General features: G+C 62.3%; 54 protein-coding genes (1 of these 54 cut by a window edge). 34 read left to right on the top strand and 20 right to left on the bottom strand.

The annotated features are described in order from the left end of the window. Positions 1 to 398: the beginning of a DUF3991 and toprim domain-containing protein gene (locus AC1RQ5_RS30555; protein ID WP_493204572.1), read on the bottom strand. The gene continues 499 nt to the left of window position 1, outside the view; the window shows 398 of its 897 coding nt (coding positions 1-398); it begins with the start codon at positions 396 to 398; the stop codon falls past the left edge of the window. 467 nt (positions 399 to 865) lie between these two features. Here AC1RQ5_RS30555 and AC1RQ5_RS30550 point away from each other — a divergent pair, with 467 nt between their 5' ends. The 4 genes from AC1RQ5_RS30550 to AC1RQ5_RS30535 are packed head-to-tail and all read left to right on the top strand — an operon-like array spanning position 866 to position 6,625. After that, positions 866 to 2,305 (top strand): tyrosine-type recombinase/integrase, encoded by a 1,440-nt coding sequence (locus AC1RQ5_RS30550; RefSeq protein WP_012092607.1) that lies wholly within the window; start codon positions 866 to 868, stop codon positions 2,303 to 2,305. Then, positions 2,305 to 4,113, top strand: a complete 1,809-nt coding sequence (locus tag AC1RQ5_RS30545; RefSeq protein ID WP_012092606.1) for a site-specific integrase — start codon at positions 2,305 to 2,307, stop codon at positions 4,111 to 4,113. The genes AC1RQ5_RS30550 and AC1RQ5_RS30545 overlap by 1 nt, the downstream gene beginning before the upstream one ends. After that, positions 4,110 to 6,254, top strand: a complete 2,145-nt coding sequence (locus AC1RQ5_RS30540; protein ID WP_015647726.1) for a hypothetical protein — start codon at positions 4,110 to 4,112, stop codon at positions 6,252 to 6,254. Before AC1RQ5_RS30545 ends, AC1RQ5_RS30540 begins: the two co-directional genes overlap by 4 nt. Then, positions 6,251 to 6,625, top strand: coding sequence for a hypothetical protein (locus tag AC1RQ5_RS30535; RefSeq protein ID WP_012092604.1), 375 nt, complete (start codon positions 6,251 to 6,253; stop codon positions 6,623 to 6,625). The genes AC1RQ5_RS30540 and AC1RQ5_RS30535 overlap by 4 nt, the downstream gene beginning before the upstream one ends. A 12-nt stretch (positions 6,626 to 6,637) precedes the next feature. Here the strand turns inward: AC1RQ5_RS30535 and merBA are convergent, their stop codons facing one another. The 4 genes from merBA to AC1RQ5_RS30515 are packed head-to-tail and all read right to left on the bottom strand — an operon-like array spanning position 6,638 to position 9,860. Beyond that, entirely contained in the window at positions 6,638 to 8,875 is a 2,238-nt protein-coding gene (gene merBA / locus AC1RQ5_RS30530; RefSeq protein ID WP_012092603.1) for a bifunctional organomercurial lyase/mercury(II) reductase MerBA, read from the bottom strand. Next, positions 8,872 to 9,120, bottom strand: a complete 249-nt coding sequence (locus AC1RQ5_RS30525) for a hypothetical protein (RefSeq protein WP_012092602.1) — start codon at positions 9,118 to 9,120, stop codon at positions 8,872 to 8,874. Before AC1RQ5_RS30525 ends, merBA begins: the two co-directional genes overlap by 4 nt. Continuing rightward, complete coding sequence (locus tag AC1RQ5_RS30520; protein WP_012092601.1) at positions 9,121 to 9,414, bottom strand: heavy-metal-associated domain-containing protein; 294 nt, start codon at positions 9,412 to 9,414, stop codon at positions 9,121 to 9,123. Positions 9,415 to 9,434: 20 nt separating this feature from the next. Then, entirely contained in the window at positions 9,435 to 9,860 is a 426-nt protein-coding gene (locus AC1RQ5_RS30515; RefSeq protein ID WP_012092600.1) for a mercuric transporter MerT family protein, read from the bottom strand. Positions 9,861 to 9,945: 85 nt separating this feature from the next. Between AC1RQ5_RS30515 and AC1RQ5_RS30510 the strand changes: the two genes are divergently transcribed. The 6 genes from AC1RQ5_RS30510 (at position 9,946) to AC1RQ5_RS30485 (ending at position 16,438) form a co-directional block, all read left to right on the top strand. Next, positions 9,946 to 10,386, top strand: a complete 441-nt coding sequence (locus tag AC1RQ5_RS30510) for a MerR family transcriptional regulator (protein WP_012092599.1) — start codon at positions 9,946 to 9,948, stop codon at positions 10,384 to 10,386. 843 nt (positions 10,387 to 11,229) lie between these two features. Then, positions 11,230 to 12,042, top strand: coding sequence for a DUF6088 family protein (locus AC1RQ5_RS30505; protein WP_493204571.1), 813 nt, complete (start codon positions 11,230 to 11,232; stop codon positions 12,040 to 12,042). Then, a complete protein-coding gene (locus AC1RQ5_RS30500) occupies positions 12,039 to 13,100 on the top strand; it encodes a nucleotidyl transferase AbiEii/AbiGii toxin family protein (RefSeq protein ID WP_493204570.1) in 1,062 nt (353 codons plus the stop codon). Before AC1RQ5_RS30505 ends, AC1RQ5_RS30500 begins: the two co-directional genes overlap by 4 nt. Beyond that, a complete protein-coding gene (locus AC1RQ5_RS30495; protein ID WP_493204569.1) occupies positions 13,093 to 14,097 on the top strand; it encodes an ABC-three component system protein in 1,005 nt (334 codons plus the stop codon). The genes AC1RQ5_RS30500 and AC1RQ5_RS30495 overlap by 8 nt, the downstream gene beginning before the upstream one ends. Continuing rightward, the gene (locus AC1RQ5_RS30490) at positions 14,085 to 14,570 is read left to right on the top strand and encodes an ABC-three component system middle component 2 (protein ID WP_493204568.1); all 486 of its coding nucleotides are present in this window, start codon (positions 14,085 to 14,087) and stop codon (positions 14,568 to 14,570) included. Before AC1RQ5_RS30495 ends, AC1RQ5_RS30490 begins: the two co-directional genes overlap by 13 nt. Continuing rightward, positions 14,567 to 16,438, top strand: a complete 1,872-nt coding sequence (locus AC1RQ5_RS30485; RefSeq protein WP_493204567.1) for a hypothetical protein — start codon at positions 14,567 to 14,569, stop codon at positions 16,436 to 16,438. The genes AC1RQ5_RS30490 and AC1RQ5_RS30485 overlap by 4 nt, the downstream gene beginning before the upstream one ends. Positions 16,439 to 16,471: 33 nt before the next feature. Here AC1RQ5_RS30485 and AC1RQ5_RS30480 read toward each other — a convergent pair whose 3' ends face one another. The 5 genes from AC1RQ5_RS30480 to AC1RQ5_RS30460 form a co-directional block, all read right to left on the bottom strand. Further along, entirely contained in the window at positions 16,472 to 17,980 is a 1,509-nt protein-coding gene (locus AC1RQ5_RS30480; RefSeq protein ID WP_493204566.1) for a hypothetical protein, read from the bottom strand. 171 nt (positions 17,981 to 18,151) lie between these two features. Further along, positions 18,152 to 21,115, bottom strand: a complete 2,964-nt coding sequence (locus AC1RQ5_RS30475; protein WP_493204565.1) for a TrlF family AAA-like ATPase — start codon at positions 21,113 to 21,115, stop codon at positions 18,152 to 18,154. 49 nt (positions 21,116 to 21,164) lie between these two features. Then, entirely contained in the window at positions 21,165 to 22,034 is an 870-nt protein-coding gene (locus tag AC1RQ5_RS30470; protein WP_493204564.1) for a nucleotidyl transferase AbiEii/AbiGii toxin family protein, read from the bottom strand. Beyond that, entirely contained in the window at positions 22,022 to 23,098 is a 1,077-nt protein-coding gene (locus tag AC1RQ5_RS30465; RefSeq protein WP_493204563.1) for a type IV toxin-antitoxin system AbiEi family antitoxin, read from the bottom strand. Before AC1RQ5_RS30465 ends, AC1RQ5_RS30470 begins: the two co-directional genes overlap by 13 nt. 123 nt (positions 23,099 to 23,221) lie before the next feature. Beyond that, a complete protein-coding gene (locus AC1RQ5_RS30460) occupies positions 23,222 to 24,244 on the bottom strand; it encodes an RHE_PE00001 family protein (protein ID WP_493204562.1) in 1,023 nt (340 codons plus the stop codon). 147 nt (positions 24,245 to 24,391) lie between these two features. Here AC1RQ5_RS30460 and AC1RQ5_RS30455 point away from each other — a divergent pair, with 147 nt between their 5' ends. Genes AC1RQ5_RS30455 through AC1RQ5_RS30445 form a run of 3 tightly spaced genes read left to right on the top strand, consistent with a single transcriptional unit; the run spans position 24,392 to position 27,855 of the window. Further along, the gene (locus AC1RQ5_RS30455; RefSeq protein ID WP_191126090.1) at positions 24,392 to 26,062 is read left to right on the top strand and encodes a TnsB C-terminal domain-containing protein; all 1,671 of its coding nucleotides are present in this window, start codon (positions 24,392 to 24,394) and stop codon (positions 26,060 to 26,062) included. Between the two features lie 3 nt (positions 26,063 to 26,065). Then, positions 26,066 to 26,956, top strand: a complete 891-nt coding sequence (locus AC1RQ5_RS30450) for a TniB family NTP-binding protein (RefSeq protein ID WP_191126089.1) — start codon at positions 26,066 to 26,068, stop codon at positions 26,954 to 26,956. Further along, positions 26,953 to 27,855, top strand: coding sequence for a TniQ family protein (locus AC1RQ5_RS30445; RefSeq protein WP_191126088.1), 903 nt, complete (start codon positions 26,953 to 26,955; stop codon positions 27,853 to 27,855). The genes AC1RQ5_RS30450 and AC1RQ5_RS30445 overlap by 4 nt, the downstream gene beginning before the upstream one ends. Positions 27,856 to 27,942: 87 nt before the next feature. Here AC1RQ5_RS30445 and chrA read toward each other — a convergent pair whose 3' ends face one another. Both chrA and AC1RQ5_RS30435 read right to left on the bottom strand, forming a co-directional pair. After that, positions 27,943 to 29,358, bottom strand: a complete 1,416-nt coding sequence (chrA, locus tag AC1RQ5_RS30440) for a chromate efflux transporter (RefSeq protein ID WP_191126087.1) — start codon at positions 29,356 to 29,358, stop codon at positions 27,943 to 27,945. A 16-nt stretch (positions 29,359 to 29,374) separates the two neighbouring features. Beyond that, complete coding sequence (locus AC1RQ5_RS30435; protein ID WP_191126086.1) at positions 29,375 to 30,361, bottom strand: chromate resistance protein ChrB domain-containing protein; 987 nt, start codon at positions 30,359 to 30,361, stop codon at positions 29,375 to 29,377. 99 nt (positions 30,362 to 30,460) lie between these two features. On the opposite strand from AC1RQ5_RS30435, the gene AC1RQ5_RS30430 reads away from it, so the two are divergent. From AC1RQ5_RS30430 to AC1RQ5_RS30400, 7 genes are all read left to right on the top strand, one after another. After that, positions 30,461 to 31,432: a Fe-Mn family superoxide dismutase gene (locus tag AC1RQ5_RS30430; RefSeq protein ID WP_191126085.1), complete on the top strand. Its 972-nt coding sequence runs from the start codon at positions 30,461 to 30,463 to the stop codon at positions 31,430 to 31,432. Continuing rightward, positions 31,429 to 31,899, top strand: coding sequence for a chromate resistance protein ChrB domain-containing protein (locus AC1RQ5_RS30425; protein WP_191126084.1), 471 nt, complete (start codon positions 31,429 to 31,431; stop codon positions 31,897 to 31,899). Before AC1RQ5_RS30430 ends, AC1RQ5_RS30425 begins: the two co-directional genes overlap by 4 nt. Beyond that, positions 31,896 to 32,285 (top strand): hypothetical protein, encoded by a 390-nt coding sequence (locus AC1RQ5_RS30420; RefSeq protein ID WP_191126083.1) that lies wholly within the window; start codon positions 31,896 to 31,898, stop codon positions 32,283 to 32,285. Before AC1RQ5_RS30425 ends, AC1RQ5_RS30420 begins: the two co-directional genes overlap by 4 nt. Positions 32,286 to 32,323: 38 nt before the next feature. After that, on the top strand, positions 32,324 to 32,761 hold the full coding sequence (locus AC1RQ5_RS30415; protein WP_191126082.1) for a hypothetical protein: 438 nt from the start codon (positions 32,324 to 32,326) through the stop codon (positions 32,759 to 32,761). 4 nt (positions 32,762 to 32,765) lie between these two features. Beyond that, positions 32,766 to 33,821: a Cj0069 family protein gene (locus AC1RQ5_RS30410; protein WP_191126091.1), complete on the top strand. Its 1,056-nt coding sequence runs from the start codon at positions 32,766 to 32,768 to the stop codon at positions 33,819 to 33,821. A 304-nt stretch (positions 33,822 to 34,125) separates the two neighbouring features. After that, the gene (locus tag AC1RQ5_RS30405; protein ID WP_191126081.1) at positions 34,126 to 34,404 is read left to right on the top strand and encodes a metal-sensing transcriptional repressor; all 279 of its coding nucleotides are present in this window, start codon (positions 34,126 to 34,128) and stop codon (positions 34,402 to 34,404) included. A gap of 9 nt (positions 34,405 to 34,413) precedes the next feature. Beyond that, on the top strand, positions 34,414 to 35,769 hold the full coding sequence (locus tag AC1RQ5_RS30400; RefSeq protein ID WP_191126080.1) for an MFS transporter: 1,356 nt from the start codon (positions 34,414 to 34,416) through the stop codon (positions 35,767 to 35,769). 134 nt (positions 35,770 to 35,903) lie between these two features. Here AC1RQ5_RS30400 and scpB read toward each other — a convergent pair whose 3' ends face one another. Next, positions 35,904 to 36,605 carry an SMC-Scp complex subunit ScpB gene (gene scpB, locus AC1RQ5_RS30395; RefSeq protein WP_254985778.1) on the bottom strand — a complete coding sequence of 234 codons (702 nt, stop codon included), beginning with the start codon at positions 36,603 to 36,605 and terminating at the stop codon, positions 35,904 to 35,906. Between the two features lie 2 nt (positions 36,606 to 36,607). After that, positions 36,608 to 37,480 (bottom strand): DUF1403 family protein, encoded by an 873-nt coding sequence (locus tag AC1RQ5_RS30390; RefSeq protein WP_318652319.1) that lies wholly within the window; start codon positions 37,478 to 37,480, stop codon positions 36,608 to 36,610. A gap of 204 nt (positions 37,481 to 37,684) precedes the next feature. On the opposite strand from AC1RQ5_RS30390, the gene AC1RQ5_RS30385 reads away from it, so the two are divergent. Together AC1RQ5_RS30385 and AC1RQ5_RS30380 are read left to right on the top strand one after the other, a co-directional pair. Further along, positions 37,685 to 38,827 (top strand): tyrosine-type recombinase/integrase, encoded by a 1,143-nt coding sequence (locus AC1RQ5_RS30385; RefSeq protein WP_191126077.1) that lies wholly within the window; start codon positions 37,685 to 37,687, stop codon positions 38,825 to 38,827. Positions 38,828 to 38,980: 153 nt separating this feature from the next. Beyond that, positions 38,981 to 39,877, top strand: a complete 897-nt coding sequence (locus AC1RQ5_RS30380) for a recombinase family protein (RefSeq protein WP_493204627.1) — start codon at positions 38,981 to 38,983, stop codon at positions 39,875 to 39,877. Between the two features lie 14 nt (positions 39,878 to 39,891). On the opposite strand, the gene repC is transcribed toward AC1RQ5_RS30380, so the two are convergent. The 3 genes from repC to repA form a co-directional block, all read right to left on the bottom strand. Then, a complete protein-coding gene (gene repC / locus AC1RQ5_RS30375; protein WP_493204561.1) occupies positions 39,892 to 41,214 on the bottom strand; it encodes a plasmid replication protein RepC in 1,323 nt (440 codons plus the stop codon). A gap of 217 nt (positions 41,215 to 41,431) precedes the next feature. Beyond that, on the bottom strand, positions 41,432 to 42,430 hold the full coding sequence (gene repB / locus AC1RQ5_RS30370) for a plasmid partitioning protein RepB (protein WP_493204560.1): 999 nt from the start codon (positions 42,428 to 42,430) through the stop codon (positions 41,432 to 41,434). Positions 42,431 to 42,773: 343 nt separating this feature from the next. After that, on the bottom strand, positions 42,774 to 44,009 hold the full coding sequence (gene repA, locus AC1RQ5_RS30365) for a plasmid partitioning protein RepA (RefSeq protein ID WP_493204559.1): 1,236 nt from the start codon (positions 44,007 to 44,009) through the stop codon (positions 42,774 to 42,776). A gap of 372 nt (positions 44,010 to 44,381) precedes the next feature. Between repA and traI the strand changes: the two genes are divergently transcribed. The 12 genes from traI to trbI are packed head-to-tail and all read left to right on the top strand — an operon-like array spanning position 44,382 to position 54,652. Beyond that, complete coding sequence (gene traI, locus AC1RQ5_RS30360; protein WP_493204558.1) at positions 44,382 to 45,005, top strand: acyl-homoserine-lactone synthase; 624 nt, start codon at positions 44,382 to 44,384, stop codon at positions 45,003 to 45,005. Positions 45,006 to 45,018: 13 nt separating this feature from the next. Then, positions 45,019 to 45,990, top strand: a complete 972-nt coding sequence (gene trbB, locus AC1RQ5_RS30355; RefSeq protein ID WP_493204557.1) for a P-type conjugative transfer ATPase TrbB — start codon at positions 45,019 to 45,021, stop codon at positions 45,988 to 45,990. Beyond that, positions 45,980 to 46,384 carry a TrbC/VirB2 family protein gene (locus tag AC1RQ5_RS30350; RefSeq protein WP_493204556.1) on the top strand — a complete coding sequence of 135 codons (405 nt, stop codon included), beginning with the start codon at positions 45,980 to 45,982 and terminating at the stop codon, positions 46,382 to 46,384. The genes trbB and AC1RQ5_RS30350 overlap by 11 nt, the downstream gene beginning before the upstream one ends. After that, positions 46,377 to 46,676 carry a conjugal transfer protein TrbD gene (locus AC1RQ5_RS30345; protein WP_493204555.1) on the top strand — a complete coding sequence of 100 codons (300 nt, stop codon included), beginning with the start codon at positions 46,377 to 46,379 and terminating at the stop codon, positions 46,674 to 46,676. Before AC1RQ5_RS30350 ends, AC1RQ5_RS30345 begins: the two co-directional genes overlap by 8 nt. Before the next feature lie 10 nt (positions 46,677 to 46,686). After that, a complete protein-coding gene (locus AC1RQ5_RS30340) occupies positions 46,687 to 49,143 on the top strand; it encodes a conjugal transfer protein TrbE (protein WP_493204554.1) in 2,457 nt (818 codons plus the stop codon). Next, on the top strand, positions 49,109 to 49,924 hold the full coding sequence (gene trbJ, locus AC1RQ5_RS30335) for a P-type conjugative transfer protein TrbJ (protein WP_493204553.1): 816 nt from the start codon (positions 49,109 to 49,111) through the stop codon (positions 49,922 to 49,924). Before AC1RQ5_RS30340 ends, trbJ begins: the two co-directional genes overlap by 35 nt. Positions 49,925 to 49,935: 11 nt before the next feature. Next, the gene (trbK, locus tag AC1RQ5_RS30330; protein ID WP_493204552.1) at positions 49,936 to 50,145 is read left to right on the top strand and encodes an entry exclusion protein TrbK; all 210 of its coding nucleotides are present in this window, start codon (positions 49,936 to 49,938) and stop codon (positions 50,143 to 50,145) included. Next, a complete protein-coding gene (gene trbL / locus AC1RQ5_RS30325; RefSeq protein WP_493204551.1) occupies positions 50,139 to 51,332 on the top strand; it encodes a P-type conjugative transfer protein TrbL in 1,194 nt (397 codons plus the stop codon). Before trbK ends, trbL begins: the two co-directional genes overlap by 7 nt. A 12-nt stretch (positions 51,333 to 51,344) precedes the next feature. Beyond that, positions 51,345 to 52,010, top strand: coding sequence for a conjugal transfer protein TrbF (gene trbF / locus AC1RQ5_RS30320; protein WP_493204550.1), 666 nt, complete (start codon positions 51,345 to 51,347; stop codon positions 52,008 to 52,010). A gap of 17 nt (positions 52,011 to 52,027) precedes the next feature. Continuing rightward, a complete protein-coding gene (gene trbG / locus AC1RQ5_RS30315; RefSeq protein ID WP_493204549.1) occupies positions 52,028 to 52,864 on the top strand; it encodes a P-type conjugative transfer protein TrbG in 837 nt (278 codons plus the stop codon). 3 nt (positions 52,865 to 52,867) lie between these two features. Beyond that, positions 52,868 to 53,332 (top strand): conjugal transfer protein TrbH, encoded by a 465-nt coding sequence (trbH, locus tag AC1RQ5_RS30310; protein WP_493204548.1) that lies wholly within the window; start codon positions 52,868 to 52,870, stop codon positions 53,330 to 53,332. Between the two features lie 12 nt (positions 53,333 to 53,344). Then, positions 53,345 to 54,652: an IncP-type conjugal transfer protein TrbI gene (trbI, locus tag AC1RQ5_RS30305; RefSeq protein WP_493204547.1), complete on the top strand. Its 1,308-nt coding sequence runs from the start codon at positions 53,345 to 53,347 to the stop codon at positions 54,650 to 54,652. Between the two features lie 156 nt (positions 54,653 to 54,808). On the opposite strand, the gene AC1RQ5_RS30300 is transcribed toward trbI, so the two are convergent. The 3 genes from AC1RQ5_RS30300 to AC1RQ5_RS30290 all read right to left on the bottom strand — a co-directional run. After that, positions 54,809 to 55,495 carry an SAM-dependent methyltransferase gene (locus AC1RQ5_RS30300; RefSeq protein WP_493204546.1) on the bottom strand — a complete coding sequence of 229 codons (687 nt, stop codon included), beginning with the start codon at positions 55,493 to 55,495 and terminating at the stop codon, positions 54,809 to 54,811. An 84-nt stretch (positions 55,496 to 55,579) separates the two neighbouring features. Then, positions 55,580 to 56,242 carry a L,D-transpeptidase gene (locus AC1RQ5_RS30295; protein ID WP_493204545.1) on the bottom strand — a complete coding sequence of 221 codons (663 nt, stop codon included), beginning with the start codon at positions 56,240 to 56,242 and terminating at the stop codon, positions 55,580 to 55,582. Between the two features lie 104 nt (positions 56,243 to 56,346). After that, on the bottom strand, positions 56,347 to 56,587 hold a 241-nt coding region (locus AC1RQ5_RS30290; protein WP_493204544.1), incomplete at its 5' end, for a TlpA family protein disulfide reductase.

The following is a 56,587-nucleotide window of genomic DNA, read 5'->3' as shown; positions in this document are numbered from 1 at the left end:
TCATCGCGCAGGTAGCGCCAAGTCGCCGAACCCGGCCACGGTTGGCGGCGTAGGCTCCAGCGTTCATAAAGAGGCGCCGCCGGTTGATATTCCCGAGCCTGCCGCGTCCAGGCCGGTTCTGCTGGCACGTATCCGACAAGTTCGGCGGCAGCTGCAAGGACTTCGGCGAAATTCCCACCGTCAAGATGGCGGATCAGCGAGAATACGTCTCCCTTCGCATCCGACAGCGGATCGAACCAACCCTTGCCGTCATGGATCACAATGATGATGTCCTCACCGCGGCGATGCTTGACCGCCCGCCGCGTGCTCTCCCTCACGTCGATCGCGAAGCCGGACTTCTCCAGCACCGCCGCGCAGGACACGTGGCTTTTCAGATATTCAACCTCGCTTGTCTCCATTTCATTCTCCGGACGATCTTCGTCTGGCCTTTCCTATATCTTGCCTGCCCGCATAATTCGCGGGATCGCTCCTACCTGCCGCGAAGAGCAAGGCTGCAAGGGCACGGGCCGGCAACTGGTGAATTCGTCATACCAGTAACGGGCGACCCGGCCCGCGGCGTTAGCTTCCCTTGCGGGCGCCAGCTCGCAAGCGGCACCCTGCGCGGCCAAGGGCCGGTTCAGTGAACCGGCCGGCTGCCCGAGAAGGGATCGTATTCGAAAAGCACGGTGACATCCTCGCCGTCGAGCTCGTCGGCCGGCAGGACGCCGTTATCCTGACTCTGTGTTCTGTCTTACCGCTGTGACGTTCGCAGCACACGATCAACGTTGACGACATTCCCCTTCGCTTGAGGTGAGGCGATGCGATTTTCCCGCCGGGACGGGCTCGAGCCCGTCCCGGCGGGAAAATCGCGGCCGAGGAGAACAGGATGCCCCAGCTCTTCTTCACGGATCTTTCGACGCTGCGGCAGTCTGTTACGGTTGATGGCGTCGTCCACAGGCTGTCGGTGGATGAAGTCGCAGCCGCCGAGAAGCTGAACCTCGTGGACGGCATGCCGTTCATTCTTGGCGATGACGACAGCTACGATCACGACCTGAACCGGTTCTTTCGAGCTTGCCCCACGTTGGGGGTTCGTTCGCCCAACAGCTTGCGCGCCTATGGTTGGGATATCCTGATCTGGATGCGCTTTCTTGCCGAGCGCCGAGACAACAGAGCCCTCTGGGCGGCTGATCGGCACGATGTCGCAGCCTTCCATGCGGCGCGACGTCTGGCGCTTCCTCCGGCGCGCATCTCGGCCGCGAGCTGGAACCGGTCGGTAGCAGCGCTCGACAAGCTTTACCGATGGGCTCTTGAAGAGGGAATGATCGCCAAATCGCCTTTCACCTATCGGCAATCATGGCGACGGACGAACGGCGGCGGGGCCATAGCGGTCGCTGCCAATGTTGCCACCGAGCGCGGCGCACGGACACGCGATATCCGGTTCCTTTCCCTGGATCGGTATCTCCTGTTTCGCGAGATCGGCTTGCGTGGTCGTCTTCCAGACGGGAGCGAGGATCCCACCTGGCAGGGCCGCAACAGCGAGCGCAATGCGTTGTTCGCCGAATTGCTCGTCACGACGGGCCTGCGGCTCCAGGAAGCGGCAAGTCTGCTCTGGATCGAGTTCCCGAGGACGGAGCCGGTCGGTGCATTGAGGAGCCGATCTTTCCGACTGGCGCCGGCCATTGCCAAGGGTAGCAAGGGGCGCGAGATCCGCTTGCCCGAGCGCGTGCTGAAGCGTCTGCATGAATACGCGGCGTTGGAACGGACCAATGTCCTCATGCGCCTTTCGCAACCGCGCAATAGGTCAATCGAACATCCGATCCGTGTCGTCAGCCACGATCGGGGAAGGCTCCTTCTGGAAAAGGACACAGTTCGAGCCAGTGTCGACGTGCTGGCGCCGCGCGAACGCAGCCGCTTGGTATGGGCGGAAACATCCGAACCATTGTGTCTTTGGCTGGCGGAAGGGGCGCGGCCCATGCCCCCGGCCGCTTGGGAGGTGGTCTTCCGGAGGGCAAGCGTACGGTGCAGGCGGTTCGGGATCGACCTCGACGTCACTCCGCACATGATGCGCCACACCTTTGCGGTTCATATGCTGTCGCTGCTCGTGCGTGAACAGATCGGATGGGTACTCGACGAACGCCGATCCCATATCGGCGCGGCGTACCGCCGCTTGATTGGCGATCCTCTTCTGAAGTTGCAGCGTTTGCTGGGCCATAGCCGCATCGAAAGCACTCACATCTACCTGGATTGCATGGAAGAAAGCCAGGAAATGATCGACGCTGCGGTCGAGGCCTGGGAACTGCGCGTTAATGCTGGTGGACCCCTGTGATGAAACGCGGTCGTCGTGCCACCTTCCCAGTTGGAATCGAATTGTTCGACACTCAAGAGGAAAATCCGCAAAATCCGCTCGTCTTCGTCCTTCGGACGGAAGATGCCGGGAGGATCGACGTCAATCTGTCTTCCTGGCCGCTGACGGCGCTGACCCATGAGGTTGCGCCATTCCTGCAGGAGTATCTCCACCGGATGGGGCCGGCACCACTCTGGAAAACCGCAGGCACCTTTATCCGCCGTCTGCGGCGGTTCTGGCTGTTCCTGGAAGGGGCGTCGGTAAAACCTCGTCGTCTCGACGACTTAACTCCGGCGGTAATCAATGCCTATGAGGACTGGCTGGAGCAGAACGGCGGCGAGCGACCCAATCAGCGCAATGTGCTCGGTGCTCTGATCGGGGTGCTGCGCGTCGCCGCCGAGCTCAATCCTGAAAGGCTTCCGCCCGAAACACTGTTGCGCCTGAAATACATCGGTCACGGCGAGCACGGCGTCTCAAAGCCGCGCGATGCCTACAGTGGGAGGATTGCCTCGACGTTGCTGCAGGCAGCGATGCGCCAGATCATCGAGGCTCGCGACCGGATAGCGACGGGCGAGGCTCTGCCTCCCCCACTTCTGGATGTAGGCCGTGATCCAGAATTGCGCCGTCGCTATGACCTAGTGGTCGAACAGATTGTGACGGCGGGAGTAGTCGCCGGGGAAGGCGCGCTGTTCGACAATCTGCGCTACCACGCTCATAGATGCGGGCTCGAGCCGCCTCCGGTCGAGGAACTGCATGCCGGCTTCCATCTGACCCGGTACGATGTCGTCGGCTTCCTCGTCTGGCTGTCCTTGACGACCGGCATGGAGATCGAAGCGCTGCGTGGGCTTGAGGCTGACTGCTTGCGCAATCCCAACCGGGGTTATGTCGAGATCGAGTATCGAAAGCGGCGCGCGCATCATGCCCAGTGGAAGCGCTTGCGTGTCCGCGATGGCGGACGGGAGACGCCCGGAGCCGTCCTGCGGCTGGCGATCAAGCTGACGGAAAAGGCTCGGCAGCACACTGGATCGAGCAAGCTCTGGATCACCTGGAAGCCGGGGCGCCTGTCGTCGCCGAAAAAGCTGGGGACCTGCGTGGCCGCGTTTGTCGAGAAGTACGGAATCGTCGATGACGCCGGAAAATCGCTGGCGCTCAATCTCTCCAGGCTGCGCAAGACCCAGAAGGCTGACTGGTATAAGCGGACCGGAGGGCAGTTGGAGAACTTTGCCGTCGGCCACACGGTAGCGGTGGCGGCCAACCATTATGCCGACATCCCCGCCCTTCGGCATCTGCATGAGCAGACGATAGTCGAGGCACTGACCGACGCGATGGCGCCGGCTCTGCGACCTTGGATCGTTGTGCCCGCGGATGAAGCCCGGCTGCGAACCTCAGCCGACGCGACCGGGCTGCCGGTGCCGTCGGAAAAGATCGGCCCGCTCCTGGACGGAGAGCAGGATCTTTGGCTGGCGGCGTGCAGCAACTTCCGCGTCAGCCCTTTCGGTCGGGAAGGCGAAGCCTGTCCGACGCCGTTCTGGGGGTGCCTGGAATGCTCCAACGCGGTCATTACCGCACGGAAACTACCGGCGCTGATCGCGTTCCAGGCGTTCATGGACGAGCTGCGGGAGGCGTTGCCTTCTGGCGACTGGAACGAGAAATTCGATCGGCCATACCGCAGGATCACGGAGCAAATTCTGCCGATGTTCCCGTCCTCCGTCGTCGGAGGCGCACGGGTTGAGGCGGCAGAATCCTCGGCGCGGTTGCTCTATCTTCCGCCGGAGGCTTACGGCTCATGACCACTACCTCTCCTTTGAACGATGAGCGTGCCGTCTCACGCCTCAGGGTCGATGACGACATCGTTTTGGCTTCGATGCCTCTCAGGGATGGTACCGACCGAGCGGCGCTCTCGCGGTTCGGCGATGATGTCTGGGATATGGCGCCGGCGATGTTCAACATGGCCAGAAAGGCCTTTCGAACGGTCGACTTCGGCGTGATCCCCTGCGCGGCAGAGCGGTTGCTTGCGAAGGAATACATCTATGCCTGGATGAATGAACGGCGCGCCGACGGTGAGCCGCGGTTGCGGCCAGTCTCCGGCCATACTGCGCTTGCGACGCTGCGCCGGTTCCTGGACTTCGTGCGCTCGCGGATCGGCAAGCTCGATCTGGCAAACGTCGATCAGGATTTGATCGATGCATACGCGACCCATCACCGGGCGCGGCCGATCACGCCGGGGCGCGTGGGTGTGTGCCTCAGGCCCATCGTCCAGCTTCATCGCCTGGCGCCCTATCTGACGTGCGGTGGCATCACCTTCACCCCGTGGCGCGGCCGACCGGTCTATCGGGCAACCGGCCAGGGAACGCGCTGTTCGGAAAACCGGACCGCGCGCATCCCGGAGCCGGTCATCGGCGCAATGCTGCGATGGGCCTTGAAATATGTCGAGCACCTCTGCGACGACATCTTCACTGCCCGGGCTGAAGCCGATGCACTGAACAGCCGGTTCGCAGCACGCTCGCGCGCCCGCCACACGCGGCCCGCGGTAATGCTGGCCTCCTGGATCGACAAGCGTCGCGAGGAAGGAAGAGGCATTCCTGTCTGGGAAAGACCTCTTTCGATCGGGGGGCTGACCGGCAGATTGTCGCGGGGCGGCAGGTTTGATGGCGAGGTCATCAATCTGAAGCTCCTGACGATGCAATGCGGGCTGCATCTCACCACCGTCCACAAAGATCCGGCCCTGTTGTCGATGGTTCATGATGCTGTCGACGAGCTTGGGTTCGAGGTGGGCGGGATGGACACGCCGATCTCCCCGGATCCCGACACGGGGCGACCGTGGCGGGAGCGCTTCGATGCCATCAGCCTGGCGCGGGAAGAACGGCACCTGCAGACGGCCGCCTATATCGTGTGTTGCTATCTGACGGGCATGCGCGACGGTGAGGTGCAGTCGCTGCGATCCGGCTGCCTGAAACGGAATCTCGACCGGGACGGGCGAACAGAAAGGCTGGCGATCGAGGGCGTGACCTGGAAGGATCGCGGCGCTCGCGGCGAACAGGTCGAATGGATCACCATCGAGGCCGCCGTCCAGGCGATCCGGGTTGCCGAGCGTCTTTCGGAACGATTCCGCCGGAATGCGGGGACAGAGCGGCTATGGCTTGCCCTTGACGACCGCGAGACGAACAATGCCGAGACGCCGATACTCATCGCCAAGAAGATCAACCAATTCCGAGAACATCTCGATGAGCGATATGGCGCGGACGATAGTCCTGTGATCCCCCGAGTGGGAGAAGACGTCTGGCGCTTCAACACCCGTCAGTTCAGGCGAACGCTGGCCTGGTACATCGCGAACCGGCCCTTCGGGGTTGTCGCCGGCAAAATCCAGTACAAGCACGCCTCCGTGGCCATGTTCAACGGCTATGCCGGCTCGTCCGCATCCGGCTTCAGGCAGGAGGTCGAACAGGAACTGGCGCTCGGACAACTCGACGACATCATCGACTACTTCGAAAACCATCGACGCGGTCACGGTCCAGGCGGACCCGCCGGTAAGCGCGTCGGCGTGGAACTGGAGCGGGTCGGCCGCGAACTCGGCCCGCTTCCGGGGCAACTGGCCGATCGCAAGCGCCTGAAGGCGATGCTGGCGCATCTGGCGCGCACGCTGCATGTCGGATATCTGAACGACTGCTTCTTCGACCCATTGACGGCGCTCTGCCTGCGGGAGTCTGAGAAACCTTCAGCCTCGGTGCCGGTCCTGTCGCGATGCGCGCCCGACCGATGTCCCAACGCCTGCCTCGTCGAGCGACATCTCCCGCCATGGGAAGCCTCCATTGCACAGGCGGAGGATCTTCTCGCCGACAAGCGTCTCTCCCCGCTGCAACGCGAAGCGCTGCGCCTGGACAACGACAGAAAACGCAGGCTCATCGCGCCGTTGAAGGAACGCACATCATGAAGCCGGTCAGTGCAGCCACGGAACAGGCGCTTCGTGAGGCGATGGCGCGCCTCCTTTATGGGTGCCCCCGCGTGGCTGATGGCAGGCTGACGGTTGTGAATCTGGCCATCGAGGCAGGTGTCAGTCGCGCGACCGCGAACCGCGCTTCCGAGGTGCTGGAAGCCTTCCGCCATGCAGTTGCCGAGTCGAGAGCCCGGCGCAACGCGACGGATCGGCCGGCGGGGACGGCCCGGGCCGAACAGGAGCGGCGCGCCGTCGAAACCGTGCTCGCCCAGCATCGTCAAGTCCGCGCGCTGTGCCAGCTTATGGAACGGCGGCGCGATAACCGCACCGCCGACGTCATACCGATCATCGGCAGGAAACGCCCTTGACGCCGATTGTGCTCACCCGGCGCAGCAGGAGAGTTTGGCGATGTCCTTGCCGAACGAAAGTGCTGCGAGCTTCAGCCCCTCGACCGTGGTGAGGTAAGGAAAGATCGTGTCCGCGAGGTCATCGACGGTGAGACCCTGGCGGATCGCGAGAGCCGCGGTCTGAATGCTGTCGGCACCTTCCGGCGCGAGGATGTGGGCGCCGAGCAAACGACCGCCAGCAGCATCGGCCACGAGCTTGATAAGCCCACGAGTGTCGCGGGCGGCGAGTGCGCGCGGCACCTGATCGAGACCGATCGTCGAAACGCGGATCTCATGCCCGGCCGCACGCGCCGCCGCCTCGGTGAGACCTACGCTTGCGACCTGCGGATCGGTGAAGACGATAGCGGGCATGGCGCTGTTATCGTAGCGCAGGCTGTCGCCATTGAGGGCGTTCTTGGCGGCGAGCTTGGCGCCATAGGCGGCCATGTAGACGAACTGGTCGCGGCCGGTGACGTCGCCGGCGGCATAGACGCCAGCCTTGGTCGTGCGCATGCGGTCGTCGACCACGATGCCGCCCTTCGCCGAGACGGTGATCCCGTGCTCGGCCAGCCCAAGGCCTTCGATGTTGGGCGTGCGGCCCGTGGTGATCAGCACCTGATCGGCGTCGATCTGGACATCGTGACCGTCACGCGTGACGGTCAGTGACGCTCGGCCCTCGGTTTTGCGGATCGCGCGGTAAGCGATGCCGGAGATAACGGTGATGCCTTCATCCTCGAAATACCCCGTGAGCGCCGCGCCGATCTCGGGCTCGGCCTCGGGGAGCAGTCGGGACCGGCAGACGAGGGTCACCTTGACGCCGGCACGGGCGAACATCTGGGCGAGCTCCGCGCCGATATAACCGCCGCCGATCACCAGCAGCGATCGCGGCAGTTCCTCGAGGTCGAGCGCCGTCGTACTGGTGAGATACGGTACGGTCTCGAGGCCAGGAATAGCAGGAACTGCCGGCCGCGCGCCGGTTGCGATAATGATCTTGCCAGCGGCAATACGCGCGCCGTCAACTTCGACACCGCCGTCGAGGAGGCGAGCCGGCCCGTCGCGATAGGCGATACCATTGTACGCGGGGAGCAGGTCCGCGTATTTGGCCTGGCGCAGCCCAGACACGAGCGTGTCCTTCTGACGAACGGTTCCGCGCCAGTCTGTCAGTTCGGCTTCAGCAGTAATGCCGGCAAAACGTGCCGCCACGCGAGCGTTATGAAGCGTCTCGGCCGCGCGGATCAGGGTCTTCGACGGCACGCAGCCGACATTGACGCAGGTGCCGCCGATGGTGCCACTGCCGATGAGCGCCACCTGTGCGCCCTGATCGGCGGCCGTGATCGAGGCCGAGAAGCCGGCCGAGCCGGCGCCGATGACGACGAGATCGTAAGCGCCTCCATTGCGACCGTTTGTGCGCAAGGGTCGGTTGGCGACCACCAGGCTCTTCGACGCCACATCGAGACCAGCGAGGCTCGGCCCGAACAGAGCACGGCCGGCTTCCAGTCCTTCCTCGATCGACAGCCGGAAACCTGGCTCGTCGGTGGAACGTTCGTCGCGCCAGGCGGAAAGATGCTCGTCCGAGCAGAAAAAAGCGGTCGTCGCGCAGAGCGAGCTCGCGGCGCAGCCGCCTTCATAACGGACGCTCTGCCACATGACGGCCGACTGTGGCTCGACGTCGGCGAGTGCCCGCCCTCGGTCCTGCGTGGTGATCCGGATCAGTGCGCCGCAATGGCCGCAGGGCGAGGCGATCGCGGTGTCGCGATCGGTCATGGCACCGATGCCCAGCGCGTCGACCGCGCACATTGCATTCAGCGTGCGTCCGTCCAGAGTGACCCGATGGCCGGTGTTATGATCGCTGAACGGATAGGCGCCGACGATCAGCTCGCCATCGAGAACGACGAGGTCGCGCCGGCGGAGCTCGTCGAGCAGTGGCCGGATGACCATCTCACTGAGTTTTGTACGCTCCGCAAGCGCGCTTATGGTCGGGGCACCCCCGTGGTCGGCGTAGAGTCGGAGCAACGCAACACGCACCCTGTCGGTGGCGGGATCGTAACCGCTCCAGCGATTGAGCACGTGGTCGGACCCGACCATCGCCTGCAGAGCGTTCTTGACCACAGGCGACGTGACCGCCGACCAATCCGGAAACGTTACGCCCGGTCGAACGGCAAAGCTCGCCAGTGTCGCGGGCTGAGAAACGGCCGGGTTGTCCCGGGAGGAGGTTGCACAGCAATCGTTCATGGCTTCACGCCTTCCTTGCGAATCTTCGTCTCATAGGCCGTGGCTCTTGCCCGGCGATGATGGGGCCCCCACGCGCCGAAGCCGAAGCCCGCGACGATCAGGGGAAGCACCACTGCACCCACACCTGTCAGCCACGTGCCAAGACCCGCCAGAGACAGGCCGACGGCGAGGAGCGGCGCCGCGCAGCAGATCGCGGCGAGGACGGCGCCAACGGCACCTGCGCGGATTACGGCGCGATCAGTCATCTAGCTGCCTTGCTGCGTCGGGTGGGCCGGATAACCAGCATTCATGCTGGCGGCTGCGATGGCATCGGTGCTCGTCTTAGCGTCGTCGAAGGTCACGGTCGCGGACTTCGCCTCGAAGGAGACGGTCACCTTCGCGACACCGGGGATTGCCGCCATCGTGGTCTTCACGATGTAGGGGCACGAGGCGCAGGTCATGTTGTCGACGGCAAACGTCACAGTGCGTTCGGCGGCGAAGGCGGCAGGCGCAGTCATCACCGACGCGATCAAAGTGAAAGCGCTCAAACTCTTCCTCATGGGGTAGTCTCCTCTTGGTGTCAGGCGGAAAGCAGCAGCGGCGCGACGTAGTCGAAGGCGAAAGCAGCGGCGACGAGTACGGTCGCGAACCAGAGCGCGATCTGAACGAGGCGGCTGGGGACGGCGCGCGTGCAGGCAGCCCCATCGGCACAGGCCTGTCGCGGCTTCCAGTAGACAAGGTAGAAGCCGTAGCCGAGCATGCCCGCCGTTGCGGCGACAAACAGTGGCTTGTAGGGCGCAAGCGCCGTCAGATTGCCGATCCAGGCGCCGCCGATGCCGAGGCTGAACAGGACGAGCGGAATGATGCAACAGGACGAGGCGGCGATGGCGCCGAGTATGCCGCCGACGGCGACCAGGCGCTGTCGCCCGGCCTCGCTTCGCTCTGGCGTCGTCAGGTTTGCCGCAGTCGGTGCAACGTCTGCTGGTCCGTGTCGGGATGCATTCATGTTCGACCTCGCTCTTCTTGTCGAAAACCTATCCAGGCGCTAATGTGCGGTCTGTAGCAACTACAGGGTCAAGGGGTATTTTTGGATGCGCGATCACGCTGGCGTGAAAGGCCTCAAGCGCGCCGAACTCGCACAGCGCACAGGGTGCAATCTGGAGACGGTCCGCTATTACGAGAAGGTCGGCCTCCTGCCGGAGCCGCCGCGCACGGCGAGCGGCTATCGCAGCTACGACAGCACCCACGAGCGACGGCTTCGCTTCGTCTTGCGGGCGCGCGAGCTCGGCTTCTCCCTCGATGAAGTCCGTGAACTGCTGCGCCTCGTCGACGAGCGCGACCAGCCCTGCGCCGAGGCAAGCGCCGTTGCCGCCGCGCATCTCGACGACGTGCGTGAAAAGATCGCCGACCTGAAACGCATGGAGCGAGTGCTGAAGGACGTGGTGGCCCAATGCACAGAAGGCAATCGGCGGGAATGTCCGCTGATCGAGACGCTGTTCCGGGAGCCGGCGAGCTCAGCGAAATGCCAGTGAGACAGCTTGACTGTTCAGATAAACGCCCTATTCGCCGTCTACCTCGAAGAGTGAGACCGGGACCATCAGGGTGCGGGCGAGCTGGAAGGCGGCGTTCTGGGCGAGATCGAGGTCGTTCGACATGGTGTGAGGCTCCATCGGGAGCGGGCCAATTCCCGCTCGATGGCTCCCCAGAGGGGCTGGGACCGGTCGCGATCACCACGAAGTCGCAGACGCAGTGGCGGCACGCTTTGCGTAGCCGACCCCGCAGCGGGTTGATCGTGGAAGATCCGGAACCGGACCAGGAGACATCCCAGAAGAGCGGAATTGGGCTGCTTCCATTGGTCGGCGCCTCTCCCGAACGAACTGTCTCGACAGGGACCCCGTCGCCGCATTCCCCGCTGATGGTCCCTGTTGCACCGCCGCCCGGCGCGACGCCGCTATGTCCTGCCGCCCCGCCGGATCTCCGCGTCGACGATGGCCTGCATGATCGCGAGATCCTTTCCGGGCGGCAGATCCCCGCGCGACCTTGGCCCAATAGGCGAGCTCACGGCTCCTGCCTCCATCGCGTGCTCGGGCCGCAAGGCGCTGGGCATGGTGATAAGCGCCGGTCTCGTTCTTCCGGAGGAGACGACGAGTGTCGGCTTGCCAGTGCGGGCGAATGGTGTGGCGTGTTGAAGCCAGCGAGTGCTGGATCCCGAGAAATCGGTTCTCTTCTGCGGCTGCAGCCGGCCTTGCGTCAGGGATGGATGCCCACATGGGTGAAGACCATCAGGACTTCAGCTCTGCCGACAGCCCGGCCCGAAGGGCGACGCGAATGCGCAACTTTGTCCGAAATACGTATACTATTTTCGGACATCCACCTTGCGTAAGTCCGAAAAAAGACTACAAGTTTCGGACATGAACGGACCCACACTCGATCTCAAGACAGCCGTACTCGATCGCATCCGCACCGATGCGCCCCGCAAGGTATGGACCCCGACCGATTTCATCGACCTCGCTTCGCGAGACGCGGTCGATAAGGCATTGCAGCGCCTGACGAAGGCTCAGACCCTCAGAAGGATCGATCGTGGGCTCTACGATCAGCCCGGCTTCAACAAGCTCACTCAGATTTCTAATCCTCCTGATCCGCGCTCGGTCATAGATGCCGTCGGGCGACGCGATCAGACCCGGATGCTCGTTGATGGCATGACCGCGGCGAACGATCTGGGCCTGACCGATGCTGTTCCGGCCAAAATCGTGGTCCACACGGACGCCCGTCGCCGCCCGATCAAGCTCGGCAACGTGACAATCACTTTCCGTCCGACAGCGGCCAGCAAGTTGTTCTGGGCTGGAAGGCCGGCGATGCGCATCGTCCAGGCGCTTCACTGGCTGCGCGATACCTTGGCCCGAGAAGGGGAAAGTGAACAGGTCAACCGCAAGCTTGCAAGGCTTTTGGAGGATCCGACAACGGGGCCATCTCTTCGAGAAGATCTCATTGGCGGTGCGGCAGCGCTTCCGACATGGATGTGGGTATTCCTCAAGCCCATCGTAGAGAACGACGCCGACCGTCAGCGTCAGCACGTCAATGATGATCATGCACAGCGTCGCGCAACTGCTCTCCACCCAAGCCGAAAATTGACCACTGCACAGAAAACAAAGGCCGCCAAACGTGACGCCAAGGCGGTGAAGGCATGAACCCGGCGTTCGATGAGGTTCTCGCGGCAGGATCGGACGCGATGCTGAGCGCCTTCGACACGACGGCACAGCGTCTCGGCACACCAGCACAAAACATCGAAAAGGACTTCTGGGTCTGCTGGACGCTGGATGCCTTGTTCAACGGCTTGAAGGAGGGCGGTCCCCGCCTTCTCTTCAAGGGTGGAACCTCCCTTTCCAAGGGCTTTGGCCTGATAAGCCGCTTCTCCGAGGATATCGATGTCACGGTGTTCCGTGACGATATTGGCGAGCCAGCGAGCGTCGAAGAGCTCGAGGGGCTCAGCGGCAAGAAGCGCAAAGCCCGGCTCGATGCTGTCAAGGACGCCTGTAAGGCTTACATCGACGGCCCGCTTCGCGCTGAACTGACGTCAATCCTGCAGGCTAGGCTCAAGGCCACTGGAATGGCTGCCGGTGCGGCACGAGTGGAGGCCGACGAGACTGACCCCGACGGTCAGACCCTGCTGCTCTGGTATCCGTCGGCCACCCCCCGATCGGATTACGTCCGCGCCGCGATCAAGATCGAGTCCGGCGCAAAGTCCGCGCTCGACCCGAATAGCCAAATGCCGATCAAGCCCTATGTCGACGACGATCTCCCGACTCTCGACCTGACAGTGCCAGACGTGCGAACGGTCGATCCCGAACGCACCTTCTGGGACAAGGTCGTGATCCTCCACGGGTTACGGCGCTGGTTCGACAAGCGCGGTGAACTGCGCGGGGGCGGACAGCGGGTGTCGCGCCACTATTATGACCTTCATCGGCTCGCCGAAGCATCGACCGGCGCGGCAGCCATCGCAGAACCGGCGCTTGGCGCGGATTGTGTCGCGCACGCCCGGATGTTCTTCGACCGTCCGGATTTTGACCTCAAAAGCGCGGCGCCAGGAACGTTTGCGCTCACACCGCACGACGAAATGATCGAGCAGTTACGAGCTGACTACAGGGCCATGCAGGGCATGATTTTCGGTGATCCTCCGCAATTCGAAGCCGTGCTCGACAGCATCCACGCTCTTGAGAAGCGGCTGAACGGAGGCAAAGATGACTAGCCTTGCTGTTCGGCTGATGGAGATCGACGACACGCAGCTCGAAGAATTCATCGAGCTATGGGTGGAGCGTCGTTCTCAACTGTACGATCGCATCGAGCGAATTGGCGCGGCAAACGACAAGGGCCGCGACGTAATCGGCTTCCTGACCCGCGCTCGCCACGAGGGGGCTTGGCATCTCTTCCAGTGTAAACGCAAGACGCGAGGCGGAAAACTTGGAAGGTTCGAGGGCCTCGCCGAACTTGGCAAGGTGTTTTTCCATCATTGTCAGGGGGCATACAAAACCCTGCCCGAAAAATATGTGTTTGTCGCGCCGCGTGGCATCGTCGGCTCGTTGATGGACCTGATCAACAATCCTTCGACCCTGCGAACCGCATTGATCTCCGGCTGGGACGAGCACTGCTCGAAGAGCATAACCCGGCGCGAGACGGTGGCGCTAACCCCAGAAATCAGAGCAGCGATCGACGGCTTTGATTTCTCGCGCGTTGAACATCTGACGGCTCCTATGCTGGTAAAGGACCAGGCTGCGGCACCAGCCTTGTCCAAGGTGCTTGGTCTGGTGCCGGATGAGGCGCCTACCGGCGACACGCCGCAGGCCATTCAGCCGGAAGAGGCCCACTATGTCGACCAACTCCGGCAAGTTTATGGGGAGGCCAGCGGCGGCACATTCACAACTGCCGACGACATCTTGGCGCACGCCGATCATGGCGAGCATTTCCGCGATCAACGAACGCGCTTTTTTGAAGCCGCCTCATTCAAGCGGTTTCACCGGGACAATACGGCTCCAGGCGCGATCGGGACCTTCGAGGAGGACGTCTATCACGGCGTCATGGAGGTGCACCGCGATCGACATGAGACGCTGCTCCGGCGCGTCGACGCGGTCATGAAGCACGCATCGATCCTGCCGGCGAGTTTGATCGGTCGCACAGTTCGTATCCCGGTCAAGCAGGGCATTTGCCATCACCTCGTGAACGAAGGGCGTCTAAAATGGGCGCCTTGAGCGGGAGCGATTTTGCAGGACCATTCAACTCTCCTCTCGAGGCTGGCATCAGAGCCGTCGTTGTGCTGGAGCATTTGCGGCCGGAAACACTGGACCTCGCCGAGATGGTCCTGTTCGACCATGTCGTCGTGCATACCGCTGATCTGGGTGGTCCCCCTAGCCTGCATCCGCAGGTCCCCGGCCGAAAGGGTGAGTTGCTGGTCCGGCGCAGATTGATCGAGGCGAGCCTGCATCTCATGCAGCGATGCCATCTCGTCGATCAGGAGAGCGCCGAGGAAGGCATCGTTTATCGCGCTTCCGAAGAGGCCGCGGCCTATGTCGAGCTGCTCGAAACGGATTACTCCGTGCAGATGAAGGTTTGTGCCCGTTGGCTTGCCGAGCAGGTGAAGACTCACAGCAAGGTACAGTTCAAGCGGCTGGTGCGGGAGCGGATCGGCGATTGGACCGAAGCGTTCCAGACAGGTCCAACATGAGCACTTCCAATCGCGCGCGCTTCGTCCTTCGCCGGCTTGCTATTACAGGGCCTGGAAAAAAGCTCGTCACCCTCATCTTCGGAGAGCACATCAACGTCGTTTGGGGCGCCTCGAACAGCGGCAAGTCCTATATCGTCAAGGCGCTCGACTTCATGTCGGGCGCCAAGACGCCCCTGCCACCGATCACCGAGGCCCAAGGCTACGACAAATGCTGGCTTGAGATCGAGCTTCCCGAAAGCGGCACTGTGACGCTGGAGCGGGCGATGAAGGGTGGAGATTTCGGTCTCCACCTCGGCTCGGTAGATCCGGCGGCGGCTGGTCGGCCCGATCGGACATTATCTTGGGATCATCGCGGCAAGGGCGAGAGCCTGTCGAGCTTCCTGCTCGGCGAACTCGGGGTCGGCACGAAGGAGATTGCTCGAACGCTGACGGGCGACAAGAACGCTTTCACCTTCCGCCACTATGCCGCCTTCGTTTACACCGAGGAAACGAACATGATGGGGGAATGGAGCCCCATCCGAATTTCAGACCGCAGCGGCGAGACTTTCGACAAGAACGTTCTGAAGTTCATCCTGACCGGGGTCGACGATTCCGCGATCGTCACTACGCAGAACCCTGACTCCCAGCGAACCGCGAATCTGGGCAAGGTCGAAATCATCGACGAAATGATTGCGGCGGCCGAACTGGAATGGGAGCGGGATTATCCCGACGATCCGGACCTGAACGATCAGGCCGAAAAGCAGACCGCAGCAATTCGCGGCCTCCAGCAGACGATGTCGGATCGCCAATCGCTCCTGGACGATCTTCGCCTGGATCGCCGGTCGAAAATGGAATCTCTCAGAGACGCACAGGAGCGGCGGACCGAAATATCGCTCTCGCTGCAACGCTTTGCTTTGCTCAAGAGCGTTTATGAAAGCGATCTGCAGCGACTGGCATCGCTCGAGGAAGGGGGTGCAGCTCTGCTGGCGGGCGCGCGCCGTCCCTGCCCTCTCTGCGGCGCGGATCCATCGCATCAGCTTCACGCACACGGTGTCGATGAGGTCGAGAAAACCCAAAGGGCGGTTCGGGCCGAGATGGCGAAGATCGCGTCGGAGCGAGCCGACCTTGCGAAGGCAACACGTTCTCTGGAGGCCGAACAGGAAGGATTGCTGAAACGCGCCGAGCGGCTATCAGGCGAGATCGAAGACATCGATCGTCAGCTCGACGAGGTGAAGCCGTTGGAAGTCGCCACGCGCCGCACCTATGAGGAGCTGGACACGGCCCGCTTCGTGACCAGGCAGGGCCTCGCCCTTCGACAGCGCATTGACGAGCTTCATCGCCGAAAGACGCAGCTTGAGGCGTTCAAACCGAAGTCCCTTCCCCGCGGCAGCGTGACATCCGGCATAGACGGTGTGATCGGACACGAATTTGCCACCACCGTGCAGACGGTGCTGCATGCTTGGCAGTTTCCGGGGCTGCCGACCGTCTCGTTCGACGATAAGACGCACGATATTCTCATTGATGGAAAAAGCCGTCGAGCTAACGGCAAGGGTGTCCGTGCATTGATGAACGCCGCCTTCAAAATCGGCGTCCTTATATACTGCCGGGAGAAGAAGCTTCCACATCCGGGAATTCTCGTTCTCGACAGTCCTCTACTTAGCTACCGCGATCCCCTCACCTCCAGGCATGGAGAGTTGGACGCTGACGAGAAGGAGGTGAAAAAAAGCGGGCTCAAGGAGCATTTCTATCGTTTCCTGCTGGAAAAGAAGGACATCGCCCAGTTCATCATCATCGAAAATGACGCTCCGCCGTTCGCGCTGGGCGACGGGTCTATCGTCACGTCTTTTTCCGGCTCGGCCGGCACCGGAGCACGCCGCGGCCTTTATTGAGAAGAAGCCGATCAGCCGCCCCGAGTATCTGTTTCAATCGCGTAGCTTCTGCATCTCCGTGTCGACGCAATGGTCAGCAGAGCCCGGAACTTCCTCGAGAGCGTTGGAGCACGACCATTGTTCGATTCCGCCCGCAACGAGTACCGGTCCGGTGATATTCCGGCGCCGTTTGGCCGCTTGGACCGCGAGGTCGATGAAATCGGAGACGTCCGCGCCTGGATAGCGAACGACATCATCGACCAAGGAAGGTTGCCCGCCAACAATCTTGATTTCTCTCTCATCGCGTGTCGCCCCAACCATGGGGACCTCGATGAGAGCAGTATATTGCAGGCCTGCAAGCTCGACCGTCATCGGGGTCAAAATCGCGTCCTGCTCATCAACGATCTTATCGTCCGACCATCGTGGAAAAAATAGATTGACGCCTGGGGTCGAGCCTAAGGCCAACAACTCGGCATGCTTTTCCACCCAATCGTAGAACGACGCCAGCCGCAACGGAGCTCGTGGGCGACGACCGGATCGGCCGATCGCCGAGCAGATTCTCCGCAATACCGATGCGACAGGGATCCAGTGGTGGAAGGGGCCTTCCTCGCTGGCCGCAGGCAGCATCATTTGCGTGTCTTTGAAATGAATGGTCAGCTTCTTTTGCGGTCGCGCCAGAATGGCGCCAACCTCGACGATTGAAACAGCCTCTTCCAGCTCGACATCGCGGTCGCCAGCATAGTCGAAGGTGATACCCGCCCACTCTTTCTCGAAGTCGAGAATGACTTCGAAGAATCGGTTCGCGAGCCGGATCTTCGAATGGCCATGATCGCCTATGAAAGGCGGCACGACAAAAACATCGACGGGAAGTGCGACCCAATCACCAACGTCTGACTCGAGCTCAATCGAGGCAGAAAAGAGCGCCGGCGCATCCATCTCGAGGATGGCATCGCGCAAGTAGAGCTGGTCATTGCTGAGCGGGATGCCGAAACGTCGGCGCTCGACGGTCAGGTGATTGATCTCAATCTCTCTCCTGCCACCGAGAAAGAGATCCCCGATCTTGTGGCGTGCATCCGCCCCTGGCACGAAGAACCGACCGACGATCGGCTCTTCATCAAACCCGCAGGTTTCCCGGTAGTGGACCTTTCTCGCCGCGTAATCGTTGGGCAGGCCCCCGATGATCTTGTACAAGGCATTTGCCAACCCTTCGCCATCGCGCCCGATTTCCGTAGCACGATCGATCGGGATCGGTGCCTTGATGTTGTGAATGTCTCGATTACCCTTGGCCTCAAGCTCGCGGACCCGGCGCAACGTGTCGGCGATGAGGGCTTCATCGACAGGCACGATCAAGCTGCGGAGCGAGCGCCGCCCCCCGCTGGAATAGAACAGGATTGCGATCGCCGCCGGCAGGTCAGAATCAACCAGATGCTTCAGCGCCGAAAGCTTGATCCGCGGGATCGCGGTTGCATGCTCAGTTGCCTTGACCTGAACGAGAAACTTCGGGAGAGCGTTCTGCTGATCAAGTGGACTATCCGTCGAACGCTCCGGATCGGCCTCAAGCATGAAGTCCCACCCGAGACGGTCTGGATCAGATCGCTGAACATGAAATCCCTCCGGCTCGCACCAGCTCGCGAATTCGTTCTGACCTCTGGTTCCTGACTCCGGTTTCATAAAAGTGCTTTCATAGCGACGCTGGCGGCGCCGACGCGCGAGATGGCGGGTACGCTAACGGTGCTATCGCTCAAGGCTGACCCGCAGGCGCCGGGCGCGCTCCTTGAAAGCCGCTTCCCCGCCTTCGAGAATATCGCAGACGACCTTTCGCATCTCCGAATCCTCCAGTCCGCCGGATTGATAGGTGATCGGAGGAAGTTGGCCCGGGCTGTGCGATCCTGCGGTCGCAACGATGATCTGGTCGGCATCCGTGTTGATGACCAAATTGGCGTTGTGGGTGACCATGATCACCTGACGCTTGCTCTTCGCTGCGACGAACAGGCTAACGAGTTCATCGAATATCGACTTTGGATCGAGGTTTTCCTCAGGCTGGTCGATGATCAGGGGACTATGATCGGTCTCGTCCAGCACTAGGTAGAGAAGAAGAAGCACAATCCCTCGCGAGCCAGGCGAGAGTTTCGTAATGTCGGTTCCTTCGTAGTCGATACTATAGAGGATCTGAACATGGTCGGTGCTGAAGAGCCACTTGGCGAAGCGCATCAGCCAATTCCGATATCCGACTTGATCGTTCGCCGGCACATTCGCAACAGCCAGAAGTTCGTCCTGCCATTCCTCGGTAAAGTGCTCGATGGCGTTGTCGATCGCTTGGATGTCTCCTGTCTCCCATGCCACCTTAAGATTGGCGTTGGCCCATTGTTCGAGCGACCCCTTTCCCTTGAAGTCGCCCGCCCGCCGGAGATCGAAAAGCTTTTCGCCCAAAGCAGCCCATTGCTTGACGTCGGCGCGCCGACGGGCCGAGAAGGATAGCTTCTGCAGGGTTCCTGGCGCATCCTGGAGTCGATCGACCAGCGGTCGGTACAAATCGCGCAGGACCTGTTCCTCGGCAATGATCGACTCGAACACGCGGAGATAGGTGTCGCGTCGGCGCTTGCTGAAATCTGCCATGCGCTCCGCAGCCCCTTCGCAATCGGCGAGCGTTGCGCGCGTTGCCTCGATCTGGGCGTTCTCTTCGGCAATCCGCTTGACCAGACCCGCAAATTTCTTGGCGGTCTCGGTGTCAATATTGATCAGGGCCTGAAGCCGCGTCGACTCTGCATCGAGCGCGGCAAGCGCTGTCTTTTCCGGATCGGCATCGTCGGCAAGATAGGACCGATTTGGGTCGGTGAAAGGCGACGGCGGTGTCCCGCGCCAGCTCGCCGCGTTTTTTCGTGCAGTCTCTAGTTTTGCGGAGAGTGCAGCGTCGACATCGCCATGATACTCGAGCAGGAATGCCTGCCAATCCACATCTTCCAATCGCGCGGCAACAAAGCTCGCCTTGGTCTGCCGAAGAGCCTCCGGCGCCTTGTTCTGACGAAACGCCCGAACCTCATCTTGAAGGGAGAGCAGCCAGTTTTCCTGGCCAACGAAGAACCGGACATAGGAACGGACCTTTTCGGCGGCGTTCGCGACGACGCTTAGCCGATCGGCCCGCGCTTCCGAGCCCTTCACGATCAGCTTGTCACGGTCCGCCTCTAAGCCTTTTACGACCTGCTCTTTCTGAGCGATCTGCTGCTTGAGTCCCGCGATCAGCCGCCGCTTCTCCCGCTCCTGCCCGATGTTATCTGAGAGGGTGCCAATCGCCTCTTCTTCACGCTCGCGCGCGAGGCGATGCCGGCTGGCGCGCAGATCCAGAAGCTGATCGAACCGAAACGTCCCGTCCTTCTCGGGATGCGCCTCGAAGATCACACGCTCGATTTCGCGCAGGAGCGCATCGGTCATCCCGTCGGCCGAGCAGAGTTCTTCGACAAATTTCTGCGAAAGATATCGCGCGCGAGGAAAGCGGCCATCGAGGCTGGCGTCATATTGGTAGTCGAGCAGTTGCCGCTCTGAAGGCTCGCCCGTACCCCAATCGAGACGAACGCCAACCCCGCTGAGGAGGTCACCTGCCCGAACCAGGAAGGAGGCCGAGCTGAGGTGTTCGGAAGCCGCATCACAGCCGGCCGCGATCGCGTCAGCAAGGGCCGTCTTGCCCGAGCCTCGCGCGCCGATAATGGCTACGAAGCCAGGATTGAGCTCAATGATCGGTGTTGCCGCCCAGGACGCGTCCTGGAATTCAACCCGGGAGATAACCTGAGACGGGGTGGCACGCATCGGCGGCGCGGTACCGACGAAAGCGCGGCCGGCAGGATCGATAGCCGCCTGACGGAGCGAGTCAAAATGAGCGCCGCCCTTGATCCAGGAATAGCGATCTCCGTCAGGAACTCCGACCTTTTCCGTCTCATGGGCGTCGCTGCCGTGCAGACATGGCTTGAGAGCGCCATAACGTGCGCGGATCTCCTGCGGCGTCGCACTCGCCTTTCGTCCCAGCCAGAAATCCCGCTGACTTGCGCCACTGGCGAAAATCACGTGCGCGAACCGTTCGACCTCCTGCCGCTGGGCGCCTTCGGATTCACCGCGCATGCCCGACGTCCCGTCATGTTCACTACCGGCTACGGCCACAAGAATATTGGTTTTTGCCCAATCGATCGCCCGGTAGAGCTCAGCCAGTTGCTCGAAACTGACCTTGAACTGCGTCGCCCCACGCGCCAGTGCCGCTCGGCCGGAGAGAGTGGCATCGACCTTCGTCCCCAACCGCATCAGCTCATCTGGAGTGCAGGCGAAGCGGTCTCCAGAATACTCAAAGGTCAGCTGCGCAAGAAAGCGCTGGGTGGCGCCCACATGATCCGGATCCTCCGGATTGACGAGAAGATGGCAGTTTACCCAGTTGCCCTTGACTGTGCCAAAGGCCAGTCGCAGCTCGACATTCGGAAAAACGAGGTCGACGTCTGCAAGTCGCCCATCTCGACGCTTGGCCTCGCGGACACGCTCGTAGGTATCGAGCAGATAGTAGTCGGTCACGCCGAGTGCTCGGATTGCCGGCGTCGCCGCCTCGATCTTGGCGAGATATTGATCGAAGCTTTCCGTACCTTTGAACTGATCGTTGAGGACGGTACCGGGGGCATGAATATGCGGCTCCCAGCGAAGCCATCTCGAGCCTGATCTTCCCATTCTCCCCCCTCGGTTTTTATCGTTTCGACAAGGTCACAATCCGATCGCGTCACTGACGCAAGCCGAGTGCCCGCAGCCAAGCATCGACTTGGCCAAAGGCGTCCTGTTGCCACTGCTCCGGTGTCCGGCCGTCGAGAATTGCCGTTTCGTCGACAAATTTTCGTACGTTGGTCGGGCCATATCCCTCCGGGGCGTCGAATTTCTCGTCGATAAACTTGTAGCCCTGCGCGCCACTCTGATGATCGAGCAGAGGTTTGCAGGCGTCCGCGAGAGCGTCGATCCCGTCTGGATAATTTCGGATACAGTAGTAGATGTCGTAAGCATCCTTCTGCTTGTGTCGACCGTTCAAGGCATGGCCCTTCATGGCCAGCAGGGCCGGAATCGAGCACACGGCCACTTCGACGCGATTTGTGCCGCCGTCAGGCATTTCGCCGGAGATGGCGACGAGCTGATAGAAGCGAAGTGCGAGGTCCGCCCCATCGGCCCGCTGGACGGCAAAATCGCTCAGGATCGGCGGATTGTTCTTCACGATCTCCGCATGGCGCGGCATGAGGAAGTCAACCACGATGTCGATGGGAGCGCCTGCGTCGTCGACAGGAACTTGGCGCACGAGCTGGAAGCGGCGAAGCTCCTCGCGTTGCGTGTAGCCCTGCCCCATCAACGCCTCGACCAGGGTGACATACTCACCATCGCCGAGAGCCTCTGCATCGAGGCCGAGGTCGACGTCGAGCGTTCCGACATGCGGCATGTCCTCATTGTCGAGCAGAAGCCAGGGCACGGCGCCCCCGATCACGGCGAACTTGCCCTTAAAACTGCCAAGGATCTGACCGATCTCGATCAGAACACCTTTAACCGCCCTCGTGGTGCGGTCCTCGTAATCCGATGCGGATTGAGGATCAGGTGGCACTATTTTCGCCATGCCAGAAGCTCCTGTCGCAGATGATCGGCAGCCTCGGCGCCGCGCTCCCCGGCCATACCCAGATCAAGATAAGTTTGGACCGGGCTCGTACAGAAGATGCCGGGCGCTGGTTCAACTGTATCCAGAAAGAGACCGTTATCTTTCGGGATCGTCACAACGACATTTGCTCCGGAGCGAGCAGGCGACATCTTTAGTTCGGCTCGCAGAGCGGTAAGCCCGTCCCCATCCGCGTAGAAATAATGAGTTGGCACCCTCCCGTAGGGAGCGAGCCAATGCGATGCCGAAAACGATGCCAAGATTGCGTTAGCTGCATTCTGCTGACAGTGCAGCGCATTGCGCAGAGCCCGGTCTAACAATTGCCCATGGAGCGTCGTGTAGAACTCTGAACGCTCGCCTTGCGGAGGCTCATAAGCCTCGCGCCAAGCGTCGAGAAGACGGTCGGGCTGCGACAGGCGAAGGCCGTCGTCGGCAATCTCGGCCCATTCGCGATCAACCAGTTCGCCGCGAACATTGCTGACGTGTCCGAGGCTCACATCGGACGCCTGCGCCAGATCGGCGACCCGCCAGGCCCGTACCGGCTCGCGAAGGAGGACGCGCAACACCTGTGCGGATTTCGGCTTGAAGATAGATTTCAAGTTGCGTTGGACGGCAGGCGGCCTGGCATCGACCTGGCGTTCAATGAACACACTGTCAAACGTGACCCGAGCGTTTCCCACGAGATCGACAAAACCCACATCGAACTCGCGGCAAATGGCTTGCGCCTCCGGAGATAGATAAGGTGCGATGAAGAGCGGAGTCGCCGGCGGATCGAAGCCGTTCGCCGCCTTCCGGAGTTGAAGAAGAGCCGCTCGCACATGCCGCGGCTGTCCGATTGGCTTGACTTCGCAGACCAGCAATCGTCCGCGCCCGTCGAGATTCACTCTGACGACGACATCAACGCCGGAATCTGGTGGCGCAAGTTTTACCTCGTCGACGTGGATAACTGGCACACTTTGCAGCAGCGCATGGATCGCATCTGCTCCTTGGCGCTCAATGTCGTTCACGTTCGGCGGAGATTTCAGCATGTGCTGAAAATGGCCGAAAAGGTGAAATGTGTCAAGTTATTTCAGTGAAACAGACTATTTCAGCGAACGCTGAAGCGGGCGAAGGTGTGAAGTTCTGGATCTCGGCTCACAGCGCCTAGGCTCTTACAGAATACCCCAAGCTCGATATCGCCCTCGTCCGGTCGCCTCCCTTACCCCAAGCTCGGCGATCAGATTGAGCGCGCCGCGCGGCGTGATCTCGGCGGCCTTCGCAATCATGGAAGCGGAGACGATAGGGCGCGAGAGAACCAGATCGATCACTACGGGCAGGCTGCTCGATGAGCGCCGCCCCCTGGCCTTTCGCTCCATCTGCTCTCGCGCCTGTCCGAGCCGGACGATCTCCTTCATGCCTGCCTCTGCTACGGCCGACATCGCATCGAGGAACGCGAGCAATCGTGTCATCCTCCCATGCGCCCGCCGGCGCTCACGGGGTATGGCCTTCAGCCCTACATGAAACCCCGGCAGGTGCGACGCGATCTTTCCGCGTGCCCGCAAATGAGCGGCGACGAGTTGCCCGCCAAGTGGATGTTGCCGTTGCAAAGGCTCGATGGTTTCCCACGCATCAAATAGTATTGCCCCAGCGAGGGTGGCCGGCAGGCTTGCGGTCTCCTTCAGCACAGCCCGCCATTGCCCCATCCGCTCGCGCTCGTCCCAGTCCGGATCCCGGATGACGAGATCGCTGACGATCAATGAAGGCCGTTCAGATGGGCTCGGCATCGAGCCATGGGCAATTCCGTCCAGAACACGCTGTGACCGATTGATGATGGCGTCGATATGGGCGAACTCGCGAGAGAGCGGGTCGTCATCTTCTACGTCGAAAGCCCCCTCCCCTTTCGGATGTATTGGAACGGGATCGGGTTCCGGCTTAATGGCGGCCGATCCGGCGAGCGACGAGACGCCTGCTTCACTGAGAGCCCATCCCGGCTGCGCGCCAGCGATCCGGCGACGTGATCGCAGGATAGCGTGCGCGATGGTCAGTTCGTGCGTCGGCGCGCGGATATCCATGCGGGCGTCGTGGAGAACCAGGTCCGCGATGTGGACGAGTTCGCCAGACACCCACATGCTGGCGGCCGCGTCAAAGAAATGCCCCCTCTCGATAAAGCCCTCGCCGACCCCGCTATGGCGCACGGCCTCGTCGAGACGTGCCAGCTCGTCCTCTGTCGCTTTCCCTTGCCGATTTCAATTGTGGATCGTCACGTCCTTGCCGAGGTTTAGCCTGAATCTGGGGCTCGACTTTCCCCTTACGATTTCGACCTGTCGCGTGAGGAACGTCACATGGCGACATCGGCTTCTGGTCGCGTGGCGATCGCGCGAGATGATGCCTGGGCGCAGGCGAAGCGCCAGGCTCGCGAGCTCGATCGGATACTTGACGGGTCTGCTCCGCGGCACGTGTCGATCGCGCGGGCGGCGGCTGAGCTTGGGCTCACGACCCGGCACGTCTACAATCTGCTCAAGCGTTATGAGCCGGAGCGGCGGATCACAGTGCTGTTGCCGCGGCGGGATGGGCAGCGCGCGACACGGCTGACCGCGGCCGTCGAGGCGATCATCGCCGGCGTTCTGCGTCAGCAGTGGCTGGTCAAGGAGGCGCCAGAGCTTCGTCCCGTCGTCACCGAGATCCGGGCGCGCTGCTGCGAGGCCGGCGAGCGCCTGCCCTCGTATCGCGCAGTGCAGCGACGCATCCCGATCCTGTTCGACGATCTCGCTATCGCCAAGGGCCGCTCCTCCAACCTCGCGCATGCGCGGCGGTTGAAAGCGCGTCCGGGCTACATTTCAGCGAATGGCCTGCTCGATATCGGCCAAATCGACCATACGCCGGCCGACATTCAGTTCGTCGAGGTGATCGACAGTGTCGGCGTTGTGGCCGGACGGCCCTATCTCACGGTTGCGGTTGATGTCTTCTCGCGTGCCATTCTGGGGTTTTGCCTGACCTTGGAGAAGCCGAGTTCACTCTCGGTTGCGCTCTGCCTGCAGCAAGCGCTGACGCCCAAGGTGCCATGGCTCGCGGCGCATGGTCTTGGCGCTCACGCCTGGCCGATGTTCGGTCGACCGCGTGTCCTGGTTGTCGATAGCGCCAAGGAGTTCACGGGCCATGCCTTCGCCCGAGGCTGCGATGATTTTGGGATCACGATCCGGCGGCGGCACAAGGGAAACGTCCATCAAGGCGGCGTGATCGAACGGCTGCTCGGCACGCTCAACATGGTGCTGCGGACGCTGCCGGGCCAGACCGGCCGCTCAGTCACGGATCGCGACCACTATCCTTCCGAGGCCTGCGCCCGCCTCAGCTTCGCGGAACTCGAACGCTGCGTCGCACTCGCCGTGCTTGAGCACAACGCCCAGCCGAATGAGAAGAGTTTGGACATACCCGATCAGATCTGGCGCGCTCATGCTGCGGCCTTGCTTCCGCGTCGGGACGACCCCGACCAGGTGCTGATCGCGTTCTTGCCTGGCGGAGACCGGCGGCTCACGCCCCAGGGCGTCAGCGTGCATGCGATCGACTATTATGCGCCATGGCTGGGCGAGCTCGTGCCGCGGCGCGACCGGATCGGCAAACTCGCGATGCGAACCGATCCGCGCGATCTGAGCCACATCTATCTGCGCCATCCCGACACCGGCGCTTTTCTGGCGGTTGGGCGGCGCGATGGTCATACAGACGCGATCACGCTGTGGGAGCATGAGCGGGCTCGCGCCTTGCGGCGCAGCCTCGCTGGCGGACCTGAATCGAGGATTGCGCTCCGGCGGGCGATACGGGCGATCGCCGACAGCGCGACGCGCCCGAGTGCAGGGGCCGATACGAAAAAGCTGAGCAAGCATGAGAGGCGACAGGCGGCGCGGACGGCCTTGGCGCAAGCGGCTCCAAAACCGCATCAGGCGCTGGCTTCGCCATCCGCGCCTCCGGCGCCCCACCCTGCCCGCGCCCGAAACCCGCTCCCGGTCGAGGACTGGTGAGCCATGAGCGAGCACCTGGCCGAGAGCTTGCGACCCTGGCTGCAACAACCTGCCGCCGCGCGCATCGCGCATCTGCAGGCGCCACGCTGGATCGGCACGCAAGCGGCGCGGAACGCGCTCGACCTGCTGCAGGCGTGCCTCGATCGCGCGCCGGCGCTGCGCACGCGCGGGGTGATGCTGATCGGCCCCTACGCCAACGGCAAGAGCATGATCGCGGAACGCTTCGCGATCATGGACCGTCGCCGCGCGGAAACCGAGCGAAACGCGCGACGCGTCGTGCTGGTGCAGACCCGCGAAGGCTCTGGCCTGGTCAATTTCTACGCCGGGATTCTGGCCGCGCTGGAGGCGCCGCTCATCCGAACGCGCGACACCGCAGCGAAGGCCGAACAACTCGACCATCTGCTGCGGCAGCTGAAGCCGCGCGTGATCGTCTTCGACGAGTTCCATAATTGCTTGCGCGGCCGCAACCGCGACATCGAGGCGATCTTCGCGGTGCTGCGGCGGTTCGGGCGCGATTATGATCTTTCGCCGGTGCTGGTTGGCGAGCTGACGATCTTCGACCACATCATGGTGACAGCTGAGATGGCGAGCCGTTTCCAGCTCGCGCCCGTGCCACGCTGGAGCTATGACGAGGCCTATCTCTCGCTGCTCGACAGCCTTGAAGGCGCACTGCCACTCGCCAAGTCCTCCGGACTGTCCGACGAGCCGATGGCGCGCTTGATCTTCGAGCTCTCGGAGGGGCTGATCGGCGAGACCGTCGCGATCGTCACGGCGGCCGCGGTCGCCGCGGTGAGGTCCGGAGCCGAACACATCAGCCGCAATAGCTTGCGAGATCTCGGCTACATCCCACTGTCGCAACGACGCCAGACCGTGATCCGCGAGGCACTGGCATGAGACCCGCGCCCATCGAGATCGCGTTGCAGCCGCGTTATCGGTCGGCGCCATCGGGTCACTGGCCCATCATGGTCGTTCCCTACCCCGACGAATGGCTGCCGGGCTGGCTGATCCGGTTTGGTGCGGCCAACGGCGTTCCGGCGCGCGCTCTTGGAGCACTGCTGGGCCTGGGAAGCGGCAATTGGGCCGTGAATATCGAATTCGGGCTATCGCCAGCGATCGCCGGCGCCATCGAGACGGCAAGTGCGCTGTCGACCGCTTCATGGCTGACACTCGTCCATCCGATAACGGACAAGGCCCTGATGCTGGCACCGTGGGTGACCGTCTCGACGTCACCCATGGGCCGGCGCCAAGCGACCTGGCTGCAGCTTTGTCCGCACTGCCTCGAAGGGGACGAAGCGCCCTATCTTCGCCGCAGCTGGCGGCTTGCAACCAAGCTGATCTGCCAGCATCACGGCCGGCGGTTGATCGACCGCTGCCCGGCCTGCCGCCAGGGCTTTGCGGTTTGTGACGCAGCCTCGCTGGCTCCGTTCATCACTTGCACGGCTTGCGGTCAGGATCTGCGCCTGGCGTCTGCACCGCGGCTGGGGGCGTCGACCCTGCGCGCCGCACTGATGCTCGAGCGCGCCGGCCACATGGCGGATCCCGGTGATCGCGCCAAAATCCTGTCACTGCCGCTGGAGCTCGATCCGCCCGCCTCCCGGCCGCTGACGCAGCTTTCGGTGCTGATGCGAGCCCGCTGCCTGACCTTTGCCAGGCCGCGCATTGTCGCGCTCGCCAAGACGCCACTGCCATTGCCGCAGGCCAATCTCCATGGCTTGGTGAAAGCCTATGCGGCCATCGCGAGCCGGCCGCAGGCTCGACCGACGGGCGAGCGATCGCGCCCGGCGAAAACCTGACCGCGGCTGTCGTCGTCAGATTCATCGCCGTCGAACGGATCCAACAATCCGGAAATCTGTCAGCTCCCCGTGCCAACGCGCCCCGCTTCAGACCATCCCGGTGGCCAAGCCATAGAGCAATCCGGCGACCGAGCAGGCGGCAATGACCTGGATCATCCCAACCTTGAAGCGGAAGACGGCGATCATGGCTGCCATCGTCAGCAGCGATGCGGCGACGTTGACGGTGCTCAGGACCGGCACATCGAGCTCCATGCCATAAGCCCGAACCTGGTGAACCTCGGCGAACAGGACATGCAGCGCGAACCAGATCGAGAGGTTCAGGATCACGCCGACGACGGCGGCCGTAATGGCCCCGAGCGCAGCCGACAGCGCCTTGTTGTTGCGCATCGTCTCCATGAACGGCGCGCCGAGGAAGATCCAGAGGAAGCAGGGCACGAAGGTGACCCAGGTGGTCAGCAGGCCGCCGAGCGTACCAGCCAGCAGCGGGCTCAGCGAACCTGGCGCGCGATAGGCGCCCATGAAGCCGACGAACTGCGTGACCATGATCAGGGGGCCGGGGGTGGTCTCGGCCATGCCGAGGCCGTCCAGCATTTCGCCGGGCTTCAGCCAGCCATAGTGATCAACAGCCTGCTGGGCGACATAGGACAGGACCGAATAGGCCCCGCCGAAGGTCACCATCGCCATCTTGGAAAAGAAGATGGAGATCTCGGTGAACACGTCGCCGCGGCCGAGCGTCGCCAATAGGACGATGATCGGGCCAAACCAGATCACGGCACCGACGGCCGCAACCTTCAGCGACCAGCTCAAGGGCGGCCTGGCATGCGCGGGAATGCCCTCGCCAAGTGCCGAGTCGACGTCGGCGACCTGCTTGCCTCCGACCTTGCCGTGACCACCTCCGGCCAGGAAGGCGGACCAGCCCGCACGACCGCCGACATAGCCGATGAGGCCTGCGGCGAACACGACGAGCGGAAATGGTGCCTGAAACAGGGCGAGGGCCAGAAAGGCCGCTGCAGCGAGGCCGATCATGACGCCGTTCTTCAGCGAGCGTCGGCCGATCCGGAGCACGGCTTCCAGCACGATCGCGAGAACCGCCGCCTTCAGGCCGAAGAACAGCGCCTGGACGCTCCCGACATTGCCGAAGATCGCGTAGATCCAGCTCAACGCCATGATGGCGATGACACCGGGCAGCACGAACAAGGTTCCGGCAACCAGGCCGCCCTTGGTCTTGTGCATCAGCCAGCCGATATAGACGGCCAGTTGCTGCGCTTCCGGTCCCGGCAGGAGCGTGCAGTAGTTCAGCGCGTGCAGGAAGCGCGTCTCGCCGATCCAGCGCTTCTCCTCCACGATGATGCGGTGCATCACCGCGATCTGCCCAGCAGGGCCGCCGAAGCTCAGCGCCGCGACACGGGCCCAGACACGCACAGCCTCGCCGAACGAAACCCCATGCTCAGGGGCGGCCTTCTGGCCGATCGGCGCGGCTTGGATGGCCTCGATCTTGTTCATGGGCGCCTCCCGGCGATCAGGCACGCTTGGACTTGAAGTACTGGTAGAGGTTGTCGAAGACCGCCGCGCCCTGCGCGATGCGCTCTTCATCCTGCGGGTTGGCAGCACAGACGCCCGAAATCAGGCTCGCAATACCCGTCGTTTCCTCTCGCCCGAACTTGCCGTCCTTCAGGTCGATATCGTGGACGATCTCGGCGACGGCCTGGAGCGCGGGATCGGCAAGGCCGGCACGGACCAGCAGGACCTCGAAACTACAGCGGTCGCCCTCATGGGTGATCTCGCCTTCGAACATGTCGAAGCGCAGTTCTCCAGGCTTGGGTTCGTAGCTCTTGCCCGGAACGAAGCGGATGATGGCATTGGGGTCGATGAAGCGTCGGATCAGCCAACTGCAGGCGATCCGATCGACAAAGACACCCTGGCGCGTGACCCAAACCCGGCCTCTGAAGTCTGGTGCGGCCTGCGGTGGAGCTTCCTTTGGCGTTTCGGCCATGTCGTTATCCTTTGCGAGCCTGCGCTCAAGTTCCGCGATCAGGCTTTCAGCGGTGAGACGGCCGGTCGCCGCGAAGAAGTCGATGGCCGCGATATCCGCCAAGCGCTTGCGCAGGCGGTTGATCTGGGTTCGGAGTTCCGCGGCAGCGTCCGCCTGCGAGTCCTGGACTGGACGGGCCGAAAGGGCTCGCGCCTCTTTGGAGATTTCCTCGTAGTCCTCGTCGCGGGCCGCGTCGAAGAGCGCGCGCGCTTGAGCGTCGGAAAGGCCGTCGATCAAACGGGCTTCGCAGACCATGGCCTCGCCGCCGCCTTCAATGATCTCCTTGAGCAGCCATTCGAAATCCTCCTGCGTCTCGGCATTCGCCGGCAGCGCATAGACCGTGCTCTTCACCGCGACGGCCCCGATCCCTTGCAGGCGGCGCCAGACCTTCACCCGGAAGTAGGCGGGCTTGCTCGGCAACTGGTGGATCAGCAGCAGCCAGCGCTGCTCTGCCGAGGGGGCATCATTGCTCATGTCGTCACCGTATCATCAAAACTGTCAAAAGCAACACTTGTATCATTTTAAATTCGAGCGTAGCGTCCGCTGCCATCACGTATCCCGAACGAGGATGCCATGCATCGGATCATGCCCTTGCCCTTCAAGCCGCCGCGCCTTGACGGGCTCTCCGAGCGGCTTCTGGCGAGCCACTACGAGAACAATTACGGAGGCGCCGTGCGGCGCCTCAACGCCATCGAGCGCCGCCTCGACGAACTCGACTGGAGCCAGGCCCCGGTCTTCGACATCAATGGCCTCAAGCGGGAGGAACTCATTGCCGCCAACTCGGCGATCCTGCATGAGATCTATTTCGACGGCCTCGGCGGTAGCGGCGATGCTGCGGGCGACTTGGCGCTGGCATTGGAGCGCGACTTCGGCAGCGTCGCCGGCTGGCGCTCGAAGTTTGCGGCATGTGCCAAGGCGCAGGCAGGCGGCTCGGGCTGGACTTTGCTGGTCTGGTCGGAACGGCATCAGCGCCTGATGATCCAGTGGGGGCAGGATCATACGAATTGCCTCGCCGGCAGCATCCCGATCATGGCACTCGACATGTACGAGCATGCCTATCACATCGACTTCGGGGCGAAGGCCGGCGCCTATGTCGACGCCTTCATGAAGAACATCCATTGGGAACGGGTCGGCGCCCGTTTCCAGAGACTCGCCATGAGCGGTCTTGTGACCGGCGCAGCCGCACCTGTCCCTGCCGGAGACAGTATCGCCGCCGAGGACCTGCTTGCCCGCCTGCAACGCCGGGATGATCTTGTCTTGCTGGATGTCTGCCTGGCAGAAGACCTGGCGAAGCGCAGCGACATGATCCCGGGAGCGCAGCTGCGCGCGCCCGAGCTGATCGCCGATTGGGCTAAGGAGCTGCCGAAGGACAAGCCGATCGTCGCCTATTGCGTCTACGGCTTCCAGGTCAGCGGCGACGCCGTCGCCGAACTCCGCCGCCGCGGCCTCGATGCCCATTCACTCGCGGGCGGCATCGCCGCCTGGCACGCGATCGGCGCCCCGACCGTTCCACTTGTCACCGCTGAAGGGAGGCCGACACCATGAAATGGGTCACACGTGAACGCCCCGTCATCGACCGGATCGCCTGTCCCTGGCTGATCACGCGGTTCATCGACAAGGAGCCGGAGTTCCTGTTCGTGCCGCCGGATCAGGTCCGGAAGGTGGCCGAGGAAACCGGCGCCATCCCTTATGACGTGCCCGGTGTCGAATACACGCATGTCGGCGAGGGATGCAGCTTCGACACCTTCGTCGAGAAGCACAACCTCGCCAAGGACCCGGCCATCGCCACGATCGCTGCCATCGTTCGCGGCGCCGATACGGACAGGCATGACCTGACGCCGCAATCGGCCGGGCTCCTGGCGATCTCGATGGGGCTTCGCGATCTCTCGCCAGATGATCACGAGGTGCTGAAGCGCGGGTTCATCATCTACGACGCGCTCTACGCTTGGGCGTCCCGTCGCAAGGGCGAGACGCATAACTGGCCGCGGATGTCGAAGGCGACCGCTGCGTGATGATCACCATTTGGCATCGCGCTTCGGCGACTGCGGGCGCGATCCTGGGTCTGGCGGCTCTGTTGGGAATAGGCACCGTCTACGCGGAAACCTTTCGACCGCTCAAGGGATCGGAAATCCGCAGCCGGTTCACCGGCATGGAGTTCACCGACGAGGTCCACTGGGTGCTTCTGTTCGGGCAGGACGGAACCCTCACGAACACGGGAATGGGCAGGAAGACCCTCGGCCGCTGGCAGGTGAAGCGGGATCAGCTTTGCCTCGATCGTTCGCCCGGTGAGCAGCGATGTTACGCCGTCCTGCACTCGGGAAAGACCTACCGGCTCCAGGAGCCTGGCTTCGACATCTACGAAGAGGGCATCGTTCAGCGGCCCATGGCGCGGCGCTGACCGATGCCTGCCAACGAACTTAAGGGCCCAGGCGAACCATGAAGCGCGCACCCATCCTTGCCGTGATCGCCATCGCGATCGGGTTCAGCACCGCTGCCGGCGCCGAGGTGTTCCAGAAGCTCAGCGGTGCCCAGATCCGAGCCAAGCTAGTCGGCAGGCAACTGACCGACGAATCCCATTGGGGCGAGATCTACCAGCCGAACGGACGGCTCGTCAGCGACGAGATGGGCAACACGCGTGTGGGCTCCTGGCACATCATGAAGAACCAGCTCTGCAAAACCTATCCCGAGGGCGGCGGAAGCGCCTGCTTCGATGTCTGGCTATCCGGCCGCGCAATCCAGATGAGGATCCCGGGCTCGACGGACTTTCCCTTCGAGGGGGTCCTGATCGATGCCCCACATTCGGGAACCGCCCCGCCTCCACATAGACTGGCTGACCGAGCTTCTTCGAAGTCAACCCAATCCGCGCCGAGGTGAAAGCATGGCGACTGCAAAGCCCAAGGTCGCCATAGTTTGGCGAGGCGATAGGGAAGCGAGAAGCACCGCGACACTGCGGAACAACCGCTTCCATCGCATCTTCGAAGAGTTAAGCGCCATCGGCATCGATGCCGAACCCGCCGTTTATGACGAGGCCTTCTCGGATGAAGTTCGTGATCAGCTCCTGGCCGCGGACGGGGTCCTTGTCTGGGTCGACCCGTTGCACGCGGGCAAGACGCGGCATCAACTCGATGCCTTGCTTCGCGAAGTCGCGGCCCGCGGGCCTTGGGTCAGCGCCCATCCCGACACCATCCTCAAGATGGGGGTGAAAGAGGTCCTGCACCGCACGAAGCATCTCGGATGGGGCACCGATACGCATCTCTATCGATCCGCAGCGTCCTTCGGAGAGGAGTTTCCGGCGCGCTTGAGGACGGCGGGACCGCGCGTGCTCAAGCAGAACCGCGGCAATGGTGGCCAGGGTGTCTGGAAGGTCGAGCTGATCGGCGGAGCGGAGGGCTCTGAGCGCGTGCAGGTGTTGCATGCGCAACGGGGGAGCATGCCGGAAGAACTCGCCCTCCCGGACTTCATGGCGCGTTGCGAAGCCTATTTCGCGGCCGGTGGCTGCATCGTCGATCAGCCATTTCAGCCTCGTCTGCCGGATGGCATGATCCGCTGCTACATGGGCTCGGATAAGGTCGTCGGCTTCGGCCATCAACTCATCAAGGCGCTCGTTCCGCCGCCGCCCGAAGGGCCGGATTCGGAAGCGGCGCAGCCTGGCCCTCGGATCATGCATGGGGCGGAGGCCGAGCCGTTTCAGAAGCTGCGGTCGATGATGGAGGCGGAATGGACGCCTCAGATGATGGAGGTCCTTGGTCTCGACGCAGCCTCCCTGCCCATCATCTGGGATGCGGACTTCCTCTATGGGCCGCACACGGCCACGGGCGATGACACCTACGTGCTCTGCGAGATCAATGTCAGCTCGGTCTTCGCCATACCAGACGAGGCGCCGGCGGCCATTGCGAGGCTCGTGGCCGCACGATTGAGGTCCGACCATCGGTGAGCGAGGCAGATGGCGCTATGGGAGACGACGCCATTGCCGATGCGTGGATAGAGATCTCCTCAGGTATTGCCGCCGGCGAAACCACCATCCGCTGGTATGCAGAATATTGTACGGCCAACAGCAGATCCGTTGTCGCGGATCGCAGGACTGAGCACGAAGCGATATCAGCAGCGCTGGAGTGGGACCTGCCAATTGTTCAACGCTCGCCGTCGCTCCGGAAGCCGATGTCAGAGCACTCTACGGACGTCGCGTTGCGCAAAGACCCCGGCTATCCATATCCCCCCGAGGGGGATATAGGAAGCGAATGCCGGAGCCCCACCGCCACGCCAGCCACCCCGCCATCGCCAAGCGTCTAAAGCGAGCTGGCGGACACCTCGCCAAGGTTATCGAGATGATCGAAACCGGGCGTTCCTGCCTCGACATCGCCACGCAGTTGCAGGCGGTCGAAAGCGCAATTGCGCAGGCAAAGCGAACACTGGTCCAGGACCATCTCGACCATTGCCTGGACGAAGTCGTCGGCGAGCTCCCGCCCGAGCAGCGCCGGCCGATCGACGAGTTCAAGCTGATCAGTAAATTCCTCTGAGGCCGAGAAATGCTCAAGGTCCTGTCGAACCGCGTCTATGGACGCCTCTTCACTGCCCAGATCATCGCCCTTGTGGGGACCGGCCTTCTCACAGTCGCGCTCGGGCTGCTCGCCTACGACATCGCCGGAGCGCGCGCCGGAGCGGTTCTGGGGACGGCGCTGGCGATCAAGATGATCGCCTATGTCACGGTGGCTCCCATCGTGGGCGCCTTTTCGGCGCAGCTGCCGCGGCGGGCTTTCCTGATCGCGATGGACCTGGTGCGCGCGGCGATTGCACTGATGCTTCCCTTCATTTCCGAGGTCTGGCAGGTCTATCTGGCTGTCTTCCTATTGCAGTCAGCCTCGGCCGCGTTCACGCCGACCTTTCAGGCAACGATCCCGGATTTGCTGCCGAAAGAGGACGACTACACCAGCGCCTTGTCCCTCTCGCGGCTGGCCTATGACCTTGAGAGCATCGTCAGCCCGATGCTCGCCGCTGCCCTGCTCACACTCATCAATTTTCATTGGCTCTTCGCCGGAACAGTCGTCGGCTTCCTGGTCTCGGCCGCGCTGGTGCTTTCCGTCACGCTCCCCGTGTCTCCGGCCAAGCCTCGCGAAGGCGGCATCTATGACAAGACGACACACGGAATGCGAATCTACCTGGCAACGCCACGCCTGCGGGGGCTACTTGCCTTGAACATGGCTGTCGCGATGGGCGGCGCGCTCGTGATCGTCAACACCGTCGTCATCGTGAAGGGGCGGCTCGGCTACGACGACAATGCCGTGGCATTGGCCCTGGCCTGCTTTGGCGGCGGCTCGATGCTGTCGGCCCTGACGCTGCCGCGCATCCTGGAGCGCGTCGCAGACCGGAAAGTGATGCTGACTGCCGCAAGTCTGCTGGCCGTCGTCCTCGGCGGGTTTTCCGCCCTGCTACTGGCCGAGGGCTGGGCATTCGCACCCGCGGCGACCCCAGCCGGTTGGCTGACACTGCTCCTGACCTGGGCTTTGCTCGGCATCGGCTACTCGGCGACGCAGACCCCGTCCGGCCGTCTTCTGCGCAGATCCGCACATGCCGAAGATCGTCCCGCCGTGTTCGCCGCGCAGTTCGCGCTGTCGCATGCTTGTTGGCTGATCACCTATCCGCTTGCCGGCTGGCTCGGGGCCAGCCTGCCCCTGGCAACGCTGGCGGGGTTGTTCTGCTTGGCGACGTTGGCCGCGACAGCGGCCGCCGTTTGGCTCTGGCCTGCGGGGACTGCGGACGCAGCAGAGCACAAGCATCCCGAGCTACCCCGTGACCACCCTCATCTGGTGGAGCATGGCCGGCACCATTCGCACACCATCGTCATCGACGACCTTCACAGGCGCTGGCCCGCGCCAGCTGGTTGAATTGAGTTCGCTCGCTCATCATCGCGCTGCCCTCCATCCAGAAGCGGCTGAATCAGAACTTCATACCCGCAGCAACCCCGACGTTTTCAACGGTACCGGCTCGAGGTGCGCGTTGGTCTATTTCGCTCCCCGGCTCAGTCTTCGTCGACAGAAGCCTCTCTCAGATCGTCATCAGGCTCGCGTTCGACCGGCTCTTCTCCTGAGAAAGACGGCATGAGCTCTCCGGCGAGCAGCCTGTCTTTGCTGAGCAGTCCAGCATCCTCGAGCTTCTCGAAATCCGGCAGATCGCGCAAGGTCTCGAACCCGAATTCCGACAGAAAGGCCGGCGTCGTCACATAGGTGTAAGGTGCCCCCGGCAGCGGGCTGCGCGGCCCGGCCGCGATGAAACCGAGCTTGCGCAGATGGCCGATGGTATCGCGGCTGATCTCCTTGCCGAACACGGCGCCGAGCTCGGCGCGGGTGATCGGCTGGAAATAGCCGATGCACAGCAGCACCAGGCTCTCAGCTTGCGACAACGCCTTTCGGTCGGACGTGCCGAGCCCGGTCGCGGTGCGGATCGCGACCGCAAACCTCTTCTTGGTCCGATGCTGCCAGCCGCCGGCGACCGAAACGAGGTCGTAGGGGCGTCCGCGCAATTCGTCACGGATATCGGCCATCAGCAGGTCGAGGCTGCAGTCGCGCCCGACGACCCGGGCCAGGGTTTCACGGCCGACCGGCTTGGGCGAGGCGAAGATCACCGCCTCGACCCGGCCCATCCATTCGCGCCAGCGCATGTCTGGCGGCAGGTCGGCGAGCTCGACATCGAACAGCTCTTCGGTCTGGGTCGACCGCGCCATGGTCAGAGCCCGTAGAGCCGGAAGCTGGCACGGCCAGACAGCTCACGTACAGCGCCAAGCGCGGTCAGCCGCTCAAACAACCGGCGTGAACCCCAACGCGTCAGGCTTTTCGTCTGTAACGTGCCAGAGATCGCGTCGTCGTCGAGCAGAAACTGGATCACCTCCCCTGCTCCTTTGGCGCGCAACTTCGGCGCGACCTCGATCAGCCGCGCCGCGCGCGGCGCAATGTCGCCGGCGATCCGGCAGGCCTCGGTCGCCGCCAGCGCGAGCGCGACGCAGCTCGCCCGCTCGAACCCCTCCCCTCCCGGACGAATCCGGCCGCGATCGCTCAGGCTTCGGAAGGCAGAACCGCGCGCCTGCATTGCCAGCAGCGGCACCGCCACCGGCCAGCGCATCCGGCGCGCCAGGGCCTGGTCGGCGAGCCACCAGCCGAGGAGGCTCGCCTCCGGCCGGCAGCGCTGAACCTCTGTGACGATCGCCGCGGCGACCAGCGGCGCCGGCCGGCCTGTCCGGACGATGTCGTCGAGACGTTCCGGCAACGCCGCGAGATCCTCGCTCCAGCGCAGGCCGAGCAGATCGACGGCCGCACGCAGCGCCGCCGCATCGACGACAGTCGACCGCGCAGCCATCCGACGCCAGGCCGCGAAGATGTTGCCGGCGGGCCCGGGCTCGGCTCCCGGCTGCCGCAGATGCCAGGCGTCGCGCAACTGCGCTTCGGTCTCGGTCCGTCCGGCCAGCGCGACGGCCGCGGCTGCACATTTGAGGGCGAGCCGCTGGCGCCACGCGCCGATCCAGAGCGGATCGGAGCGCACGAGATTGTCGAGCGAATTCAACGCAGCACCAGCCAGGAAGGCGGCCTCGACGTCGCTCGTCACCGGCCCGCGCGGGACCGCCCAGCCGGGCACGGCGGGTGGCTCATAGGTTTGAACGGGCGTCGAATCTGGAGCGCGCATCGTTCTGGAAGATAGAGAAGCTTTGCGCTTTATGCCAACTATATGGACAAAAAGCGCACGCCTTGTGAAGTTACAAAAACGTGTGATAACCTTCCATTATCACGCGTTTTGCTCTTTATGTAGAGAATGGCTGGATTCGACGTTCAAAACCCCGAAAATCGCGCTTCGGAGAGCTCCGCGCCGCCTGAGAGCCCGGCGGCAGGTGTCGATCGCGCCGCCGGCGCAGCTTCGGCCGAGACCGGCAACCTCCCCTCCCCGCTCCCATCCGACACCGCCAGTGTGCCGGCGCATCTGGAACGGCTGGCCGGCCGGGCCCGTGGCTATGCCGAGGCCGCCAGTTCGCAGAACACACGCAGAGCCTATGCGAGCGACTGGACGCATTTCTGCAGCTGGTGTCGGCGCCAAGGCCTCGAAGTCGCTCCGCCCTCGCCGCAGGTGGTCGGGATCTACATAACCGCCTGCGCCACTGGCGCGGCGATCGCGGGCGGCAAAGCAAATTCCGTAGCCACGATTGAGCGGCGTCTATCGGCGTTGAGCTGGCACTACACCCAGCGCGGCACGCCGCTCGATCGCAAGGACCGCCACATCGCCACAGTGATGGCCGGCATCCGCAATACCCATGGCGCACCGCCGCGCCGGAAGGAAGCCGTGCTGGGCGACGACGTCGTTGCCATGCTCGAGACGCTCAATCGCGGCACACTCCGCGGCCTCCGGGATCGCGCCATGCTTCTGCTCGGATTCGCCGGCGGCCTGCGGCGCTCGGAGATCGTCGGCCTGGATCTCCATCGCGACGACACGAAGGATGGACGCGGTTGGGTCGAGATCCTCGACAAGGGCCTGCTCGTGACGCTGACCGGCAAGACTGGATGGCGTGATATCGAGATCGGTCGCGGCTCAGCTGACGCCACCTGCCCGGTCGTAGCGCTGCAGACCTGGCTCAAGCTCGCCCGGATCGCCCACGGCCCCCTGTTCCGGCGTGTCACCGGCGAAGGCAAGGAGGTCGGCGCCGATCGGCTGACTCCCGGCCAGGTCGCGCGCCTAGTCAAGCGCGCGGCGCTGGCGGCCGGCGTTCGCGCGGATCTGCCCGAGCGCGAACGGGAATCAAAATTCGCAGGGCACTCCCTGCGCGCCGGTCTCGCCTCCTCCGCCGAAGTCGACGAACGCTATGTCCAAAAGCAGCTCGGCCATGCCTCTGTCGAAATGACCCGCCGGTATCAGCGCCGGCGCGATCGGTTCCGCGTGAACCTCACTAAAGCCGCCGGACTCTGAGTAGAAAGCGCAACGAGATCATATCCTTGGGCGGAAGAGCATGAAATCAAAAAGGGAACGCAAGACGTCGCCGTCCCCTTAAGCGGTTCAAATTGAAATTGGGAAGGGAAAGCGACAACGCAAAATCGAGCTTCCGGTCGACCACAGAGCCGGCTGATCGGCTATGCGCGTGTGTCGACAGATGACCAAGCGACGGAAGCACAGGAGATTGAACTCCGGTCGGCCGGCTGCAATCAGGTCATCCGGGAACACGGATCCGGTGCTTCTCGTGTCCGCCCTGCCCTTGCTAAGCTGCTTCGCGAGATTGGCGCCGGCGATACCCTTGTCGTCGTTCGCCTCGATCGTTTGGCGCGCTCGGTCAGCCACCTGCTCGAAATGATCGAGGATCTTGCCGTCAAAGGCGCTCACTTCCGATCGCTGCACGATCCGATCGACACCTCGACCCCGCAGGGAATGTTCTCGCTTCAGGTCCTTGGCGCTGTGGCCCAGCTCGAGCGCGCTTTGATCTCCGAACGCACCAAGGCCGGCATCCGAGCCGCAAAGGCGAGGGGAAAGAAACCCGGCAATCCAGGCCTCCGCGAACGTCGGCCGGAGGCGCTGGCCAAGATGACCGCTGCCCAGAAGGCAGCTTACGGCGATCGCGTCCAGGCAATGGCAGGTCAATGGTTGCCAACGGTCAGGCGGATGCGGCCAGACCACACCTGGGATGATATTTCTCGGGTTCTGCGGCAGCGCGGTCTCGACTGGACTCCCGAACGCCTGCGCCGTGCCGTCAAGTGGATGGTCACTGAACGCATGGCCGAGCCGATCCTGCTCAAAAAGTCCCCTCCCCGGCTTCCCGAAGATCGACTGATGACGCTGATTGCGGGCATTCATTCGTCCAATCCAGACCTCACCTTGCGCGAAATCGCCAGTCAGCTCGAACGGCTTCACGAACGAACGCCGCGCGGCGGTTCGAAATGGGCGCCCTCCTCGGTCAAGAACCTTATCGACCGCGCGCGCCGGGCCGGACTTCTCCCGGTTGGAAACACCACGTCCCCCGGAAGCTGACCTCCCTCCCACCATCATCGCGTTTTAGGCTTGTTGAGGCTTCGCAGAAGCGATTCCGACACCCGTAGGCCGCTATCCAACCCGCCGGGATGGGTGTGCTGCGGCACTGGCGCCGCGCCGTTGGAACTCTTCTGGGCGTCGAGCTTGGCCCTAAGCAACGCCATCACCATCGGCCAAGTCGAGAATTTTCCTTCGCTCGCCCGGTCCGTCAGGCTGCGCAGATACCCGCCGGGCGATCCAATCTGGTCAGCCCGCTGATAGATCGCGGCCAGAGTGATTGCGGCATGTTGTTCGCCGAGTGCCTCCCGCGCCTCCCGCCACGCGCTAGGGCTGATCCCCAGCATGGGCCGCACAAGCTCCGCCGCCGCAAGGAAGTCCCGCCAGTGGCGAATTTCACCGCCCTGAGCAAACTCCCGCACCCCGGGGCAAGCATCCAGCACGATTGCGAGGGGCAATTCCCGCTTCGGCAAGCTCCGTACGTTGTCGATGTCCGCAACGGTGCCGCTCGCTTCTTTCTTTTCTCGAATGCCATTTTCAGATTCAAGTGAGATATCTGGATTTGAATTCTGTATGTGACAGCCAGAATGGGACTCATTGGCGTCCGGATTCTGGGTTTTTGCAAAAGATTCCAGCACCTCGCGAATTTCAATATAGAGGCCGTGGAGGTCGATGCAGACATCGTCCACCAACTGCCCAGGAGCTGAGCGGGGCAGCCGGCCGATGATCGTCTGATAGGTTTGTTGCACCTGGCCCCAATTGCCCGGGACGCCCTCGAAGATTGCCGTCTCGATCAGCTTGACGACGTCACGACGCAGCAGGGAGAGACGTTCCTTGGAAACTCGGAATGCTTTCTTTTCGGCGCGGACTGTCTCGCCTAGGTCACGAAACTCCTCTGCCCTTGCTACGATCGGCGCTAGGTCGAAGCCGTAGGCTTGTTCGATCTCCCCTCCCCTGCCTTTGCGAGCGAAGCGCTTGCCGTTAGGGCTGTCACGTCGGATAACCAAGCCGCAATCGACCAGGACTGCAATGTGCCGGCGTAGCGTCGTCGCCGGCATACCGTTTGCTCGAGCGGCGAGCTGCTCATTCGACGGCCAAACAATGATTTCAGAATCGCCCGCGAGTGCCGTCTCTGGATGGAAGGTGAGCAACGCGTTGAGGATCGCAAGCGAGCGATCTGTGGCGCCGAGAAGATCACGCGCTTCCCGTATGTCCTGGAAGACTTTCCATTTGTTGGCGACGGCTTCCGGCTTCACGGCCTTTACCGTCATCTGCGTTGAAATCTGGCCGAGCGTCATCGGCCGCCGCCCGAAGGGCGTCGTTGAGATATGCGTCTGCATTTTCCTTTACCTTCTGTTAGGCAAAGAAAATCCGCTCGCCAAAACGGCGTTCATCCTGCAAAGGATGCTTGACTGTGATTCGTGGAAGTGCGATTCTCGAAGTCGCCAAACTACTGAGAAAGGGCTTCCGGAATCCGTTTCGGTGGCCTTTTTCTTTGCGTGCTAGTGACGTTGAAAGCGCATATGCGCGTCGCCGGCCCGACGTTTCAGCTTCTCATTATTCCTCCTGATCCTTTGCATGTGAGAACTCTGAATAGAGCTCGTCCAATCGGGACGAGATCCATGTCGCGAAATCGGGCACGACCTTCTCGTTGAATACGAGCGCGGTCTTCCCGTCTGACCGCTCAATGCGTCCCGCCCGCTTTCCGGACCGAATGACCCACACATCCGAGCGCTTGCTTTGGCGTTTCGTCGGTTTGTCGACCGCCTTCCAAATCGCCTGGAATCGGGCATCGCTATCGAGCGCGATAACAGCAGGATCCGCGAGGACGGATTCGATGGCCGCAGCCAAACTCCCATCATCAAGCTTTTCGGCCAATCCAAGCCAACGCGCCCTGCCGGCCTTAGGAGCCGGTCCGACTTGTGCGACGATCTTTTCGGGGATGCGGCGCGCGATCGCGATGTATCGGCTCAAATCAGACTTGTCGGTTGAGAGAGCTGCGATAATGGTCGTGCGCTCGTAACCCGCCTCCTCCAGCCGTTTTGCGAAGAATGCCTTTTCAATGAAAGACAGGTCGGCGCGATCGAGATTTTCCCGCCCTTGGGCAATAACCAAATCCGCGTCAGACAGCGTCCGAATGATCGCCTTGACAGGAATCCCTAAGCGGACGGCAGCGCGTAGGCGCCGACGCCCGTAGGCTATTTGGAACCTATCGCCTTTGTCAGGATGAGGACGGACTAAGATCGGGACTTGTTGCCCGTATTCTCGGATACTCCCTACCAGGTCCTCAAAATCCGGATCGACGTCGATTGTAATCCGGTCCGCGATCCTGGACCCTTCAATTTTCGAGGGGTCAAGGGAGATGACCGTCTCGCCCTCGGCGAGTTGCTGCTGCAGCCGCTCGGCCGCTCTTGCACCCTCCGTCATTTCCTGAAGCGAACTTCCCATTGCCGCAATCGCTCCGGTGCGCACGCGCGCTTCATTTTTCGCGGGCGGTGTCGCAGCCGGCTCCGGCTTCTTCAGGAAGAGCGAATTGATGGCATCCTTTCGGCTCATGACCAGTCTCCTGCTGCTTTCGCAGGGCGCGTTGACTTCAGGTGGGAGCTCCCAACTCGATTGAGATGCAGCTTCTTCAACGGCGGTGCGCAACACAAGTTGGGAGCTCCCAACTTCGCGTTAATCAGAGTGAAGGAAGAAGGTGGAAGCAGCCCAAACTGGCGCAGGACCAACCTCCTGCCGCTGTCGCAGGACCGCGGCGACTTCAGTTGGGAGCTCCCAACTGAAGTCGGAGTTCGGCTGAAATTCGGCTTCGCCACGGGCGATATGGCTCGAAAGTTGGGAGCTCCCAACTGTGCACAAATCAGGGCGAATGAAGATGGCGAAGGCAGCGAGGACTGGCTCATGCGCGCCCCCATGCTGCCTTGATCAACGCTTCAATTTCGCCGTTCACCGCCTGAAGCGACTCCAAGGCGCGGTCATAGGTCGATCGAGTGATGTTCTCGCGCCCGATTTCGTAAAGCGTCTGCTTTGTCAGCCCAGCATCCGAGACGGCGGCCGACTTCACCATCGGATTAGTCAGAACGAAGTCGTCAAACATGTTCCGGAGCAGGGCGGCAACTTTCGTTTGCGGCGCATCCTGAGGTTCGAACCGGGTAAGCAGGTAGCGGACAAAATCATACTTGAGTTCTCCGCCTGCCTCCCTCACCACGCCGAGCAAATCGCGAGTCATCAAGAGGAACTGACTCATTGACGCGATATCAAGCATCTGCGGATGCACCGTCACCACCATCGAGGTTGCGGCACAAAGTCCGCTGAGCGTCAGGAATCCGAGCTGGGGAGGGCAGTCGATAACAACGATGTCGTAGCGGTCGGCCACTTCATCCAAGGCGCCGGCGACACGTGTAAAGAACAGGCCTTCGCGCGTTTGCACACCGGACGTGAGAGCCTTCGGTGTTGTGTGTTCGAATTCCATGAGCTCGAGATTACCGGGAACCAGATCGAGTCCATCGAAATACGTCTTGCGGACGACTTCGCTCAATGGGCGCTTTTGATCGTCGTACCGGATTGCCGCATAAAGCGTGTCGTTGGCTAATACCTCCGTCTCGGGCATGACGCCCAGGAGAGCTGAAAGGCTTGCCTGCGGATCGAGATCGACGGCTAGGACCCGGTACCCCTGGAGAGCAAGGTATTGCGCGAGATGCGCCGACGTCGTCGTTTTGCCCGACCCGCCTTTGAAGTTCGTCACGGCGATAACCTGCAAATGCTCGCCAGGCCGCCTATGGGGAACGACATCCGTGCGATCACGTCCGCGCAAAGACTCCGCAAGGATTTGGCGGAGCTCATTGATCTGCCCTAGCGTGTAGAGGCGCCTGCCATTGCTTGCGAGCTCTGGCTGCGGCCCTTCGCCGGCGAGTGTCATCTTTCTAAGCGTGGAGTCAGATACCGAGATCAGACGAGCCGCTTCACCGGACGTAAACTTCCGGAGCACCTTTCTCGACGTCGGAGGAAATAGCGCTTCGCTCATCGCCTGAAGTTGTGAGCTGAGGAGATCGGCCTGTGCGCCGATAGTATCCTCGACCGACGGGATCAGCTTTCGCGAATGCGCTGCGGGTAGACTCACGTTCAAAACTTTCATCACGGAGAATTAGGCGAACGCCCATATTTTCCGTGACGATAGCAATTGGTCATGCGGTTGCAAGAGGTTAATGGTAAACGAGTCCTTAACGCAGGCCGACACTCGCATCCATTTTCCGAGGCCTGTAGAGCAATTTTCCTATTTCTTTTCAGTGCGATAGCAGGCTTGGCTCCGGATCGAGGGTCCGAACTTGGACTGATAAATTCATTAGGTATATTCCGCCAGTTTTTCACGGCCCGCGGAGACTCTCGCGCGATTAGCCCCCGACTCACCTCGCTCGGCAGAGAATCGCACTGATAAATTCACTAGTCGCGGCTGCCGGCTAATGGTGCGCTTTTGTCTCCTGACATCAACCGTGTCGGAGAACCGAACATGCACGCAGTGGCCATCGCCGCCGATTCCTACAAGAAATTTCCAGATCTTCTCGACGGGATGCATAAGCTTCGCGCACGAATCTTTCGCGATCGTCTGAACTGGGATGTCGATGTGAGGGATGGACGCGAGGCCGACAGCTTCGACGGATGCGGCCCGACCTACATCCTGGCTGTGACTGGCCGAAACAACGTCGTCGGCTGCGCACGACTGCTTCCGTCAACTGGCCCGATGCTTCTGTCCGTTTTATTTCCGGAACTCGGCGAAGGCAGACTGTTCAAGCCCCACCCCGCGATGATCGAGAGTTCGCGCTTCTGCGTCGATACGTCTGTCGACGCGGGGAGGGCGGGTCAGGTTCTGCACGACGTGACGTGGACCATGTTCGCCGCGATCATCGAATGGTCGATAGCGAACGGCTATTCCGAGCTAATCACGGCTACCGACGTCCGGATCGAGCGAATCCTGCGTCGTGCCGGCTGGCCGATGACCCGGATCGGCACCCCCAAGCGCCTCGGCAATACGAACGCCGTTGTCGGCTTGCTCCCGACCGATCTTGCGAGTTTTGAGCAGGTTCGGCCAGCAGCATACCTATCAACCATTGCGCCGCTGCGGCGCGTGGCATGAGGGAAGCGGCGGCATGACGCAACTGCGTTCCCATCCACGACTGATCCGCAAACTGCAGGAAGCGCTCGGCGACCAGCTCTGCGTCGCACTCGATGACAACAGCGTCGTTGAGATCATGCTCAATCCCGACGGTAAGCTGTTTATCGAGCGCCTTGGCCATGGTGTCGCGCCTGCAGGCGAAATGACTCCGGCGACAGCTGAGATTGTCATCGGAAGCGTCGCCCACGCGCTTCAATCTGAGGCCGATGACGAACGTCCGATCATCTCGGGCGAACTGCCGATCGGCGGCCATCGTTTCGAGGGACTTCTGCCACCGATCGTCAAGGCTCCGGTTTTCGCCATCCGCCGTCGAGCCTCACGGCTGATCCCCCTCGATGACTATGTGCGAGACAAGGTGATGACGCGCCGTCAAGCCGACATCGTCAGGAACGCGATTGCCTCGCGGCTTAATATTGTCGTCTCTGGTGGTACGGGGTCTGGCAAGACGACTTTCGCCAATGCCGTCATCGCGGAGATCGCGGGGACCGCTCCTGACGACCGCATCCTGATCCTCGAGGATACTGCAGAGATCCAGTGCCCAGCCGAGAATGTCGTGTCTTTGCATACCAGCGACACGATCGACATGGCGCGGCTGCTCAAGAGCACGATGCGTCTTCGCCCCGACCGGATTGTCGTCGGCGAGGTTCGCGACGGGGCGGCGCTCACCCTTCTCAAGGCCTGGAACACGGGGCATCCCGGAGGAGTCACCACGATCCATTCCAACACTGCCATGTCAGCCTTGCGCCGGCTTGAGCAACTGACGGCTGAGGTCAGCCAACAGCCAATGCAGGAAGTGATCGGCGAGGCCGTGGATCTGCTCGTCTCAATCGAGCGCACCGGTCGCGGCCGACGCGTTCGCGACGTCGTACATGTCGAGCGTTTTGAGGCCGGCCGCTACCACACCGAATCCTATGCACAGCTCGACGAGGACGTCCATGTCGCATGATCGCTGCACAATTTTGACGACCGGCGTCCTTTCCGTGCTGATCCTGCTGCCGCTAAGTCTACCCGCCTTGGCGTCAAGTGGTGGAAGCCTGCCTTGGGAGAGTCCGCTACAGCAGATCCAGCAATCCATCACCGGGCCTGTGGCCGGCTTCATCGCGCTGGCCGCCGTGGCAATCGCCGGCGGCATGCTGATTTTCGGGGGCGAGCTCAACGATTTCGCGCGAAGGTTGATGTATGTCGTGCTCGTCGCCGGGATACTGCTTGGCGCCACGCAGATCGTCGCCTTGTTTGGCTCCACCGGCGCGTCGATTGGTACACCTGAGGCCGCGGCTCCCTCCGAACCTTCGACGCCAACTCCACCGGCGCGCGGGGCAGGGGAGGGAGCGCATGGTTGAGGCTGGCTCCAAGCTCGCACGGTCGCGGATCCATCGGGCGCTGTCGCGGCCCAATCTGCTGATGGGTGCGGACCGCGAACTTGTCCTTCTGACGGGGCTCGCGGCTGTCATTCTGATCTTCGTCGTACTGACCTGGTACGCGGCGCTGTTCGGCGTCGTTATCTGGACCGTGACAGTCGGCCTTCTCCGGATGATGGCCAAGGCCGATCCAATGATGCGCCGTGTCTATCTGCGCCATGTTGGTTACCGCCAACATTACCGGCCGACCTCCTCGCCTTGGCGGCGATTCTGAGGGTCGTACATTGGTTGCGCTGCGCTCCTTCCGTCATTCTGGCCCATCCTTCGCCGACCTCGTGCCGTATGCAGGACTTGTCGATGATGGCATCGTCCTATTGAAGGACGGCTCGCTGATGGCCGGCTGGTACTTCGCCGGGCCCGACAGTGAGAGTTCGACCGACGCCGAGCGCAACGATGTCGCCCGTCAGATCAACGCCATTCTCGCTCGGCTTGGCTCGGGCTGGATGATCCAGGTCGAGGCGCTACGGATACCCACCACCGATTACCCGACCGCCGGCGCATTCCCGGATGCCGTGACGCGGGCCATCGATGCCGAGCGTCGTAGTCATTTCGAGCTGGAGAGAGGGCACTTCGAGAGCCGCCACGCGCTCATCCTGACTTGGCGCCCGCCGGAGCGGCGCAAGTCGGGAGTCGCGAAATACGTCTATTCCGACCGCGACAGCCGGTCCGCAACCTTCGCGGACACGGCACTCGGCAATTTCCACACCTCAATCCGCGAGATCGAGCAGTATCTCGCCAACGTTCTCTCGATCCAGCGCATGCGTACTCGCGAAGTCCCTGAGCGGGGAGGGGAACGCATTGCACGCTATGACGAACTGTTCCAGTTCTTTCGATTTTGCATCACCGGTGAGAACAATCCGGTGCGCCTACCCGAGATCCCGATGTATCTCGACTGGCTGGTCACCGCCGAATACGAGCATGGCCTGACGCCGACGGTCGACGGACATTATGTCGGCGTCGTCGCAATCGACGGGTTGCCAGCCGAGAGTTGGCCAGGCATCCTGAATATACTGGATCAAATGCCGCTGACCTATCGCTGGTCGAGCCGTTTTATGTTCCTCGACGAGATCGAGGCGCGCGACAAGCTCGAGCGAACACGTAAAAAGTGGCAGCAGAAGGTCAGACCATTCTTCGACCAGCTTTTCCAAACGCAATCCCGTTCCGTCGACCAGGACGCGATCGCGATGGTCGCCGAGACAGAAGATGCGATCGCCGAGGCGTCATCGCAGCTTGTCGCCTACGGCTACTACACACCGGTGATCGTTCTGCATGAAAGCGACGCAGACCGACTGACGGAGAAGTGCGAGGGCATCCGCCGTCTTGTACAGGCTGAAGGCTTCGGCGCCCGGGTCGAGACACTGAACGCAACCGAGGCCTTCCTCGGTTCGCTGCCCGGAAACTGGTACGCCAACTTACGTGAGCCGCTGATCACCACCCGCAACCTCTCCGACCTTTTGCCGCTCAACTCTGTCTGGTCAGGCTCGCCTGTAGCTCCATGCCCGTTCTATCCTGAAGGTTCGCCGCCGCTGATGCAGGTTGCGTCCGGGTCCACGCCCTTTCGATTTAACCTTCACGTCGACGATGTGGGTCACAGTCTAATCTTCGGGCCGACGGGGTCAGGAAAGTCGACATTGCTCGCGCTCATCGCAGCGCAGTTCCGACGTTATCATGGAGCGCAGATTTTCGCCTTCGACAAGGGACGCTCGCTAATGCCGCTAACGCTAGCGGCCGGCGGCGATCATTACGAGATTGGTGGCGACGGGGGAAGAGAGGGGCCTCGGCTCACCTTTTGCCCCCTTGGTGACCTCGCCGGTGACGGTGACCGCGCCTTCGCTTCCGAGTGGATCGAGACGCTTGTGGCGCTGCAAGGCGTCAAGGTGACGCCAGAGCATCGGAATGCGATTTCGCGACAGATCGCGCTCATGGCAAACGCACCGGGGCGTTCGCTCTCCGACTTCGTGTCAGGCGTGCAGATGCGTGACCTCAAGGACGCTTTGCATCACTACACGGTCGACGGGCCGATGGGGCATCTCCTCGACGCCGAACAAGACGGGCTCACGCTTGGTGGGTTCCAGACGTTCGAGATCGAGGAGTTGATGAACATGGGCGAACGGAGCCTTGTGCCCGTGCTTACCTACCTGTTTCGCCGGATCGAAAAGCGTCTTACCGGGGCGCCCAGTCTGATCCTGCTCGACGAAGCATGGTTGATGCTCGGTCACACGACTTTCCGCGACAAGATTCGCGAGTGGCTGAAGGTGTTGCGCAAGGCGAACTGCGCCGTTGTACTAGCGACCCAGTCGATCTCGGACGCCGAACGTTCCGGCATCATCGACGTGCTTAAGGAATCCTGCCCGACGAAGATCTGCCTGCCGAACGGATCGGCACGCGAGTCCGGCACACGCGAATTCTACGAAAAGCTCGGTTTCAATGAGCGACAGATCGAGATCGTCGCGTCAGCATTACCTAAGCGCGAATATTACGTCGTCAGCGCCGAAGGCCGGCGCCTTTTCGACATGTCGCTCGGTCCCGTCGCGCTGGCCTTCGCCGGCGCGTCCGGCCGCGATCACCTCAAACGTATTTTGGAATTGAAGGCGGCGCACGACCGGCAATGGCCAGTGCGCTGGATGGAGGAAAGGGGGATCGGCCATGCCGAAGCGCTTCTCGCAGATAACCAGACTTGAGTTCCTGCGCGGCACGGCCGCGGTGGCCCTCACGCTTCCTTTCATGGTGCGATCGGCGCTTGCTGGTGGGGGCTTGACTGGGGGCGCCACCGAATGGACGCAGATTCTCAACAATGGCGAGCTCATAAGCCTCGTCGGCAAGTCAGCCGAGCAGGTCAACAATCAGATAAAGCAGATCACTCAGCTCGCGGAGCAGATTCAGAACCAGCTGAACATCTACAGAAACCTGCTGCAGAACACCGCCCAGCTGCCGACGCACATCTGGGGGCAGGTCGCCAGCGACCTGAACAAACTACAGAGCGTCGTCGCGCAGGGACAGGGCATCGCGTTCTCGATGGGCAATATCGACGACGTGCTCAAGCAGCGCTTCCAGAGCTTCGCCGACTTCAAGACCAAACTGCCGACCGGCGCTAGCTTTTCGCAGACCTATCAGAGTTGGTCGACGACCAACCGCGACACGATCGCCGGCACGTTGAAGGCCGCGAATCTCACGGCCGATCAATTCTCGACCGAAGAGACGACGATGGCCCAGCTGCGGGACCTATCGCAGACAGCAGACGGGCAGATGAAGGCGCTGCAGGTCGGTCACCAGATCGCCAACCAGCAGGTCGCGCAGATGCAGAAGCTGCGCGGCCTCGTCTCGCAACAGATGACGATGATGGCAACCTGGTATCAGTCGCAGCAATCGGAAAAGGATCTCGCCCAAGCCCGGCGCGAGGAGTTCTTCAAGGCGACGACGCCTTCGACCAGCGGCGGCCAGGAGATGAAGCCGCGATGGTGAGCCGCACAAAGATGATCGCGATCGTCATTGCCGCTGGGCTCAGCTTCAGCGCGGGCGTCGCGATCTGGATCGTCACGCGCCCTGACGGATGGAGCGACGCGCCGGCGGACAGTGCAGGTACACTGTCGGAAGAGCAGCGCCGCGAACGGACGCGCGACTTCTTCTCCGCGCCGAAGGAATACGACACGAAGAGCGGCCAAGAGATGAGGCCGAGATGGTGACAGGTTCTCCTTCCTTCCGGTCGTCTTCCTGCTTCGGCGTCGTTCTCGTCGTGCTTGTCCTCGTCATCGCGGCCGAGCCGGCGCTGGCGCAGGACGGCAGCGTCCTGAACACGCTTGAGAATCAGGTGGTCACGGCCGCAAAGGGCTGGGAGACCACGATCATGAACGCGGCACGCTCGCTGTTCTGGATCCTCGCTGGTATCGAGATCGGCATCGCTGCGGTTTGGCTCGCCATCAACGCCGCCTCGCTCGACGCGTGGTTCGCCGAGCTCGTGCGCCGCATCCTGTTCATCGGACTGTTCGCCTTCGTCCTCGACCAAGGGCCGACCGTGGCGAAGGCTGTCGTCGACAGCCTGTTCCAGATTGGCGCTGGCGGCGGATCTGCTTCGCCCGCCAACGTTTTCAATGCCGGGCTAACTGTGGCCTCTAAAATGTCGGAGAAAATCTCCTTCGGCCTGTTCCAGGACAACGCGCTGGCACTTGCTGCCGCCCTTGCCATGATCGTCAGCGTGATCGCCTTCAGCCTTGTTGCGGCGATCTTCGTGTCGGTGCTGATCGAGATGTATGTCGGGCTGATGGCCGGGATGATCATGCTCGGCCTTGGCGGCTCATCCTTTACCAAGGATTTTGCCGTCCGTTACCTGATCTACGCCTTCTCGGTCGGCATGAAGCTTATGTCGTTGGTGATGATCGCGAAGATCGGCTCCGATGTGCTGATCGGGCTCGCAAACGATGCTGCGGTGGGCGACCAGTACCAAACCGCGCTCGCCATCGCCGGCCTCGCCGTCGTGGTTTTCGTGATCTCCATGTACGTGCCCAACATCGTTCAGGGTGTGGTGCAGGGCGCTTCCGTCACAGGCGGCATGGAAGCGATCCGTCATGGCGCGCAAGCCGCGAGTTTCGCCGCCGGCGGAACGGCGCTTGCCTGGGGCGGAGCGAGGGCAGGGGCCTCGGCCTATTCGGCGGCACGCGCGAGCGGCGCGTCATTCGGAAGCGCCGCCGTGGCCGGTCTACGCGGCGCGGCGTCTGCGGGAGGAGCCGTCGCGTCGGCCGCCCGCGACAAAGCGATCGGTTCGCCAGGCGCCTATGCCGGCTCGCTGCTAGGTCTCGCCAACGCCAAGCTCGACAATGCTTCCGGCAGTGGCCGCAGTGGGCCGACGCCCCCGCCCAAGCCAGACGATCGATAGAGGAGGCGCGTCTTGGCCAGCAGATCCGATGCTCCTGACAACCCCTATATCGCCGCGCGCCAGGAATGGACCGAGCGCTACGGCTCCTACGTGAAGGCGGCTGCGGCTTGGCGTATCGTCGGCGTCACCAGCCTCGCGCTGGCGCTCGTGAGCACGAGCTACGCGCTTTATCAGAGCACGCAGGTCAAGCTCGTTCCCTATCTCGTGGAAGTCGACAAGCTCGGCTCGGCGGTAAACGCCGGTTTTCCGGCACAGATCGAATATGCCGATCCGCGCGTTGTGCGCGCAGTGCTCGCCGGTTTCGTCACCAACTTCCGTTCGGTGACGCCCGACGCCGTCGTCCAGAAGCAGTACATCGACCGCGTCTATGCGATGCTCCGGACTACAGATCCCGCGACCGAGAAGGTCAATGGCTGGTTCCGTTCCGCCTCTCCGTTCGAGAAGGCGAAGACGGCCACCGTCTCGATCGAGGTGAACAACGTCGTCCCATTGTCCACCCAATCCTTCCAGATTGACTGGACCGAATTCGAACGCGACCGGAAGGGAAAGGAGGTCGCGACCCGCCGCTTTCGTGCCGTTGCAACCGTCGTGCTGATCCCGCCGCAGGACGAAGCGGTCATCCGGCTCAACCCCATCGGCCTTTATCTCAAGGACTTCGACTGGACAGCACAGATCTGAAAGGCGCGCCCGAGCTCATGCGAAAGATTAAACCACTATCCCGGGCGGCCCTCCTGATTGCGGCCACCATCTCTTCTCACACCTTGGCTCAAAATGCCGAAGCCCAAAGCCTCACCGGAAAGGAGGTCAAGGGGATGGACATCTCCGGCCAGTGGCGCGGGCGCACCGGTCTTGTGACCCGTGGTCCTGACGGCAAGGTGATCTTCCTCTATGGCGAAGTTCAGCCCTCCGTCATCTGCTCGCCCCTACAGGTCTGCGATATCGAACTTCAGGCCGGCGAGGTCGTACGCGACGTGCTCGTCGGGGACACCGTGCGCTGGAAAGTCGAACCGGCCACTTCCGGCGCGCCGGGCGGACAGGCGATCCATCTGATCGTCAAGCCGACGGAAGCTGGCCTCGTCACTTCGATGGTGGTGACGACGTCAAGGCGCACATACCACATCCAGCTCAAGTCGCACGGAACGCAATACATGGCCCGCGTTGGATTTGACTATCCAGAGGACGTCTCGTCGCGACTTGCCGACGTCAATGCCCGGCTCGAAGCCAGCACGATTCCGGGCGCGGGAGTACCGGCGGAGCAGCTCAACTTTCAATACTCGATCTCGGGGAACGCGAGCTGGCGGCCGACGCGTGTCTACACCGACGGAACGAAAACCTACATTCAGTTCCCGCCCTCCGTCGCCTCGCGCGACGCACCGGTGCTGTTTGTCGTCTCGGGCGGCCAAAACAGGATCGTGAACTATCGCATGAAGAGCAACATGATGATCGTCGACTTCGCCGTCGACAGGGCGATCCTCGTTTCCGGCGTCGGCTTTTGGTGGCAGGACAAGATCACCATCAAGCGGGGAGGGTGAGCCATGCGCAGCCGCTTCCTCATTCCCATTCCCTCAGCACGCGCAACAGTTCTCATCCTCACCACCGCCGTCCTTTCCGGTTGCCAGACTCTGAGCAGCGGCGGCCTCGTCGCGAGCAGTGCGCCGGCCGAGCTCTCAGCGCCGGCGGCCTCCGCCGTTGCCGGCGATCTCGTGCCGCGTTTTGCCGAACAGATCGGACCGGGGACGGCGACGATCGTACTGAATTCGGATGGCTCCGCGTTCGGATCGGCGCTGGAATCCTCGCTGCGGACCTGGGGTTATGCTGTGACTACCGATGAAGACGCGAAGGACACCAAGGCTATCCGGCTGGCCTACGTTCTGCTGCCCGCCGACGGGCAGGTGCTCGCCAGGCTGTCTACGGGATCGATGGAGATCGGCCGAGTTTACACGATGACCTCGAGCGGCGCCGCGCCAGCGAGCCCGGTCTCAGTCATGAAGCGGGGTTAAGGGGGAGGGAAAATGGTACAATCCCTGAAACTTGGCGGAGCCGCCGCCGCCGCCACGGTTAGAAAGGATATCCGCCGCCTGAATCGGCTGCCGATCATCGTCGCGATCGTGGTGCTCGTATTGTTCCTCGGCGTCATCTTTTACGGCCTGACCTCGCGCGGTCTTATCTTTCGGGGAGCGCCGGACGTCGCGACCCCGGGCGGCCAGCCGGCGACCACCTTCGCCGATCAGCTCAAGCGCGGCGTTACTGACGGCATCATCGGCGACCAGCCGCCAGTGCAGCCCATCATCGTGACGCCGCAGGTCGAACGCAAGGATGAAGCCACCAATCCCTTCGTTGCCACGCCGGCTCGCGCGGAGGATGTTCGCCGCGTCGAGCTGGAACCGGAGGAAGTGTGGCGGGCGCGCCTCGAGCGCGAAGGACAAGAGCAATATTGGCGTGAGCGGCAGCGCCAGCGCATGGCCCGCGTGCAGGCGAGCAATGTCGCCTACGACGCTCCGCTCGCCATCGCGACCGACAAGCTCAAGGCTACCTCAGCGAACGCCGCCGAGCCCGTCAATTCCTCGGGTTCGACGGGGGGCGTCCCACCCACGGCGAGCGATCTCTACAGCGCGGCGCTGCAGGCCGGTCTCACTGGTCAGAACCTCGACCCCAATGGCCAGACGAAGAAAGAGAGCTTCTTCAATTCCGATCTCGCAAAGCTCGGTTATCTGCCCAACCAGGTCGTGCCGCAGCGCTCTTTGTATGAGCTCAAGCGCGGTTCCGTGATTCCGGCGACGCTCATCACCGGCATCAACTCCGACCTGCCAGGGCGCATCACCGCGCAGGTCTCACAGAACGTCTTTGACAGCGCGACCGGCCACCGTCTGCTCATTCCGCAGGGCACGAAGCTGATGGGCCGCTACGACAGCCGGGTCTCGTTCGGCCAGTCCCGGGTCCTCGTCGTCTGGACCGACATCATTTTCCCGAACGGTTCGACGCTCCAGATCGGAGGCATGGCCGGGACAGACGCGGAAGGCTATGGCGGTTTCAAGGACAAGGTCGATAACCACTACCTCAAGACCTTCGGCTCCGCGATCCTGCTTGCCATTATCGGCACCGGCATGGACATGGCCATTCCGCAGAGCTCGACCCTCGCGACACAGGACACTGCGTCGGACGCGGCGCGACGCAATTTCGCCGAGACCTTTGGGCGTGTCACCGAGCGAACTATCAACAAAAACCTCGACGTCCAGCCGACGCTGGAGATCCGCCCCGGCTACATGTTCAACGTATTGGTCGATCAGGACATCGTGTTTCCCAGCGCTTACCGCGGGTGAGTGTTTAGGTCGATCGTACTGACGACGCCATTGGACGATTAGGACCTGCTGTAGGGAGCGAGCTGCGTGTGTAGGGCATTGTTCAAATCTGACCGACCACTCAGCCGCCAAGAATGCCGAAATGGGATTTCGGCTCCTTTGTCGTGACGGATCGTATCAGCCGTGCCCCTGCCAAGCCCGAGCGGCAACTTGAAGGTCCGCATGGTCCATCCCGAAATTCGGCAGCGGCAGGATATCGTGTCTGGCTTTCTCGGCGACAAGATCGATGAGCGCCGACATTCCCGAGTGGCCAGCTCCCTCTTCGATCACGCTGTCGTGCGAAAGAAGATGACGAATTTCCCAATGCCCGAACGATCTGATCAACAGATCTTGGGTGTAGAGGCGCTCGGCCTGCGGCGGGCCACCGGTGCCGTAGCCGATTTGCTCCACACGATAGCCCTGCATGATAAGGAGCCCGCCGGGCTTCAAGCAGGTATGGAAGCCCTCGAACATGGTCTGGCGCAGTTCAGGCGGCGCGAACTGCACGAAGATAGCGACGACGAGATCATAGGTTTCCGGCTCCCAATCCCATTCGGCCAGTTCGGCATGCATAGTTTGCAAGCCGACACCGCGCTGGCGCGCGAGCTCACGCGCTTTGGCGAGACCGACCGTTGAAGCATCGATCGATACGACGTCGAGTCCTTGTTCGGCGAGCCAGACACCATTGCGCCCCTCGCCGTCGGCAACCGCGAGCGCCTTCATGCCCGGCCTGAGCCGGAAGGCCTGCGAGGCGAGGAATGCGTTTGGCTCTGTCCCGAAGAGATAATCCTCTCGATCGAATCTGCGATCCCAGTTGTTCTCCATGATAATCGTCCTGATGAATGGAAGTGGCTTCCGGCCTCTTGGTCGAAAGCCCGCGTGAAGTCAGTGTTCAGACCCTTGGACGTTCTAGATCACGACGACCTTCGATCCCGTTGGCACGCGTCGGTATAGATCTATGACATCCTGGTTCATCATACGGATGCAGCCGGACGACACGGCATGTCCGATCGTTTCCGGCTGGTTAGTCCCGTGGATACGGAACAGGGTGTCCTTGCCATTTTTGAAAAGATAAAGCGCGCGGGCGCCGAGAGGATTGTTTGCCCCGCCGTCCATGCCACCCGACCATTGCGCGTATTTCGCTGGCTCGCGCCGGATCATATCGGGGGTTGGCGTCCACTTCGGCCATTCCTGTTTCCAGGCGATGTTGGCCGTTCCAGTGAATTCCATTCCTTCGCGGCCGACGCCGACACCATAACGCATAGCCTTTCCGCCTTCTTGAACGAGATAGACGAAGCGGTTCTGCGTATCGACCACAATCGTCCCTGGGCGCTCGCTGGTACGATAATCGACCATTTGGCGAAGATTTTTCGGATCGACGCGCGACGTGTCGATCCCCGCGACGGGAAACTTCTCGTTGGTCTGAGGGCCGTAATTAGCGAGGGTCGCCGGCCGGCTGCGTTCAAGCGGTTGGGTAACAGCGGCTGTCGGCGTGGCTGTCGTGGTGCAGCCTGCAGCGAGCAGGCTGAACAGAAAAGCGGAGAGTACTCCGCTCCTTTTTAACAAACTCATCGGGTATCACACATCGTTGTCCGCGCTCCGGTCAAGGAAGGCGGATGGTTTAGTTTCGGGGTTAAAGGTAAAGGCCGCTCGCCATCGGATGGCCCAGGCAGACCTCATATGGAGGCTCCCAGCCTGTCGATGGCGGCGTTCAGCGCCTCGCGCGAGATCTCGCCCATGTGCATCGAGGCAAGCGTTCCGTCAGCTCTCAGAAACAGGGTGACCGGAAGCCCCAATGTCCCGTAATGCCGTGGAATCTGCATCGACTGGTCAAGCAGGACGCGATCGAGCTTTAGGTTTTCTTTTGCAAGGTAAGTCCGGATCGTCTCCGAGCCTTCGCCTTGATTGACGAATAGG

Source organism: Tardiphaga sp. GW821-FHT12E02 (assembly GCF_058807155.1).
The sequence above is the reverse complement of the archived record's forward strand: the minus strand, read 5'-3'. Positions and strand labels throughout refer to the sequence as shown.

Coding starts and splice junctions, on each gene's coding strand:
- AC1RQ5_RS30550 (WP_012092607.1), top strand. CDS start 866: ATGCCCCAGCTCTTCTTCACGGATCTTTCGACGCTGCGGCAGTCTGTT.
- AC1RQ5_RS30545 (WP_012092606.1), top strand. CDS start 2,305: ATGAAACGCGGTCGTCGTGCCACCTTCCCAGTTGGAATCGAATTGTTC.
- AC1RQ5_RS30540 (WP_015647726.1), top strand. CDS start 4,110: ATGACCACTACCTCTCCTTTGAACGATGAGCGTGCCGTCTCACGCCTC.
- AC1RQ5_RS30535 (WP_012092604.1), top strand. CDS start 6,251: ATGAAGCCGGTCAGTGCAGCCACGGAACAGGCGCTTCGTGAGGCGATG.
- merBA (WP_012092603.1), bottom strand. CDS start 8,875: ATGAACGATTGCTGTGCAACCTCCTCCCGGGACAACCCGGCCGTTTCT.
- AC1RQ5_RS30525 (WP_012092602.1), bottom strand. CDS start 9,120: ATGACTGATCGCGCCGTAATCCGCGCAGGTGCCGTTGGCGCCGTCCTC.
- AC1RQ5_RS30520 (WP_012092601.1), bottom strand. CDS start 9,414: ATGAGGAAGAGTTTGAGCGCTTTCACTTTGATCGCGTCGGTGATGACT.
- AC1RQ5_RS30515 (WP_012092600.1), bottom strand. CDS start 9,860: ATGAATGCATCCCGACACGGACCAGCAGACGTTGCACCGACTGCGGCA.
- AC1RQ5_RS30510 (WP_012092599.1), top strand. CDS start 9,946: ATGCGCGATCACGCTGGCGTGAAAGGCCTCAAGCGCGCCGAACTCGCA.
- AC1RQ5_RS30500 (WP_493204570.1), top strand. CDS start 12,039: ATGAACCCGGCGTTCGATGAGGTTCTCGCGGCAGGATCGGACGCGATG.
- AC1RQ5_RS30495 (WP_493204569.1), top strand. CDS start 13,093: ATGACTAGCCTTGCTGTTCGGCTGATGGAGATCGACGACACGCAGCTC.
- AC1RQ5_RS30490 (WP_493204568.1), top strand. CDS start 14,085: ATGGGCGCCTTGAGCGGGAGCGATTTTGCAGGACCATTCAACTCTCCT.
- AC1RQ5_RS30485 (WP_493204567.1), top strand. CDS start 14,567: ATGAGCACTTCCAATCGCGCGCGCTTCGTCCTTCGCCGGCTTGCTATT.
- AC1RQ5_RS30480 (WP_493204566.1), bottom strand. CDS start 17,980: ATGCTTGAGGCCGATCCGGAGCGTTCGACGGATAGTCCACTTGATCAG.
- AC1RQ5_RS30475 (WP_493204565.1), bottom strand. CDS start 21,115: ATGGGAAGATCAGGCTCGAGATGGCTTCGCTGGGAGCCGCATATTCAT.
- AC1RQ5_RS30470 (WP_493204564.1), bottom strand. CDS start 22,034: ATGGCGAAAATAGTGCCACCTGATCCTCAATCCGCATCGGATTACGAG.
- AC1RQ5_RS30465 (WP_493204563.1), bottom strand. CDS start 23,098: ATGCTGAAATCTCCGCCGAACGTGAACGACATTGAGCGCCAAGGAGCA.
- AC1RQ5_RS30455 (WP_191126090.1), top strand. CDS start 24,392: ATGGCGACATCGGCTTCTGGTCGCGTGGCGATCGCGCGAGATGATGCC.
- AC1RQ5_RS30450 (WP_191126089.1), top strand. CDS start 26,066: ATGAGCGAGCACCTGGCCGAGAGCTTGCGACCCTGGCTGCAACAACCT.
- AC1RQ5_RS30445 (WP_191126088.1), top strand. CDS start 26,953: ATGAGACCCGCGCCCATCGAGATCGCGTTGCAGCCGCGTTATCGGTCG.
- chrA (WP_191126087.1), bottom strand. CDS start 29,358: ATGAACAAGATCGAGGCCATCCAAGCCGCGCCGATCGGCCAGAAGGCC.
- AC1RQ5_RS30435 (WP_191126086.1), bottom strand. CDS start 30,361: ATGAGCAATGATGCCCCCTCGGCAGAGCAGCGCTGGCTGCTGCTGATC.
- AC1RQ5_RS30430 (WP_191126085.1), top strand. CDS start 30,461: ATGCATCGGATCATGCCCTTGCCCTTCAAGCCGCCGCGCCTTGACGGG.
- AC1RQ5_RS30425 (WP_191126084.1), top strand. CDS start 31,429: ATGAAATGGGTCACACGTGAACGCCCCGTCATCGACCGGATCGCCTGT.
- AC1RQ5_RS30415 (WP_191126082.1), top strand. CDS start 32,324: ATGAAGCGCGCACCCATCCTTGCCGTGATCGCCATCGCGATCGGGTTC.
- AC1RQ5_RS30410 (WP_191126091.1), top strand. CDS start 32,766: ATGGCGACTGCAAAGCCCAAGGTCGCCATAGTTTGGCGAGGCGATAGG.
- AC1RQ5_RS30405 (WP_191126081.1), top strand. CDS start 34,126: ATGCCGGAGCCCCACCGCCACGCCAGCCACCCCGCCATCGCCAAGCGT.
- AC1RQ5_RS30400 (WP_191126080.1), top strand. CDS start 34,414: ATGCTCAAGGTCCTGTCGAACCGCGTCTATGGACGCCTCTTCACTGCC.
- scpB (WP_254985778.1), bottom strand. CDS start 36,605: ATGGCGCGGTCGACCCAGACCGAAGAGCTGTTCGATGTCGAGCTCGCC.
- AC1RQ5_RS30385 (WP_191126077.1), top strand. CDS start 37,685: ATGGCTGGATTCGACGTTCAAAACCCCGAAAATCGCGCTTCGGAGAGC.
- repC (WP_493204561.1), bottom strand. CDS start 41,214: ATGCAGACGCATATCTCAACGACGCCCTTCGGGCGGCGGCCGATGACG.
- repB (WP_493204560.1), bottom strand. CDS start 42,430: ATGAGCCGAAAGGATGCCATCAATTCGCTCTTCCTGAAGAAGCCGGAG.
- repA (WP_493204559.1), bottom strand. CDS start 44,009: ATGAAAGTTTTGAACGTGAGTCTACCCGCAGCGCATTCGCGAAAGCTG.
- traI (WP_493204558.1), top strand. CDS start 44,382: ATGCACGCAGTGGCCATCGCCGCCGATTCCTACAAGAAATTTCCAGAT.
- trbB (WP_493204557.1), top strand. CDS start 45,019: ATGACGCAACTGCGTTCCCATCCACGACTGATCCGCAAACTGCAGGAA.
- AC1RQ5_RS30350 (WP_493204556.1), top strand. CDS start 45,980: ATGTCGCATGATCGCTGCACAATTTTGACGACCGGCGTCCTTTCCGTG.
- AC1RQ5_RS30345 (WP_493204555.1), top strand. CDS start 46,377: ATGGTTGAGGCTGGCTCCAAGCTCGCACGGTCGCGGATCCATCGGGCG.
- trbJ (WP_493204553.1), top strand. CDS start 49,109: ATGCCGAAGCGCTTCTCGCAGATAACCAGACTTGAGTTCCTGCGCGGC.
- trbK (WP_493204552.1), top strand. CDS start 49,936: ATGATCGCGATCGTCATTGCCGCTGGGCTCAGCTTCAGCGCGGGCGTC.
- trbL (WP_493204551.1), top strand. CDS start 50,139: ATGGTGACAGGTTCTCCTTCCTTCCGGTCGTCTTCCTGCTTCGGCGTC.
- trbG (WP_493204549.1), top strand. CDS start 52,028: ATGCGAAAGATTAAACCACTATCCCGGGCGGCCCTCCTGATTGCGGCC.
- trbH (WP_493204548.1), top strand. CDS start 52,868: ATGCGCAGCCGCTTCCTCATTCCCATTCCCTCAGCACGCGCAACAGTT.
- trbI (WP_493204547.1), top strand. CDS start 53,345: ATGGTACAATCCCTGAAACTTGGCGGAGCCGCCGCCGCCGCCACGGTT.
- AC1RQ5_RS30300 (WP_493204546.1), bottom strand. CDS start 55,495: ATGGAGAACAACTGGGATCGCAGATTCGATCGAGAGGATTATCTCTTC.
- AC1RQ5_RS30295 (WP_493204545.1), bottom strand. CDS start 56,242: ATGAGTTTGTTAAAAAGGAGCGGAGTACTCTCCGCTTTTCTGTTCAGC.